51 protein-coding genes and 1 pseudogene (1 of these 52 only partly in view) are annotated in these 55029 nt (G+C 71.5%); 27 read left to right on the top strand and 25 right to left on the bottom strand.

Annotated elements, in window-relative coordinates; genetic code table 11:
- Positions 1–699 carry the 5' portion of an inositol-3-phosphate synthase gene (locus ACS5PV_RS18295; RefSeq protein WP_455396769.1) on the bottom strand. The gene continues 381 nt to the left of window position 1, outside the view, so the window shows 699 of its 1080 coding nt (coding positions 1–699); the start codon lies at positions 697–699; its stop codon lies off the left edge, out of view.
- Between the two features lie 129 nt (positions 700–828).
- On the opposite strand from ACS5PV_RS18295, the gene ACS5PV_RS18290 reads away from it, so the two are divergent.
- Positions 829–1287: a MaoC family dehydratase gene (locus ACS5PV_RS18290; protein ID WP_455396768.1), complete on the top strand. Its 459-nt coding sequence runs from the start codon at positions 829–831 to the stop codon at positions 1285–1287.
- 49 nt (positions 1288–1336) lie between these two features.
- Complete coding sequence (locus ACS5PV_RS18285) at positions 1337–1744, top strand: DUF4345 domain-containing protein (protein WP_455396767.1); 408 nt, start codon at positions 1337–1339, stop codon at positions 1742–1744.
- 24 nt (positions 1745–1768) lie between these two features.
- Here the strand turns inward: ACS5PV_RS18285 and ACS5PV_RS18280 are convergent, their stop codons facing one another.
- From ACS5PV_RS18280 to ACS5PV_RS18265, 4 genes are all read right to left on the bottom strand, one after another.
- Positions 1769–2155 carry a RidA family protein gene (locus ACS5PV_RS18280; protein WP_455396766.1) on the bottom strand — a complete coding sequence of 129 codons (387 nt, stop codon included), beginning with the start codon at positions 2153–2155 and terminating at the stop codon, positions 1769–1771.
- 41 nt (positions 2156–2196) lie between these two features.
- Entirely contained in the window at positions 2197–2664 is a 468-nt protein-coding gene (locus ACS5PV_RS18275) for a cupin domain-containing protein (RefSeq protein ID WP_455396765.1), read from the bottom strand.
- A 42-nt stretch (positions 2665–2706) separates the two neighbouring features.
- Positions 2707–3000 carry a hypothetical protein gene (locus tag ACS5PV_RS18270; RefSeq protein WP_455396764.1) on the bottom strand — a complete coding sequence of 98 codons (294 nt, stop codon included), beginning with the start codon at positions 2998–3000 and terminating at the stop codon, positions 2707–2709.
- Positions 3001–3133: 133 nt separating this feature from the next.
- Positions 3134–4723 (bottom strand): catalase, encoded by a 1590-nt coding sequence (locus ACS5PV_RS18265; protein WP_455396763.1) that lies wholly within the window; start codon positions 4721–4723, stop codon positions 3134–3136.
- Positions 4724–4901: 178 nt separating this feature from the next.
- Between ACS5PV_RS18265 and ACS5PV_RS18260 the strand changes: the two genes are divergently transcribed.
- From ACS5PV_RS18260 to ACS5PV_RS18230, 7 genes are all read left to right on the top strand, one after another.
- The gene (locus tag ACS5PV_RS18260) at positions 4902–5867 is read left to right on the top strand and encodes a LysR substrate-binding domain-containing protein (protein ID WP_455396762.1); all 966 of its coding nucleotides are present in this window, start codon (positions 4902–4904) and stop codon (positions 5865–5867) included.
- A 72-nt stretch (positions 5868–5939) separates the two neighbouring features.
- Positions 5940–7013, top strand: coding sequence for an AbrB family transcriptional regulator (locus tag ACS5PV_RS18255; protein ID WP_455396761.1), 1074 nt, complete (start codon positions 5940–5942; stop codon positions 7011–7013).
- Positions 7014–7099: 86 nt separating this feature from the next.
- Positions 7100–8668, top strand: coding sequence for a threonine ammonia-lyase, biosynthetic (ilvA, locus tag ACS5PV_RS18250; protein ID WP_455396760.1), 1569 nt, complete (start codon positions 7100–7102; stop codon positions 8666–8668).
- Between the two features lie 441 nt (positions 8669–9109).
- Positions 9110–10012 carry a prolipoprotein diacylglyceryl transferase gene (lgt, locus tag ACS5PV_RS18245; protein ID WP_455396759.1) on the top strand — a complete coding sequence of 301 codons (903 nt, stop codon included), beginning with the start codon at positions 9110–9112 and terminating at the stop codon, positions 10010–10012.
- Complete coding sequence (locus tag ACS5PV_RS18240) at positions 10009–11079, top strand: class I SAM-dependent methyltransferase (protein WP_455396758.1); 1071 nt, start codon at positions 10009–10011, stop codon at positions 11077–11079. The genes lgt and ACS5PV_RS18240 overlap by 4 nt, the downstream gene beginning before the upstream one ends.
- A 65-nt stretch (positions 11080–11144) precedes the next feature.
- Positions 11145–11909 carry a peptidoglycan editing factor PgeF gene (pgeF, locus tag ACS5PV_RS18235; RefSeq protein WP_455396757.1) on the top strand — a complete coding sequence of 255 codons (765 nt, stop codon included), beginning with the start codon at positions 11145–11147 and terminating at the stop codon, positions 11907–11909.
- Between the two features lie 343 nt (positions 11910–12252).
- Complete coding sequence (locus ACS5PV_RS18230; RefSeq protein WP_455396756.1) at positions 12253–13170, top strand: outer membrane protein; 918 nt, start codon at positions 12253–12255, stop codon at positions 13168–13170.
- Between the two features lie 272 nt (positions 13171–13442).
- Here the strand turns inward: ACS5PV_RS18230 and ACS5PV_RS18225 are convergent, their stop codons facing one another.
- Positions 13443–13934: an Lrp/AsnC family transcriptional regulator gene (locus ACS5PV_RS18225; protein ID WP_455396755.1), complete on the bottom strand. Its 492-nt coding sequence runs from the start codon at positions 13932–13934 to the stop codon at positions 13443–13445.
- 121 nt (positions 13935–14055) lie between these two features.
- Between ACS5PV_RS18225 and ACS5PV_RS18220 the strand changes: the two genes are divergently transcribed.
- The 3 genes from ACS5PV_RS18220 to ACS5PV_RS18210 all read left to right on the top strand — a co-directional run bounded on the left by ACS5PV_RS18220 (position 14056) and on the right by ACS5PV_RS18210 (position 18328).
- Positions 14056–17520, top strand: coding sequence for an indolepyruvate ferredoxin oxidoreductase family protein (locus tag ACS5PV_RS18220; protein WP_455396754.1), 3465 nt, complete (start codon positions 14056–14058; stop codon positions 17518–17520).
- 96 nt (positions 17521–17616) lie between these two features.
- On the top strand, positions 17617–17832 hold the full coding sequence (locus ACS5PV_RS18215) for a DUF2842 domain-containing protein (protein ID WP_455396753.1): 216 nt from the start codon (positions 17617–17619) through the stop codon (positions 17830–17832).
- A gap of 142 nt (positions 17833–17974) precedes the next feature.
- A complete protein-coding gene (locus tag ACS5PV_RS18210) occupies positions 17975–18328 on the top strand; it encodes a hypothetical protein (RefSeq protein ID WP_455396752.1) in 354 nt (117 codons plus the stop codon).
- 3 nt (positions 18329–18331) lie between these two features.
- Here ACS5PV_RS18210 and ACS5PV_RS18205 read toward each other — a convergent pair whose 3' ends face one another.
- Positions 18332–19387, bottom strand: coding sequence for a polysaccharide deacetylase family protein (locus tag ACS5PV_RS18205; RefSeq protein WP_455396751.1), 1056 nt, complete (start codon positions 19385–19387; stop codon positions 18332–18334).
- Between the two features lie 101 nt (positions 19388–19488).
- On the opposite strand from ACS5PV_RS18205, the gene ACS5PV_RS18200 reads away from it, so the two are divergent.
- Positions 19489–20670: a GNAT family N-acetyltransferase gene (locus ACS5PV_RS18200; protein WP_455396750.1), complete on the top strand. Its 1182-nt coding sequence runs from the start codon at positions 19489–19491 to the stop codon at positions 20668–20670.
- Positions 20671–20726: 56 nt separating this feature from the next.
- Here the strand turns inward: ACS5PV_RS18200 and ACS5PV_RS18195 are convergent, their stop codons facing one another.
- From ACS5PV_RS18195 to paaG, 4 genes are all read right to left on the bottom strand, one after another.
- A complete protein-coding gene (locus ACS5PV_RS18195) occupies positions 20727–21356 on the bottom strand; it encodes a TetR/AcrR family transcriptional regulator (protein ID WP_455396749.1) in 630 nt (209 codons plus the stop codon).
- Positions 21357–21383: 27 nt separating this feature from the next.
- The gene (gene paaK, locus ACS5PV_RS18190) at positions 21384–22718 is read right to left on the bottom strand and encodes a phenylacetate--CoA ligase PaaK (protein WP_455396748.1); all 1335 of its coding nucleotides are present in this window, start codon (positions 22716–22718) and stop codon (positions 21384–21386) included.
- 236 nt (positions 22719–22954) lie between these two features.
- Entirely contained in the window at positions 22955–23362 is a 408-nt protein-coding gene (gene paaI, locus ACS5PV_RS18185; RefSeq protein ID WP_455396920.1) for a hydroxyphenylacetyl-CoA thioesterase PaaI, read from the bottom strand.
- Between the two features lie 35 nt (positions 23363–23397).
- On the bottom strand, positions 23398–24204 hold the full coding sequence (gene paaG, locus ACS5PV_RS18180; protein ID WP_455396747.1) for a 2-(1,2-epoxy-1,2-dihydrophenyl)acetyl-CoA isomerase PaaG: 807 nt from the start codon (positions 24202–24204) through the stop codon (positions 23398–23400).
- A gap of 238 nt (positions 24205–24442) precedes the next feature.
- On the opposite strand from paaG, the gene ACS5PV_RS18175 reads away from it, so the two are divergent.
- The 4 genes from ACS5PV_RS18175 to ACS5PV_RS18160 all read left to right on the top strand — a co-directional run bounded on the left by ACS5PV_RS18175 (position 24443) and on the right by ACS5PV_RS18160 (position 29555).
- Positions 24443–25615 (top strand): ABC transporter substrate-binding protein, encoded by a 1173-nt coding sequence (locus ACS5PV_RS18175; protein WP_455396746.1) that lies wholly within the window; start codon positions 24443–24445, stop codon positions 25613–25615.
- A gap of 369 nt (positions 25616–25984) precedes the next feature.
- Entirely contained in the window at positions 25985–27022 is a 1038-nt protein-coding gene (locus ACS5PV_RS18170) for a branched-chain amino acid ABC transporter permease (protein WP_455396745.1), read from the top strand.
- Between the two features lie 2 nt (positions 27023–27024).
- Positions 27025–28803 carry a branched-chain amino acid ABC transporter ATP-binding protein/permease gene (locus ACS5PV_RS18165; RefSeq protein WP_455396919.1) on the top strand — a complete coding sequence of 593 codons (1779 nt, stop codon included), beginning with the start codon at positions 27025–27027 and terminating at the stop codon, positions 28801–28803.
- On the top strand, positions 28800–29555 hold the full coding sequence (locus tag ACS5PV_RS18160) for an ABC transporter ATP-binding protein (protein WP_455396744.1): 756 nt from the start codon (positions 28800–28802) through the stop codon (positions 29553–29555). The genes ACS5PV_RS18165 and ACS5PV_RS18160 overlap by 4 nt, the downstream gene beginning before the upstream one ends.
- Before the next feature lie 180 nt (positions 29556–29735).
- On the opposite strand, the gene ACS5PV_RS18155 is transcribed toward ACS5PV_RS18160, so the two are convergent.
- From ACS5PV_RS18155 to ACS5PV_RS18140, 4 genes are all read right to left on the bottom strand, one after another.
- Positions 29736–30185: an N-acetyltransferase family protein gene (locus ACS5PV_RS18155; RefSeq protein ID WP_455396743.1), complete on the bottom strand. Its 450-nt coding sequence runs from the start codon at positions 30183–30185 to the stop codon at positions 29736–29738.
- 103 nt (positions 30186–30288) lie between these two features.
- Complete coding sequence (glpX, locus tag ACS5PV_RS18150; RefSeq protein WP_455396742.1) at positions 30289–31287, bottom strand: class II fructose-bisphosphatase; 999 nt, start codon at positions 31285–31287, stop codon at positions 30289–30291.
- A 157-nt stretch (positions 31288–31444) separates the two neighbouring features.
- The gene (locus tag ACS5PV_RS18145) at positions 31445–32767 is read right to left on the bottom strand and encodes a homoserine dehydrogenase (protein ID WP_455396741.1); all 1323 of its coding nucleotides are present in this window, start codon (positions 32765–32767) and stop codon (positions 31445–31447) included.
- A gap of 301 nt (positions 32768–33068) precedes the next feature.
- A complete protein-coding gene (locus ACS5PV_RS18140; RefSeq protein ID WP_455396740.1) occupies positions 33069–33815 on the bottom strand; it encodes a ceramidase domain-containing protein in 747 nt (248 codons plus the stop codon).
- 104 nt (positions 33816–33919) lie between these two features.
- Between ACS5PV_RS18140 and xth the strand changes: the two genes are divergently transcribed.
- Positions 33920–34711: an exodeoxyribonuclease III gene (gene xth, locus ACS5PV_RS18135; protein ID WP_455396739.1), complete on the top strand. Its 792-nt coding sequence runs from the start codon at positions 33920–33922 to the stop codon at positions 34709–34711.
- Here the strand turns inward: xth and ACS5PV_RS18130 are convergent, their stop codons facing one another.
- Both ACS5PV_RS18130 and ACS5PV_RS18125 read right to left on the bottom strand, forming a co-directional pair.
- Positions 34712–35500 carry a Crp/Fnr family transcriptional regulator gene (locus ACS5PV_RS18130; protein WP_455396738.1) on the bottom strand — a complete coding sequence of 263 codons (789 nt, stop codon included), beginning with the start codon at positions 35498–35500 and terminating at the stop codon, positions 34712–34714.
- A complete protein-coding gene (locus tag ACS5PV_RS18125) occupies positions 35497–35874 on the bottom strand; it encodes a response regulator (protein WP_455396737.1) in 378 nt (125 codons plus the stop codon). The genes ACS5PV_RS18130 and ACS5PV_RS18125 overlap by 4 nt, the downstream gene beginning before the upstream one ends.
- A 313-nt stretch (positions 35875–36187) precedes the next feature.
- On the opposite strand from ACS5PV_RS18125, the gene ACS5PV_RS18120 reads away from it, so the two are divergent.
- Both ACS5PV_RS18120 and ACS5PV_RS18115 read left to right on the top strand, forming a co-directional pair.
- Positions 36188–36898, top strand: coding sequence for a Crp/Fnr family transcriptional regulator (locus ACS5PV_RS18120; RefSeq protein ID WP_455396736.1), 711 nt, complete (start codon positions 36188–36190; stop codon positions 36896–36898).
- On the top strand, positions 36898–37164 hold the full coding sequence (locus tag ACS5PV_RS18115) for a DUF6894 family protein (protein ID WP_455396735.1): 267 nt from the start codon (positions 36898–36900) through the stop codon (positions 37162–37164). Before ACS5PV_RS18120 ends, ACS5PV_RS18115 begins: the two co-directional genes overlap by 1 nt.
- Positions 37165–37290: 126 nt before the next feature.
- Here ACS5PV_RS18115 and ACS5PV_RS18110 read toward each other — a convergent pair whose 3' ends face one another.
- On the bottom strand, positions 37291–37809 hold the full coding sequence (locus ACS5PV_RS18110) for a MucR family transcriptional regulator (protein WP_455396734.1): 519 nt from the start codon (positions 37807–37809) through the stop codon (positions 37291–37293).
- 362 nt (positions 37810–38171) lie between these two features.
- Between ACS5PV_RS18110 and ACS5PV_RS18105 the strand changes: the two genes are divergently transcribed.
- From ACS5PV_RS18105 to ACS5PV_RS18085, 5 genes are all read left to right on the top strand, one after another.
- A complete protein-coding gene (locus tag ACS5PV_RS18105; protein ID WP_455396733.1) occupies positions 38172–39542 on the top strand; it encodes an MBOAT family O-acyltransferase in 1371 nt (456 codons plus the stop codon).
- Positions 39529–40527 carry a hypothetical protein gene (locus ACS5PV_RS18100; protein ID WP_455396732.1) on the top strand — a complete coding sequence of 333 codons (999 nt, stop codon included), beginning with the start codon at positions 39529–39531 and terminating at the stop codon, positions 40525–40527. The genes ACS5PV_RS18105 and ACS5PV_RS18100 overlap by 14 nt, the downstream gene beginning before the upstream one ends.
- A complete protein-coding gene (locus ACS5PV_RS18095) occupies positions 40524–41138 on the top strand; it encodes an SGNH/GDSL hydrolase family protein (RefSeq protein ID WP_455396731.1) in 615 nt (204 codons plus the stop codon). The genes ACS5PV_RS18100 and ACS5PV_RS18095 overlap by 4 nt, the downstream gene beginning before the upstream one ends.
- Before the next feature lie 162 nt (positions 41139–41300).
- On the top strand, positions 41301–43646 hold the full coding sequence (locus ACS5PV_RS18090) for an Orn/Lys/Arg family decarboxylase (RefSeq protein ID WP_455396730.1): 2346 nt from the start codon (positions 41301–41303) through the stop codon (positions 43644–43646).
- Positions 43646–44251, top strand: a complete 606-nt coding sequence (locus tag ACS5PV_RS18085) for an N-acetyltransferase family protein (protein ID WP_455396729.1) — start codon at positions 43646–43648, stop codon at positions 44249–44251. Before ACS5PV_RS18090 ends, ACS5PV_RS18085 begins: the two co-directional genes overlap by 1 nt.
- A 118-nt stretch (positions 44252–44369) precedes the next feature.
- On the opposite strand, the gene ACS5PV_RS18080 is transcribed toward ACS5PV_RS18085, so the two are convergent.
- The 6 genes from ACS5PV_RS18080 to ACS5PV_RS18055 all read right to left on the bottom strand — a co-directional run bounded on the left by ACS5PV_RS18080 (position 44370) and on the right by ACS5PV_RS18055 (position 51954).
- Positions 44370–45602, bottom strand: a complete 1233-nt coding sequence (locus ACS5PV_RS18080) for an oxalate decarboxylase family bicupin (protein ID WP_455396728.1) — start codon at positions 45600–45602, stop codon at positions 44370–44372.
- Positions 45603–45728: 126 nt separating this feature from the next.
- Positions 45729–48869 carry an efflux RND transporter permease subunit gene (locus ACS5PV_RS18075; RefSeq protein ID WP_455396727.1) on the bottom strand — a complete coding sequence of 1047 codons (3141 nt, stop codon included), beginning with the start codon at positions 48867–48869 and terminating at the stop codon, positions 45729–45731.
- A 4-nt stretch (positions 48870–48873) separates the two neighbouring features.
- Complete coding sequence (locus ACS5PV_RS18070; protein ID WP_455396726.1) at positions 48874–50142, bottom strand: efflux RND transporter periplasmic adaptor subunit; 1269 nt, start codon at positions 50140–50142, stop codon at positions 48874–48876.
- Entirely contained in the window at positions 50139–50780 is a 642-nt protein-coding gene (locus ACS5PV_RS18065; RefSeq protein ID WP_455396725.1) for a TetR/AcrR family transcriptional regulator, read from the bottom strand. Before ACS5PV_RS18065 ends, ACS5PV_RS18070 begins: the two co-directional genes overlap by 4 nt.
- A 171-nt stretch (positions 50781–50951) precedes the next feature.
- Positions 50952–51239, bottom strand: coding sequence for a hypothetical protein (locus ACS5PV_RS18060; protein WP_455396724.1), 288 nt, complete (start codon positions 51237–51239; stop codon positions 50952–50954).
- Positions 51240–51402: 163 nt separating this feature from the next.
- Positions 51403–51954 carry a DUF4337 domain-containing protein gene (locus tag ACS5PV_RS18055; RefSeq protein ID WP_455396723.1) on the bottom strand — a complete coding sequence of 184 codons (552 nt, stop codon included), beginning with the start codon at positions 51952–51954 and terminating at the stop codon, positions 51403–51405.
- Positions 51955–52186: 232 nt separating this feature from the next.
- Here ACS5PV_RS18055 and ACS5PV_RS18050 point away from each other — a divergent pair, with 232 nt between their 5' ends.
- Together ACS5PV_RS18050 and ACS5PV_RS18045 are read left to right on the top strand one after the other, a co-directional pair.
- On the top strand, positions 52187–52882 hold the full coding sequence (locus ACS5PV_RS18050) for a hypothetical protein (RefSeq protein ID WP_455396722.1): 696 nt from the start codon (positions 52187–52189) through the stop codon (positions 52880–52882).
- A gap of 115 nt (positions 52883–52997) precedes the next feature.
- Positions 52998–54659: a Na/Pi cotransporter family protein gene (locus tag ACS5PV_RS18045; protein ID WP_455396721.1), complete on the top strand. Its 1662-nt coding sequence runs from the start codon at positions 52998–53000 to the stop codon at positions 54657–54659.
- 254 nt (positions 54660–54913) lie between these two features.
- On the opposite strand, the pseudogene ACS5PV_RS18040 reads toward ACS5PV_RS18045, so the two are convergent.
- A pseudogene (locus tag ACS5PV_RS18040) lies at positions 54914–55029 on the bottom strand (IS5/IS1182 family transposase); the annotation flags it as partial.

Raw genomic sequence — 55029 nt, 5'->3', positions numbered from 1 at the left:
CTCGCGCTCCAGCATGTTGCGGAAGTCGGCGTTGCCGCCGAAATTGAGCTGGTAGGTCCGGTCCAGCGTGACGCCGCGCTCGCGGAACAGGTGGGCGAGGGCCCGATGCACGATGGTGGCGCCGACCTGGCTCTTGATGTCGTCGCCGATGAGCGGCAGCCCGGCGGCCTCGAAGCGCCGGCGCCACTCGGGATGCGAGGCGATGAAGACCGGGATGCAGTTGACGAAGGCGCAGCCCGCCGCGAGCGCCGCCTCGGCGTAGAATTCGGTCGCCGCTTGCGAGCCGACCGGCAGGTAGGAGACCAGCACCTCGGCGCCCGCGCGCTTCAAGGAGGCCGCCACGTCCACCGGCCGGGCGGCCGATTCCGGCACGATCGCCTCGAGGTAGCGCCCGAGCCCGTCGAGGGTCGGCCCGCGCTCCACCATGACGCCGGTCGGCGCCACGTCCGCGAAGCGGGCGGTGTTGTTGGGGGGAGCGAGGATCGCCTCGGCGAGGTCGCGGCCGACCTTGTCCTTCGCGACGTCGAAGGCCGCCACCACGCTCACGTCCGCCACCCGGTAGCCGCCGAGATCGGGGCTCATCAGACCGGGGACCGACGCGCCGGGGCCGGCCTCGCGGTAATAGGTCAGGCCCTGCACGAACGAGGAGGCGCAGTTGCCGATTCCTGCGATCGCGACGCGCACGCTTCTCTGGCCCACCGCCCGCACTCCTCGTCACCGGTCGTCTCACCCTGCAAGTAGAACACTCTGCGGGAGTATCGACCCCGATCGAGCGTGGCCGTGGCGGGCAACCGCCCTTATGGTGCGCGGAACACGGGAGGAGCGCGCATGGAGATCTTCGACGGGCCGGAGGCCCTGAAGGCGGCGGTCGGGCAGGAGATCGGGGTCGGCGAGTGGGTGACCGTCGACCAGGCGATGATCGACCGCTTCGCCGAGGCGACCGACGACCACCAGTGGATCCACGTCGACCCGGAGCGGGCGGCACGCGAATCGCCCTACGGCGCCACGGTGGCGCACGGCTACCTCACCCTGTCGCTGGTGCCGCGCTTCATCGCCGGGGTGCGCCGGCTGGAGGGTTTGCGCCTCAGCCTGAATTACGGCCTCGACCGGGTGCGTTTTCCCGCGCCGGTGATCGTCAACGCCCGCCTGCGCGGCCGGGTGCGGGTGGCGGCGGCCCTCGACGTGCCGCCCCGGGGCCTGCGCACCACCTATGGGGTCACGGTGGAGATCGAGGGCGCCGAGAAGCCGGCCTGCCTCGCCGAGGCGGTGGTGCTGCATCACTGGTGAACCGCGAGGCCCCTCACGGATTGTCGGGGTGAGCAGCGAGGCCGTGAGCATGACCTTCGAGACGGAGCGGCGGGCGCTTCAGCGCGTGGTGGCGGTGGCGGGCATCGTGCCGGTGGCAGGCGGTCTCTACGGCGTCCTGTTCGGCCAGGCCGGCCTCGGCGGCGGCGCCTTCGACATCTCGACCGACAGCCACTTCCGCTACCTGTCGGGGCTGCTGCTCGGGATCGGCCTCCTGTTCTGGTCGACGATCCCCGGCATCGAGACCAAGACCTCGCTGTTCCGGTTCCTGACGATGATCGTGGTGCTGGGCGGCCTTGCCCGGCTGCTCGGCCTGTGGCTCACCGGGTTGCCGTCGCTCACCATGCTGGCGGCGCTCGGCATGGAGCTGGTGGTCACGCCGCTCCTGTGCCTGTGGCAGATCCGTGTGGCGAACCGGGCGGGGACGCCGGCGCCGTAGCCCCCGGTGGATGCTGGGAGGTCGTCAGCCCTCCGGCGCCACGGCCGTCACCTCGATCTCGACCTTCATCTCCGGCCGCAGCAGCCCCGCGACCACCACCAGGGTCGCGGCCGGGCGGATCTCCCGCAGCACCCGGCCGCAGACCGTCAGCACCGCCTCGGCGTCAGTGCGGTCGGTGACGTAGTAGGTCGCCCGCACCACCTGCTCCAGCGACGAGCCGGCCTCACCGAGCACGCCCGCGATGGTGCGCCAGCACGCCTCGGCCTGGGCGCCGGCCTCCTCCGGCATCGTCATCGCGGCGTAGTCGTAGCCGGTGGTGCCGGCGACGAACACGAAGCCGTCCTGCACCACCGCGCGGGAATAGCCGTAGTCGCGCTCGAAGCTCGAGCCGCCGTCGATCCGCCGCCGCATCCCTGGAAAGCCCTCCGATTCGTACCCGAGAGCATGACGCGTCAGCCGACCTCGCTCCAGCCTGAGAATCCCGCGAGCGGCTCCTGGTCGTAGGCCGCCATCAGCGCCCGCATGGCGCCCTCGTCGCGCAGGCGGTCCTCCGCCGCGAGGGCGGCCAGCCCCTCGAAGAAGCCCTCGCGGCGGAGCGCCGGGGTGAAGGTCAGGGTGAAGCGCACGGGTGCGTCGCCGCGATTGGCGAAGGCGTGCGGCTCGCCCGGGCGCACCAGCACAAAGTCGCCCGGCCCAGCCGTCACGTCGCGCTCGGCCAGCCGCAGGGTGAGCGCGCCCTCGTGCACCTCGAACGCCTCGGTGAGCCGGGCGTGGCGGTGCAGCCCGGCACCGGGCGAGCGCGGCGCCAGGGTCATGGCGTAGATGCCGACCGCGTCGTTCGTGGCGTCGCTGCGGGCGAGGTAGCGCACCTGCATCCCGCCGATCGTGACTCCGGTGCCGGGCTCGGGGGTTTTGTCCATGGCGGGGCTCCTGATGAATGCGAGCGCCCGGACAACGCCGGTTCAGGGCTTGAGGATGCTCACCGCAAGCAGGATCCCACCCAGCACGATCGCCGTCTGGAGCACGAAGAGGCAGGCCAGTGTCTTGGTGAGGTCGGCGCGGACGGCGGCAAGCTGCGCCCTCATCTCGGATCGCAGGAGGGATGCCGTTCGCGCGATGTCCGCATCGGTGGCAAGGTCCGCGCGCTGTGCCTGGAAAACGATGTCGGCGATGGTCTCGGCCTGATCGGGCGACAGCTTCGCGTCTTGCTGGAGGCTGCGCGTGAGCTTCGGCCGGTCGAAGGAGAGTGCGGTCATGGGGACGATCCCGGGCGGGCGATCCTGTCCCTGACGACGATAGCACCTTCGCTATCCTTCCCCTACGTAAAAAGCCCCGCCCGGATCGCTCCGGGCGGGGCTCGTCATGCTCTAACCCTTGAGTGCCTCGACCTTACTCGGCCGCGACCTTGTGGGCCTGCGAGCCGTCGGTGTAGGTCTCGGGCTTCAGGCGCTGGCCCGGGGCGGCGCGGCCCGGCAGCGGCGGCAGGGCCTTGGCCTTCTCGAGGTCGATGCCGGCGCCCTCCGCGACGCGGCGGCCGTAATCCTCGTCGGCGTGCCAGAAGTGCCAGACCATCCGGAGCTGGATCGCCTCAGGGCACTCCTTCATGTCGGCGACGAGGTTGGCGATCAGGTCCTCGCGCTCCCAATCCTCGAAGGAGCGGTAGCGCACGCCGGCCTGTGTGTAGTCGTCCTCGGTGCGGCTGGCCTGGTAGCGGCCGAGCTTGCCCTCGACCGGCTGGTGATACTCCTTCGCGGGCTTGGGCGCCTCGCGCAGGCCTTGGGCCAGGGTGCTCGGCTCGTAGTTGATGTGCTTGTTCTCGCCGACGCCGTCGACGTAGAACGTCATCTGGCCGTCGCGCTGGTTGGTCGCGGTCTTCACGCCCGGCGCCGGCGCGTTGATCGGCAGCTGCAGGTAGTTCGGGCCGACGCGGTAGCGCTGGGTGTCCGAGTAGGACAGGGTGCGCCCCTGGAGCATCTTGTCGTCCGAGAAGTCGATCCCGTCGACCAGCACGCCGGTGCCGAAGGCCGACTGCTCGACATCGGCGAAGAAGTTGTCCGGCACCCGGTCGAGCACCATGCGGCCGCACGGCAGCAGCGGGAACTGGTCCACCGGCCAGAGCTTCGTGTCGTCGAGCGGATCGAACGACAGGTGGTCGTTCGGGCCGTCCGGCATGATCTGCACCGCGAACTCCCACTCGGGGAAGTTGCCGGCGGCGATGTTGTCGTACAGGTCCTTGGTCGCGTGGCCGACGTCACGGCCCTGGATCTCGGCCGCCTGGGCCGAGGTCAGGTTGCGCACGCCCTGCTTCGGGATCCAGTGGAACTTGCACAGATGCGCCACGCCCTGGTCGTTGACCAGCTTGTAGGTGTTGACGCCCGAGCCCTCCATCTCGCGATAGTTGGCCGGGATGCCCCAGGGCGACTTCAGGTGGGTCACCATGTGGATCGACTCGGGGTGCGCCGCCACGAAGTCGAAGAAGCGCCAGGCCTCCTGGCGGTTGGTCACCGGGTCGGGCTTGAAGGCGTGGATCATGTCCGGGAACTTGATCGCGTCCCGGATGAAGAAGACCTTCAGGTTGTTGCCGACGAGGTCCCAGTTGCCGTCGACGGTCTTGAACTTCACGGCGAAGCCGCGCGGGTCGCGGGCGGTCTCAGGGCTCTCCTTGGCGCCGGCCACGGTCGAGAAGCGCACGAACATCGGCGTCTTCACGCCGGTCTCGTTGAGGACGCGGGCGCGGGTGTACTTGGAGGCCGGCTCGTCGCCGATCTTGCCGTAGGCCTCGAAGTAGCCGTGGGCGCCGGCGCCGCGGGCGTGCACCACGCGCTCGGGGATCCGCTCGCGGTCGAAATGGGTGATCTTCTCGATGAACTGGTAGTTCTCGAGGGTTGCCGGGCCACGCTCGCCGACCGTGCGCATGCTCTGATTGTCGCGGACCGGGTGGCCCTGGCGGGTCGTCAGGATCGGACGTTGGTCGCTCATGGGAACTCCTCTGGCGTGCAGGCGAGGCGTGCCGGGACCGGGACACCGCGCGAGGAACCGCTCACATAGGGGCTCGGTCGACGGACCGACACCCTGGAACTGCTCTCGCTCGAACCTATGACCGCCGCGTGACCCGAAAACAAATGCATCGTTGCGAAGTTCGTGATAGGCGCGGCCTATGAACGTCTCCGGCCTGTCCCTGCGCGACCTCGAATACGTCGTGGCCCTGGCCGAGGAGGGCCATTTCGGCCGCGCCGCCGAGCGCTGCGCCGTGAGCCAGCCGACCCTGAGCGTGCAGGTGCGCAAGCTGGAGGAGGCCTTGGGCCTCGTCCTGTTCGAGCGCTCGAACCGCCGGGTGCTGCTGACCCCGAGCGGCCAGGCGGTGGTGCGCCAGGCCCGCGCGGTGCTGGCGGAGGCGCGCGCCCTGCTGCTGCTCGCCCGCGAGGGGACCGGGCAGGGCCTGCGCGGCCGCCTCGTCCTCGCGGCGATACAGACGCTCGGCCCCTACCTGTTTCCGCAGGTACTGCGCGGGCTGCGCCAGGCATTCCCGCACCTGTCCCTGAGCTTGAGCGAGGGGCGCACGGCGGAGATCCTCGACGCGCTGCGCGAGGGCCGGGCCGACGCGGCGCTGATCTCCCTGCCGATTCCCGAGGCGGGGCTGACGGTCGCGACGCTCTTCGACGAGCCGTTCCTGCTCGCCTGCCCGGCCGAGCACGCCTTCGCGGACGGGGAGCCGCCGCAGCCCGGCGACCTCGCCGGGCCGGATCTCCTCCTCCTCGACGAGGGCAACTGCCTGCGCGACCAGGCGGTGGCGGCCTGCGGCGCCGGGCCGGCGAGCGGGCGCCACGCCACCAGCCTCGAGACCCTGCGCTCGATGGTGGCGGCGGGCGCCGGCTACACCCTGCTGCCGGCGCTCGCCGCCCCGCCCGGGCCCGACCCGACCGGGCTCACGGTCTGCCGCCGGTTCGGGCCGGACGGCCCGCGCCGCACCATCGCGCTGGCTTGGCGCGCCAGCGACCCGCGGGCGGACGGGCTCTGCGAGCTCGCCGGGTTCTTCCGCGCACATGCGCCGCACGCAACGCTGCCCCTCGGGCAGCCGGCCGGATCCGGGGCCGGCCGCGACACTGGCGCGATTCTCGTATAGCGACGGGACCGACGCCCGAGCCTGTTTTCTCCCGAAGACCCGAGCCTGTTTTTCCCAAAGCCCATGGACGCCATGAACCCCGCCTCGACGGATCGCCGTCGCTCGCTGTCCCGCGCGGCGGCCCTGTGGGCGGGCCTCGTCCTCTCCTCGGCGGCGCTCTCGGGCCTGTTCCACCTCGCGGGCTTTCCCGCCGCCCTGCTGCTGGGCCCGATGCTGGCGGCCATCGTGTTCGGGGTCCGCGGCGCGCCGATCCGGGTGCCGAAGCTCGGCTTCCAGGGCGCGCAGGCGCTGATCGGCTGCCTCGTCGCCCACTCGGTCAACGCCTCGATCGCCGCCACGCTGATGGAGGACGGGCTGCTGATCATGGCCGTCGTCGGCGTCACGGTGGTGGCGGCCGCCCTCACCGGCTGGGTGCTGACCCGCATCCGCCTGCTCCCCGGCACCACCGCGGCCTGGGGCTCGTCGCCCGGCGGCGCCTCGGCCATGGTGGCGATGGCGGAGGAGTTCGGCGCCGATCCGCGCCTCGTCGCCTTCATGCAGTACGTCCGGGTCGCCTGCGTGGCGCTCACCGCCTCGCTCGTCGCGCGCTTTCTCGCCGGCGACAGCGGCGCGGTCCCCGGCGCCGGCATGGATCCGGCGCCGCTCGCCGTCCTCGGCACGCTGGCGGTGGCGGGGATCGGGGCGTGGCTGGGCCTGCGCCTGCGCATTCCCGCCGGCGCACTGATCGGTCCGCTCGCCCTCGGGGCGACGCTCCACGCCACCGGGCTCGCCGGGATGGCGCTGCCGTCCTGGCTTTTGGCGCTCGCCTATGCGGGCATCGGCTGGACGGTGGGCCTGCGCTTCACCCCCGCCACCGTGCGGGCGACGCTGTTCGCGCTGCCCGGCGTGCTGGTGGCGACCTTCGGGCTGATCGGCCTGTGCGGCCTCTGGGCCTGGGGCCTGACCTTCCTCCTGCCGATCGACCTGCTCACCGCCTACCTCGCCACGAGCCCGGGCGGGCTCGATTCGGTGGCGATCATCGCGGTCGGGACGCATTCCGACGTGTCCTTCGTCCTCGCGGTGCAGACCCTGCGGCTCCTCGTCGTCATCATCACCGGCCCGCTGGTGGCGAAGTGGATCTCCCGGAGTGCCGGCAAGCCGCGCTGAGGCCGAACCGCACCAGTCAAGCTCGCATCCCGCAACGAAACCCGCTATCTCGTCGCCTCCGGCGAGTTTCCCTCGCCCCTGACCCAATGACCGCAGCCGTGCACGACTACATCAAGAAGATCCTCGGCGCCCGCGTCTACGACGTCGCCGTCGAGAGCCCGCTGGATCGGATGCCGCGCCTGTCGCGCCGCATCGGCGCCGAGGTGCTGCTCAAGCGCGAGGACCTCCAGCCGGTCTTCTCGTTCAAGATCCGGGGCGCCTACAACAAGATGGCCGGCCTCTCCCCGGAGGCCCTGGCCCGCGGGGTGATCTGCGCCTCGGCCGGCAACCACGCGCAAGGGGTGGCGCTCGCCGCCAACCGCCTCGGGATCCCGGCCGTCATCGTGATGCCGCGCACCACCCCGGCGATCAAGGTCGAGGGCGTGAAGTCCCGCGGCGGCCAGGTCGTGCTGCACGGCGACGCCTTCGACGAGGCCTACACCCACGCCAAGGGGCTCGAGGCCGAGCAGGGCCTGACCTTCATCCACCCCTACGACGATCCCGACGTGATCGCCGGCCAGGGCACGATCGGGCTCGAGATCCTGCGCCAGCACGGCGCCCCGATCGAGGCGGTGTTCGTGCCGGTCGGCGGCGGCGGCCTGGCGGCGGGGGTCGCCACCTTCATCAAGTTCATGCGCCCCGAGACTCGGGTCATCGGCGTCGAGCCGGCGGACGCCGCCAGCATGAAGGCGGCGATCGAGGCCGACGAGCGGGTGGTGCTCGACACGGTCGGCCTGTTCGCCGACGGCGTCGCGGTGCGCCAGGCCGGCGAGGAGACCTTCCGGCTCTGCCGCGAATACCTCGACGAGGTCATCACGGTCGACACCGACGCGATCTGCGCCGCGGTCAAGGACGTGTTCGACGACACGAGGGCGATGTCCGAGCCCTCCGGCGCGCTGGCGCTCGCGGGCCTCAAGGAATACGCCTCCCGCGGCAGCGTCACGGGGGCGGGCGCGCTCGTGGCGATCAACAGCGGCGCCAACCTCAACTTCGATCGGCTGCGCCACATCGCCGAGCGGGCCGAGATCGGCGAGCGCCGCGAGGCGCTGTTCGCCGTCACCATCCCGGAGCGGGCCGGCAGCTACCGCGCCTTCATCCGGGCGCTGGGGCGGCGCGCCATCACCGAGTTCAACTACCGCTACGCGCCGGGCGCCGACGCGCAGATCTTCGTCGGCGTCCAGCTCGCCGGCGGCCGGGCCGAGAAGGAGGCCCTGATCGCGGAGCTGCGCGGCCTCGGCTACCCGCTCGTCGACCTCACCGACAACGAGGTGGCGAAGCTCCACGTCCGCTACATGGTCGGCGGCCGGGTGCCGGGCCTCGCCGACGAGCGGCTCTTGCGCTTCGAGTTCCCGGAGCGCCCGGGCGCGCTCCTGAAATTCCTCGACAGCCTCGGCGTCGCCTGGAACATCTCGCTGTTCCACTACCGCAACCACGGCGCCGATCACGGCCGGGTGCTCGCCGGGATCCAGGTGCCGCCCCCCGAGCGCGACCGCTTCGCCGCGGCCCTGGCCGAGCTCGGCTACGAGCACCGCGACGAGACCGACAACGCCGCCTACCGGCTGTTCCTCGACGGCCAGCCGCGCGAGGTGCCGCGGACGGTGGCGCCGGCGGCGTGAGGCGGGCGGGAGCGGCGCGCTCTCCCCACCCGCGGCAGGGCTGTCCGGGCAAGTCCATGGCTCGGCGCGCAACCCTCCCCCCTCTGCGGGGGAGGGTGGACCCCGGAGGGGGCCGGGAGAGGGGACGCCGCTTCCGGAGTTGTCGCGACCTGCATGAAGGGCGCGAGCTGGATCCGCGTCGGGCTGCCCCTTTCCCGGCCTGCTTCGCAGGCCACCCTCCCCCGCAGAGGGGGGAGGGAAACGCCTCTCCTTTCCCCGGACAGCCCTGCCTCCGTGGGGGCCTGCCTCGGTGGAGAGCGAGGGGGAAGCCGCACTCCACCGGTTTCGGAACAATCCGAAGCAGCCCGGCACCCGTAACGACCACGCCGCACGGTCGACACGCTTTCGCGGCATGAGAGCCGCCTTGACGCCGCCCCGCCACAGGTTCACCTCTCCCGCCCGATGCCTCCGCTCCTCGCCCTGCCCTTCCCCGCCATCGACCCCGTCGCGGTCGCGATCGGGCCGTTGCAGATCAAGTGGTACGCCCTGGCCTACATCGTGGGCCTCGTGGGCGGCTGGTTCTACGCCAAGCGCCTGGTCTCGGTCCCCGCGCTGTGGGGCGCGGTGCGCCGGCCCACTGCCCTCGACATCGACGACCTGATCGTCTGGGTCGCGCTCGGCGTCGTGCTCGGCGGGCGCATCGGCTACGTCCTGTTCTACAACCTCGCCGCCTACCTCTCGCACCCGGCCGAGATCCTGGCGATCTGGCGCGGCGGCATGTCGTTCCATGGCGGCTTCCTCGGCGCGGTGCTGGCGCTGGTGCTGTTCGCCCGCCGCCGCAGCCTCAACACCTACGCGCTGCTCGACCTCGCCGCCGTGGTGGTGCCGATCGGGCTGTTCTTCGGCCGCATCGCCAACTTCGTGAACGGCGAGCTGTGGGGCCGGCCGGCGCCGGACTTCGCCTACGCCATCGTGTTCCCGAACGGCGGGCCGCTGCCGCGCCATCCGAGCCAGCTCTACGAGGCGGTCGCCGAGGGGCTGGTCCTGTTCATCCTGATGGCGATCGCGGTCCGGCGCGTCGGCTTCCGCCGCCCCGGGCTGCTCGGCGGCCTGTTCGTCGTCGGCTACGCCATCGCCCGCACCGCCTGCGAGTTCTTCCGCGAGCCCGACCCGCAGCTCGGCTTTCTGTTCGGCACCCATGTCGGGGCCCTCGGCGGCGGCATCACCATGGGAATGCTGCTCTGCGTGCCGATGCTGCTCGTCGGCGCGGTGTTCATCGTGCGGGCCTGGCGCGGCGACACCCGGCCGCGGGCGCGGATCGAGGCCGAATCCGGGCCCGAAGCCCCGGAAGCGAAGTCCGCGTGAGCGGGACGCCGCTCCTCGGCGAGCTGCGCCGCCTGATCGCGCTCGAGGGGCCGATCACCATCGAGCGCTATATGGCGCTCTGCCTCGGCCACCCGGTCCACGGCTATTACCGGACCCGCGATCCCCTGGGCGCCGCCGGCGACTTCACCACCGCGCCGGAGATCAGCCAGATCTTCGGCGAGCTCCTCGGCCTCTGGACGGCCGAGGTCTGGCACGGGCTCGGCCGCCCGGCCGCCTTTCGGTTGGTCGAGCTCGGCCCCGGCCGCGGCACGCTGATGGCGGACGCGCTGCGGGCGCTGCGCGCGGCAGCACCCGACTGCCTGGCGGCGGCCGACCTCCACCTCGTCGAGACGAGCCCGACCTTGCGCGCCGCGCAGAGGCGGGCGCTGCCGAACGCGACGCCGACCTGGCACGACGCGATCGACACCCTGCCGGGCGGCCCGGCGATCGTCCTCGCCAACGAGTTCTTCGACGCCCTGCCGGTGCGCCAGTACCAGCGCACCGAGCGCGGCTGGTGCGAGCGCCGGGTCGGCCTCGACGGCGACGCCCTCGCCTTCGGGTTGAGTCCGGACCCGACCCCGGAGATCACCAGCGAGGCGGCGCCCGGGGCGATCCTGACCCTTCCGGCCGTCGCCCTCGATCTCACCCGCCGCCTCGGCGACCGCCTCGCCCGCGAGGGCGGCGCGCTGCTCGCCATCGATTACGGCGACCTCTACGGCGGCACCGCCGACACGCTCCAGGCGGTGGCGCGCCACCGCTTCGCCGATCCGCTGGCGGCGCCGGGCGAGACCGACCTGACCGCTCAGGTGGATTTCGCCGCGCTCGCCCGTGCCGCCGCGGGCGCGGGCGCCGTGGTGCACGGACCGGTGACGCAGGCCGACTTCCTCCTGGCGCTCGGCCTCGCCCAGCGGGCCGAGCGGCTGGTCGCCCGGGCGAATCCGGTCCAGGCCGCCTCGGTCAAGGCCGGGGCCGACCGCCTGACCGACCGCAGCACCCGCGGCATGGGCAGCCTGTTCAAGGTGATGGGGCTCACGGGACCCGGCCAGGCGCCCCTTCCGGGCTTCTAGATTCGCGCTTTCGACACGATTGTCCGGCGATCCTGCGGGACGCCTTGCCCCAGGATCCTCCCGCGATGTTCATCGAAGCGCCCGAGCTGAGCCATGCCGAGATCCGCCACGCCTTCTTCACCCGGCAGGGCGGCGTGTCGGAGGGGCTCTACGCCTCCCTCAACGGCGGCCTCGGCTCCGGCGACGATCCTGCCCGGGTGCGGGAAAACCGCCGCCGCATGACGGCAGAGCTCTCGCTGCCGCCGGAGAACCTGGTCAGCCTCTACCAGGTTCATTCGGCGGACGCCGTGGTGGTCGAGGCGCCCTTCGCCGAGCGCCCCCGCGCCGACGCGATGGCGACCCGGGTGCCGGGTCTGGCCCTCGGCATCCTCACCGCCGATTGCGGGCCGATCCTGTTCGCCGATCCGGTCAACCGGGTGGTCGGCGCCGCCCATGCCGGGTGGAAGGGCGCGCTCACCGGGGTGATCGAGGCGACGCTCGCCGCCATGGAGTCCCTCGGCGCCGAGCGCAGCGGCATCGTGGCGGTGCTCGGGCCGACGATCGGGCGCGAAGCCTACGAGGTCGGCCCGGAATTCCGCGAGCGCTTCGAGGCGGCGGAGGCGGGCAACGCCCGCTACTTCGCCGCCAGCCCCGGGCGCGCCTCGCACAGCCTGTTCGACCTGCCTTCCTACATCGTCGCGCGGCTGGAGCGGGCGGGCATCGGCGAGGTGGCGAATCTGGGACTGTGCACCTACGCCGACCCCGACCGCTTCTTCAGCTACCGCCGCACCACCCACCGGGCCGAGGCCGATTACGGCCGTCTCGTCTCGGCCATCGCGGTGATCCCGTAGAGGGATCACGCGACCCCGTGAGGCGGCCACGCCGGCCGGATTCCTGCACTCCTCCGGCCTCGATAGGGCGCCGTTCGGGATTCGTTAGGATTGATCCGGCAAGCGTAGCAAAAAAATGATGTGCGCACGTGAACCTTGGCCATTGGTGCGCGTTGAAGGGGGTAAGGAAGCCAAGGGAATGCTCGCGATGAACAGCCGTTAAGGCCGCGGTGAAACCCACCAGCGTTGTCGCGAGGACACAGCTTTCCCGGAGCTACCGGGGTATGTCGGGGACACTGCTTCGGTTGACCGCCGACCCGCAAACGGGCGCCGTCACCGCCGCATAGTAGGAAGGACCAGTTCCATGAAGTCGCTTCTCAAGAGCGCTACCGCCCTCGCCGGCATCGTCGTCGCCGGTTCGGCCCTCGCCGCCGACCTGCCGCGCCGCGCCGCCCCGCCGCCGGTCTTCACGCCGGTGCCGGTCTTCACCTGGACGGGCTTCTACGCCGGTTTCAACGCTGGTTACGGCTTCAACACCGCTGACACCCGCGCCCCGACCGTCGTCGGCGTGCCGGCCGGCGCCAACGCCGCCAGCAGCGTGTTCATCACCGGCGCCGGCGCGCCCACCACCGGCGTGCTCGCCTTCGGCAACCGCAACAGCAACGACGGCTTCGTCGGCGGCGGCCAGATCGGCTACAACTACCAGTTCACCCCGGGCTCGGGCGTGGTCGTCGGCATCGAGGCCGACGCCCAGTACGTCGACTTCGGCCGTGACCGCAACCGCTACGCCTTCGCCACCGTGGCCGGCGGCGGCGTCGCCCCGGGCACCCTGGTGTTCAACCCGAACGGCATCTCGGGCCTGGACTTCTTCGGCACCGTGCGCGGCCGCCTCGGCTACGCCTGGGACCGCACCCTCGTGTACGCCACCGGCGGTTTCGCCTACGGCTCGGGCGGTGGTCGCGACTTCGGTCTGACCAACAGCTCGCGCGACGACTTCCAGACCGGCTGGACCGTCGGCGGCGGCGTCGAGTACGCTCTGCCCACCGACTCGTTCTTCAACTTCTTCCGTTCGTCGGCCGTGACCCTGAAGGTCGAGGGTCTGTACGTGAAGCTGGACCAGGGCAACCGCAACAACGGCGTGTTCGCCCAGACCGCCAACGGCACGCAGTACTCGGTGTTCTCGCCGGGCGTGGTGTCGGTCGGCCCGGCCAACCTGTACCGTCGCGAGACCGAGTTCGCGGTCGTCCGCGCCGGCCTGAACTACAAGTTCAACGGCTTCTAGTCGTCGCACTCCGTCACCCCGACGGAAGCGGAGCCCGGCCGAAAGGCCGGGCTCTTTCTTTATGTGCCAGGGCCTTTTCGACTTGGGAGAACGGTCCTACGGGACCCTTTCTACCCCGCCCGCAACCCTCCTCCCGAGGTGCCGCGTAGCGGCCTCGCAGGAGGCACCCAGAAATCTCCGAGAGCACCCGAGGCCTCCTTCAAGGTTCGTCGATCTTCAATCGACCAACACCTCCGGACAAGGTCGCAGGTGGGCTATGGCCTGTCGATCGATCAGGTATTTCCTTGTACGCCCGTCGGCACCTTCACGCTGAACTTCACCTCGCGCAGGGCGAAGTTCGAATGGATCTGCTGCACCGCCGGGCAGGAGAACACCGCCTCCTGCAAAAAGCGCTCGTAGTGCCGGGCGTCCCGCACCACGACCCGCAGCAGGTAATCGGCCTGGCCGGTGGTGGAGAAGCATTCCAGCACCTCGTCCCGGCGCCCGATCACGCGCTCGAACTCGGCCACGCCCTCGCGGTCGTGCTTGGCCAGCGTCACGTGGGCGAAGACGCACTGGCCGTGGCCGAGCGCCGCCGCGTCGACGAGGGCGACGTAGCCGCGGATGATCCCCCGCTCCTCCAGCGCCTTCAGCCGCCGCCAGGTCGGCGAGGTCGACAGCCCGATCCGCTGCGCGAGGTCTTGCACCGAGAGCCGGGCATCGTCCTGCAACGCGTCCAGGATCGCCCGCTCGAAGCGATCCAACGCGTCTTCCCGCTCAGGCATGAGCATGTCCCGTTTCGGCGTTTCCAGCCATCTTCGTACCTCCAGAAGCGGTGATACGAAAGCGAAGAGGCAGGTTTTACCTCCGCGGGCGGCATAGCCTTGCGGCGAGGAGACCCCGCCGATGCCCGAGCTCGACAGCGCCTACCGCCTCGACGACCGTTTCGACCGCGCGGCCGGCCGGGTCTACATGACCGGCACCCAGGCCCTGGTCCGCCTGCTCCTGTCGCAGGCCGCGATCGACCGCCGCGACGGGCTGAACACCGCCGGCCTCGTCTCGGGCTATCGCGGCTCGCCGCTCGGCGCCGTCGACCAGGAATTGTGGCGGGCGAAGGAGCGCCTGGCCGCCGCCGGCATCCGCTTCCAGCCCGGCATCAACGAGGACCTGGCGGCGGCCGCCCTCCTCGGCAGCCAGCGCGTCGCCCTCGATCCGGCCGCCACGGTCGAGGGCGTGTTCGGCCTCTGGTACGGCAAGGGCCCGGGCGTCGACCGCTCCGGCGACGCGCTCAAGCACGGCAACGCCTACGGCTCGTCGCGGAAGGGCGGCGTGCTCGTCGTCGCCGGCGACGACCATGGCTGCGTCTCCTCCTCGATGTCGCACCAGAGCGACCTCGCGCTCGCCGCCTGGCACATGCCGGTGATCCATCCGGCCGGAATCGCCGAGTACGAGGCTTTCGGCCTGTGGGGCTTTGCCGCGTCGCGCTTTTCCGGCGCCTGGGTCGGGTTCAAGGCGATCTCCGAGGTGGTGGAGGGCGCGGCCTCGGTCGATCTCGCGCCGCTGCCCTGCTTCGCGGCGCCCGATTTCGCGCCCCCGCCCGGCGGCCTGCACATCCGCTGGCCCGACCTGCCGAGCCTCGCCATCGAGGCGCGCGCGCTCCGGAAGCTCGATGCGGTCCGCGCTTTCGCCCGGGCCAATCCCCTCGACCGGCTGGTGGTGGCGCCCGAGCGCCCCCGCCTCCTCGTCGTCACCGTCGGCAAGGCCCACGGCGACGCGATGGAGGCGTTTCGCCTCCTCGGCCACGACCCGGATTCGCTCAAAGCCGCCGGCGTCGCGGTGATGAAGGTCGGCCTCGTCCATCCCCTCGACGTCGCGGGCCTCTCAGGGCTGGCAACGGGCGTCGGGACCGTGCTGGTGATCGAGGAGAAGGCGCCGCTGGTCGAGCGCCAGCTGCGCGAGGCGCTCTACGACCTCGCCGCTTCGCACCGCCCGCGCATCCTCGGCAAGCGCGACGCGGACGGCCGCCCCCTCGTCCCGGAGGTCGAGGAGCTGCGGCCCTCGCGCCTCGTCGGGATCCTGGGCGACGCCCTGCGCGGCCTCGGCCTCGCGGTCGCGGCGCCGGAGGCGCCCGCCCTCCCCGCGGCCTCCGGGCCGCTGCCGGTACGCACCCCGTATTTCTGCTCCGGCTGCCCCCACAACACCTCGACCCGGGTGCCGGAAGGCTCGCAAGGACGGGCCGGCATCGGCTGCCACTTCATGGCGAACTGGATGGAGCGCGACACCACCGGCATCGTGCCGATGGGGGCCGAGGGCGTCGACTGGATCGGCCAGGCGCCGTTCACCCGCCAAGCCCACGTGTTCCAGAATCTCGGCGACGGGACCTACTGCCATTCCGGCCACGCGGCGATCCGGCAGGCGGTCGCGAGCGGGGCGAACATCACCTACAAGATCCTCTACAACGACGCGGTGGCGATGACCGGCGGCCAGCCGGTCGACGGCGTGCTCACCGTGCCGCAGATCACCCGCCTGGTCTCGGCGGAAGGCGCGCGTCGGGTCGTGGTGGTGTCCGACGATCCCGCCCGGGTGGCGAAGGTGGCCGCCCGCGACCCCCTCGGTCCCGGCGTGACGGTGCATCACCGCGACGACCTCGACGCCGTGCAGCGGGACTTGCGCGAGACGAAAGGCGTCACCGTGCTGGTCTACGACCAGACCTGCGCCACCGAGGCGCGCCGGCGGCGCAAGCGCGGAAAAAGCCCGCAGGCCGCCCGGCGCGCGGTCATCAACCCGCTGGTCTGCGAGGGCTGCGGCGACTGCCAGCAGAAGTCGAACTGCCTCTCGGTCGTGCCGGTCGAGACCGAGTTCGGCCGGAAGCGCGCCATCGACCAGACCGGCTGCAACAGCGACCTCTCCTGCCTCAAAGGCTTCTGCCCGTCCTTCGTGACGCTGGAAGGGGCGACGCCCCGGCGCCGGTCCGGCGTCGCGGTCGCCCCCGAGACCGTCCTGGCGCGTACCGCCGCTCTGCCCGAGCCCGACACCGCGCTCGGCGCGGTCCCCTACGAGATCCTGGTCGCCGGCGTCGGCGGCACCGGCGTCGTGACGGTCGGCGCCCTCGTCACCATGGCGGCGCATCTCGAAGGACGCGGCGCCACCGTCCTCGACTTCATGGGCTTTGCCCAGAAGGGCGGGCAGGTTCTGTCCTTCGTGCGGCTCGCCAAAGATCCGGGCGCGCTCCACCAGGTGCGGATCGACCGCGGCCGGGCCGACGCGGTGCTGGCCTGCGACCTCGTGGTGGCGGCAAGTTCCGACGCGGCCGCGGTCATCGACCCCGCTCGCACCCGGATCGTCGCCAACACCCACGAGATCCCGACCGGCGCGACCCTGCGCGACCCGAATGCCCGCATCGACACCCGGATGCTGGAGGCCCTGCTCGCCCGGCGGGTCCGGACGGGAGCGCTGCGCAGCCTCGACGCGCAGGCGATGGCCGCGCGGCTGATCGGCGACGCGCAAGCCGCCAACGTGCTGCTGCTCGGCTTTGCCTGGCAGTGCGGGCTGGTGCCGGTCTCGCGCGAGGCCCTCGACCGGGCGGTGGCGCTGAACGGCGTCGCGGTGGCGGGCAACCGCCTGGCGCTCGCCTGGGGCCGGCTGCTTGCCGCCGATCCGGCCTTCGTCGATTCCCATCTCTCCCCAGAGCCCGCGCCGGCGCAGGACCTCGACACCCTGGTGGCGCGCCGGGCCGGGTACCTCGCGGCCTACCAGGACGACGCTTACGCCGCGCGCTACCGCGACCGGGTCGCGGCGGTGCGGGCCCGGGGCGGCGACGCGCTCGCCGAGGCGGTCGCCCGCTCCCTGTTCAAGCTGATGGCGATCAAGGACGAGTACGAGGTCGCCCGCCTCCAGTCCGATCCCGCCTTCCACGCCCGCCTCGCCGAGGAGTTCGAGGGGACAGGGTCCGGGGGCAAGCTGCGGCCGACCTTCCACCTGGCTCCCCCGTTCCTCGCCCGGACGCGGCCCGGCGAGACCGAGCCGCGCAAGATCGCCTTCGGACCGTGGCTGCTGCCGGTCTTGCGCGGGCTCGCGGCCCTGAAAGGCCTGCGCGGCCGACGCCTCGACCCCCTACGGCTGATCGCCGAGCGGCGGGAGGAGCGGGCGGTGCTGGCGGAGTACGAGGCCCAGATCGACGCCGCCCTCGCGCTGGTCGGCCGGGCCGATCCGGCGACCCTGCGCGACCTCCTCGCCGCACCTCAGGAGATCCGCGGCTTCGGCCCGGTCAAGGCGCGGGCGATCGCGGCCTGGCGCGCGCGGAGCGACGCGCTCATGGCAGCCGCCCGCGCCGGCAACGATTCCGGGGCGCCGCTGTCGCGGGCGGGGTAGGTCGGGCCTGCGTCGGCGGGCCGGATTGCGGCCGGGCGGGGCCTCGCGTAGGCGGGGGCTCAACCCGAGACCGCCACCGCCACAGGTTGCTCCACCATGCGCCGCCGCACCCGCTCCTTCGTCGGGGCGATCGTGATGATCGCCTTCGTGCTGATCTACGCGCCCCTCGCCATGGCGCTCGCCGACAGCCGCATCGCCCAGACGCCGCCGGTCGTGCAGTCGGTGCTCTACGCGATCCTCGGGCTCGCCTGGATCATCCCGCTGATGCCGCTGATCCGCTGGATGGAACGGCCCGACCGCGACCCGGCCTGACGCCGCGTCCCGGAATCGACCGGGACGCAGGCCGGCTTTTCGCCAAAAAGGGCTGCCAGACCGCCACGTCGCAGCCTTCTTGCCAGGCCCGCGCCCTTCCGCTTCGGCATCCCTCGACACCCCGCAAGGCAGCCCCAGGCCCATGCGCCACGCGCTCGCGCTCCTCTTCCTCATCGGTCCCCTCGCCGGTGCCGCCCTGGCGCAGGGCGCGCCGCGCTCCGTCGGCGATTGCGAGCGCATCAAGGGCGACCTCGCCTACAACCAGTGCCTGTCGCTGTTCGGCCCTGCCGCGAAGGGCGTCGCCGCCGCGGCCGCGGCGGTGTCGGCGGCGATCCCGCGCCTGCCGCTTCCTCCCGCCCTGGCCGAGGCGGTGGAGCCCGCCCCCCGCGGCCGCCGCGGCTGGACCCGGCGCCTGCGCGGCGGCCGGCAGAGCGCGAGCTTCGCGGTGGTCAGCGGCGGCGGCAGCCGCCACTACCGCCGCCGGCGCCACCGCTGACCATCACCCGACATTGAGGCGTCGGCCCCGGTTCCAGGCCAGGAACGGCACGCCCGAGAGGAGCGCGCGCAGGGCCGCGTCGGTCTGGAAGCAGCCATTGACCGAGACCCGCGGCAGGGCGTGCAGGTGCGCGGCGTGCGCCGGAAACAGGTGGCCGGGCCGGGTCGTCACGGCGGTGCGGTAGCCCGCCTCGCGGGCGAGCGCGAATTCCCGCGCGCCCGCCGAGCCCGGATCGCCGACCGGATAGGACAGATGCTCCGGCACCCGGCCGAGCAGGGCGCCGAGGCGCGCCCGCCCCTCGACGATCTCGCGCCTTGCGGCGTCGTCGTCGTGCTTGGCGAGCATCGGGTGGGACAGGGTGTGGGCGGCGAGCGTCACCGCCTCGTCCCGGGCGAGCTCCCGCAACTCGCCCGGCGACAGGCACAGCTCGCCGGCGATCGTTTCCGCATCGATCCCGGCCTCGCCGCACAGGCGCAAGGTGGCCGCGCGCAGAGCCTCCTCCGGCCCGGCCCGCAGGACGCGGTAGACGTGCGCGAAGGCGGCGGATTTCTGCGCCTCGTCCCGGGCGGGCCAATCGAGCCCGACCTCCGGCAGCCGCACCCGGTCAAGGACCTGGATCGCCCGCTCCAGCTCGATCCACCACAGCCGGCCGGTCCCGGTGGCGTAGTCGTGGGTGACGTAGAGCGTCCAGGGCGCGCCGTGGCGCCGCAGAATCGGGGCGGCGTGCTCCAGGTTGTCGCGGTAGCCGTCGTCGAAGGTCAGCACCGCGAAGGGCTTCCCCTCTTCCGTCAAGCGCCGGGGCAGGTCGGATAGCGGGACGATCGAGAAACCCCGCGCCCGCAGGGCGTCGAGCGTCCGGTCGAGGAAGGCCGGGGTGATGGCGAGCAGGCGGTTGGGCGCGTAGGCGCCGGGCGGCGGCTCGTCGGGCCGGACGTGATGGAAGGTCAGGATCACGCCGCGGCCGCGTGCGGCGGGGGCGAGCCAGCGGTCGGCTCCCGTCGCCGCGATGGTGGCGAAGCCGGCATGGAACAGGCGGTGGCGCGTGACGGCAGAGAGCATGACCGAAGCATGGCGGCGATCGGCCAAAGCTTCGTTACGGCGTTTGCGGATTCTGCACGCTTGCCGGGTTACCCCTCGTCCCGACGGTCGAGGGTCGGGCGATGAGCGGCACGATGCAACTCGCGGCGGAAGGAGCGGCGGCCGGACCGGCGCCGTCGCTCGCCCTGACGCCCGAGACCTTTTCCGGCCTCGCAGCGGCCGAGGCGCCCTGGCGGACGCTCGAGACGACGCCGGGCGCCGTGATGACGCCCTACCAGCGCTTCGACTGGGTGGCGGCCTGCGCCCGCCTGCTGCCGGTGGGCGCACGACCCTGCCCGGTGCTGCTGCGCGATCCCGCCGGGCGCGCTATCGCGCTGCTGCCGCTGTTCGTGCATCGCGAGGCCGGCATCCGCGTCGCCCGGGTGATCGGCGGCCGGCATGCGAACTACCACATGCCGCTCTTTTCCGGCCCGGAGGCGATGGCCCTGCCGGCCGAGGCCTATGTCGAGGCCCTGCGCCGCGCCGGCGCCGAGGCGGGGATCGACGTGGTCCACCTGCCCGACCAGCCGCGCCTGTGGAACGGCGCGCCGAACCCGCTGGCGCGCGGCACCCCCTCGCCGAGCGACGCCTACGGCCTGGCGCTGGAGGCCGATCCCGACGCGGTGCTCAAGCGCGTGATGAGCGGCGACGCGCGGCGCAAGCTGCGCCAGAAGGAGAAGTGGCTGGTTGCCGCGCACGGCCCCGTCGCGCACCGGGTCGCGGCCGACGAGGCCGAGGGCGACGAGATCCTCTCGGCCTACCTCGCCCAGAAGGCGGTGCGCTTCGCGCAGGGCGGGATCCGCGATCCCTTCGCCGATCCGGCGGCGCGCGACTTCCTCAAGGCCGCGCACCGGGCCGGCGCCCTGGAGCTGCATGCCCTGCGCACGGACAACGGGCGCATCCTCGCCACCTTCGTGGGCGCGGTCGACGCCACGCGCTTCAGCGGCATGCTGACCTCGTTCGATCCCGACCCGGCGCTCGCCCGCTTCAGCCCCGGCGACCTGCTGCTCCAGGCGCTGATCCGCGACCAGGCCCTGCGCGGCCGCACCGCCCTCGATCTCGGCGTCGGCGAGGCGCGCTACAAGGCGAGCGTCTGCGACGAGACGATCGGCCTCGTCGACGCGGTGATCCCGGTGAGCCTGCGCGGCCGGGCCTACGGCGCCGCGGCCGGGGCAGGCGCGCGCCTGAAGCGGCGGATCAAGCGCGACCCGCGGCTCTGGGCCCTGGTCGGGCGGCTGCGCAAGGCGGTGGCGCGGCCGGCCTGACGAGATCGGGAGTTCTCCGGCGCTCGACGTCGTGCGACCGGCGGACGGGGCGTGCGTCACCCCCCCATCATCCGCACTTCCGGCGCCGCCTCCTCCGCGAGGCCTCGCGCGCCCTCGGCGATGAGCCGCGTGACGAGGTCGGCGTAATCCGCCCGCGTCAGCCCGGCGCCGGGCCGGAACCAGAGGTAGTGCCAGTTGACCATGCCGAAGAACGACATGGTCACGGGCTTCAGCAGCGCCGTGCCGGCGAGGTGCGGCGCCACCCCGGCGATCGCCTCGGAGAACAGGCGCACCAGTTCGAGCTCGCTCGCCTTCAGCTCCGCCTGCCGCTCAGGTGAGAGCAGGCCGAGATGGTTGATCTGCACCTTGTGCTGGGCGTCGGCGTCCCGGTAGGCCTCGAGCAGCGCGCCGGCGAGGCTGCGCAGGCGCGGCTCGGGGGGCAGCCCCGGGCGGTCGGCGGCTTCGACGGCCTCCAGCAGCTCTTCGAGGTGCAGCCGGATCACGTCGAACAGGATCTCGTCCTTGTCGCGATAGTAGTGGTAGAGGTTCGCCTTCGAGACGCCGCAGGCCTCGGCGATCCGGCTCATCGAGGCGCGGTCGTAGCCGTGGGCGGCGAACAGCTCGGCCGAGCGATCGAGGATCGCCCGGCGCTTGTCGTCGTAGTCGCTGGCGCGGGTGCGGGCCATGGGGTTTCGTCGCTACCAATCTTGTCGCTATTCTCGGGGACGCCGGTCGATGACACGGCGGGCCTTGCCGAGGGAGCGCTCGATGCCCTCCGGCGCCACCACCTCCACCGTCGCGGTGATGCCGATCGTGTCTTTGACCGCCTGGCACAGCCGCTCGGCCGCCGCCTCGCGCAAGTCGGCGATGTCGGCCTCCGGCCGCGCCTCGACGCGGATCGTCATGGTGTCGAGCCGGCCCTCGCGGGCCAGCACCACCTGGTAATGGGCCGAGAGCGCCGGGATCGTCAGGATCTTCTCCTCGATCTGGCTCGGGAAGACGTTGACCCCGCGCACGATCATCATGTCGTCGGAGCGCCCGGTGATCTTCTCCATCCGCCGCATCGCCCGGGCGGTGCCGGGAAGCAGCCGGGTCAGGTCGCGGGTGCGGTAGCGGATCACCGGCATCGCCTGCTTGGTGAGCGAGGTGAAGACCAGTTCCCCCTCCTCCCCGTCCGGCAGCACCGCGCCGGTGCGCGGGTCGACGATCTCCGGGTAGAAGTGGTCCTCCCAGACGTGCAGGCCGTCCTTGGTCTCGACGCACTCGCTCGCCACCCCGGGCCCCATCACCTCGGACAGGCCGTAGATGTCGACGGCGTGGAGGTCGAACGCCTCCTCGATTTCCTGGCGCATCGCGTTGGTCCAGGGCTCGGCGCCGAAGATGCCGACCTTGAGCGAGGAGGCGCGCGGGTCGAGCCCCTGGCGGCGGAACTCGTCGAGGATCGCCAGCATGTAGGACGGCGTCACCATGATGATGTCGGGACGGAAATCCTGGATCAGCTGGACCTGGCGCTCGGTCATCCCGCCCGACATCGGGATCACGGTGCAGCCGAGCCGCTCGGCGCCGTAATGCGCGCCCAAGCCCCCGGTGAACAGCCCGTAGCCGTAGGCGACGTGGATCAGCATTCCGGGCCGCCCGCCCGCGGCGCGGATCGAGCGCGCCACCACGTCGGCCCAGACATCGAGGTCGGCCTTGGTGTAGCCGACCACCGTCGGCTTGCCGGTGGTGCCCGACGAGGCGTGGATGCGCGCCACCTCCTCGCGCGGCACCGCGAACATCCCGAAGGGATAGTTCGCCCTGAGATCCGCCTTGGCGGTGAAGGGGAAGCGGGCGAGGTCGGGGAGATCCGAGAAGTCGCTCGGGTGTACGCCCGCGGCGTCGAAGGCGGCGCGGTAATGGGGTACGTTGGCGTAGGCGTGGTGCAGGGTCTCGCGCAGCTTCTCGCGCTGCCAGGCGGCGAGTTCGTCCCGCGAGGCGGTCTCGAACCGGTCGAGCTCGGCGGCCTCCGGCACCATGCGGGCGAGCTTGCGGGGGGCGATCTGGAGCATGGCGTCTTCTCCCTGAGTATTTTTATGAAGTTCAGCCTGAGATCATCGACGGACCTGACATTCTCCACGTCATCCCGGGGCTCGCCACAGGCGAGAACCGGGGATCCATAACCACTGACGTTGAAGAAAGAAGCGAATTGCGTCCCGCCTCATCCTGCCACCTCGGCGGCTATGGATCCCGGGTTCCGCTGCGCGGCCCCGGGATGACGCGGAGGGTGGAAAGGTCGTTGATTGGATCAATCGGAAGCCGATCCCCCCTCCCCCGCCAGCACACTCCCCGGCACCGTCCGCGAATGCCCGCGGAACTCCGCGACCACCTGCCCTTCCGCATCCGTCACCGTCACGTCATAGATCCCGGAGCGTCCCTCGCGCACCCGCTCGACGGCACGCGCCGTCAGCACCTCGCCGCGCTTGCCCGGCCGCAGGAACGTCACCGCGCAGTGTTGCGCCACCGCCCGCTGATCGTAGGCGTTGCACGCGAAGGCGAAGGCCGAATCGGCGAGCGCGAAGATGAAGCCGCCGTGGCAGGAGCCGTGGCCGTTCACCATGTCGTCGCGCACCCGCATCGACAGCACCGCCTCGCCCGGCCCAGCATGGTCGAGGGACATGCCGAGCCCCTGGCTCGCCCGGTCCTCCGCCCACATCGCCGCGGCGCAGGCGCGCGCCGTCTCCTCCGGGCTCACCGGGAGCGCCCGGTGAAGCGGGCCGGGCGCTTCTCCAGGAAGGCCGCCACGCCCTCGCGGTAATCCGGCGAGCGCCCGGCCTCCCCTTGCAGGTCGCGCTCGACGGCGAGCTGCGCGTCGAGGTCGTTCGTCTCCGAGGCGTCGAGCGCCCGGCGGATGAGAGCGAGGCCATAGGTCGGCGCCTGCGCCAGCTGCGCGGCGAGCCGATGCGCCTCCGCCATCAGCTCGGCGTCGTCGATCACCCGCCAGATCATGCCCCAGGATTCCGCCTGCTCGGCGGTGATCGGCTCGGCGAGGAGCGCCATGCCGCGGGCGCGGGCCCGGCCGGCGAGGCGCGGCAGGAGCCAGGTGCCGCCGGCATCCGGGATCAGCCCGAGCTTGGCGAAGGCCTGGAGGAACTTCGCCGAGCGCGCCGCCAGCACGAGGTCGCCGTGGAAGGCGAGGCTGGCGCCGGCGCCTGCCGCCACGCCGTTGACGGCGCAGATCAGCGGCATCGGCAGGTCGCGGATCTGTTGCACCAGCGGGTTGTAGAACGCCTCCAGCGTGCGCGAGAGGTCGGGCTCGACGTCGGGTGCGAAGTTGCGGGCGGCGAGATCCTGGCCGGCGCAGAAGCCGCGGCCGGCCCCGGTGAGGATCAGCGCCCGGCAGTCCGGATCGGCGGATGCCGCGCTCAACGCCTCGCGCAGGGCCAGGTGCAGCGGCTCGTTGAAGGCGTTGAGCCGGTCGGGCCGGTTGAGCACCAGCACGCGGTAGCCCGCATGATGCTCCGTCAGCACGAGAGTCTCGCCGTTCGCCTCGTCCATGGTGCGTCCTCCCCGTCGCGCCTGTATCGGGGATCCCCGCCGGCGCGATCTATTGACCAACCGGACGGTAAATTATAAAGCTGTGCGGGCGAAGTCAAACGCGCGTGCCGTTAGCCGAACGCCAGGGTGGACGGACAGCGCGCGGGGCTGCAAAGCACGAACGGGCGGGCTCGCAGAGGCCCGTGACGCCGGCGACCGGATTCCAACCGGCGCGGCCCGATAGCGGGAGGACACCACCATGAGGCGCATCGTCTGGGCGCTCGCCCTCGCCGGTACCGCTTTGGCCGGCACCGTGCTGGCCGGGCCCGTGCTGGCGCAGCCGATCAAGATCGGCGTCACCATCGCCAAGACCGGCCCGGCGGCCTCGCTCGGCATCCCGCAGGCCAACACCGTGACGCTACTGCCGACCGAGATCGGCGGCCAGAAGGTCGAGTGGATCGTCCTCGACGACGCGACCGACACCACCAAGGGCGTCGCCAACGCGCGCAAGCTCGCGAGCGACGATCACGTCGATGCCATCGTCGGCTCCTCGGTGACCCCGGTCTCGCTGGCGCTGATCGAGGTCGCGGCCGAGGCCAAGGTGCCGCTGATCAGCCTCGCCGCCTCCTCCAAGATCGTCGCCCCGATGGACGACAAGCGCCGCTGGGTGTTCAAGGCGCCGCAGAACGACGGCCTGATGGCCCAGGCGATCGCCGACCACATGGCGAAGGCCGGCGTGAAGTCGGTCGGCTTCATCGGCTTCAACGACGCCTACGGCGACGGCTGGCTTGCGGAGATCACCCCCCGGCTCGAGGCCAAGGGCATCAAGCTCGCCGCCACAGAGCGCTACGCCCGCACCGACACCAGCGTCACCGGTCAGGTGCTGAAGGTGATGGCGGCGCGGCCCGACGCGGTGCTGATCGCCGGCTCCGGCACCCCCGCGGCGCTGCCGCAGAAGACGCTCAAGGAGCGCGGCTACGCCGGCAAGTACTACCAGACCCACGGGGTCGCCAACGCCGACTTCCTGCGCGTCGGCGGCAAGGACCTCGAGGGCACAGTGCTGCCGGCCGGCCCGCTGCTGGTCGCCGAGCAGCTGCCGGAGTCGAACCCGGTGCGCAAGGTCGCCCTCGACTACACCAAGGCCTACGAGACGAAGTTCGGGGCGGGCTCGCTCGCGACCTTCGGCGGCCACGCCTACGACGCCGAGGTGCTGCTGGCGAACGCGATCCCCGTCGCGCTCAAGACCGCCAAGCCCGGCACGCCGGAGTTCCGGTCGGCATTGCGCGACGCGATCGAGGGATTGAAGGAGGTCGTCTATACCAACGGCGTCGTCACCATGACCCCGACCGACCATGTCGGCCAGGACGACCGCGCCCGCGTGATGGTGACGATCGAGAACGGCAAGTGGAAGCTGTTGTCGGCGACGAATTGATGGTGGAGCCGCTACCATGATCCGTTCGAGAACTCAGTAAAGCGCGGGATCCCCTCTCCAGGCGATGCCGGGCTTGCCCGGTATCGCTGCAAGATGTGGGAGAGGGGTAGGGGCGATCGAAGATCGCGCAGGGTGGCGCGCTTCCGCGTCAGGCTCCGAGCGTCGAGCTGCGCAGCTCAACGGTTCAGGATTCTGCGGAAACCGAGCCACCCTCACCCCTAACCCCTCTCCCACACGGGAGAGGGGGACGCGCCCTAGATGTTTTCGGGCGGATCAAGCGGAAGCCACGCGAGGTCGCTGCGCGCCTTCTGTCGCGCGCAGGACCAATTCAAAGAAAAACATCCCCGAAAACGCCCCGAGCCATCCCCCGTGGACGCCACGATCCTCCTTCTCCTCGTCCAGGACGGCATCGTGAACGGCGCGATCTACGCGCTGATCGCCCTGTCGCTGGTCCTGGTCTTCACCGTCACGCGGGTGATCCTGATCCCGCAGGGCGAGTTCGTCGCCTACGGCGCGCTGACGCTCGCGAGCCTGGAGGCCGGGACCCTGCCGGGCACCGTGCCGCTGCTCCTGGGGCTCGGCGTCCTCGCCTTCCTGGCCGATTGCGCCGAGGCGCGCCCGACGATGAGCGGGCGCGTGCTCGCACGCCTGGCGCTGCGCGACCTCGCCCTGCCGGCGCTCGTCGCGCTCGCCGCGTGGTTTCTGGCGCCGACGAAGCCTGGCCTCGTCGTCGAGATCCTGCTGACGCTCGCCATCGTGACGCCGATGGGCGGCTTCCTGCACGCGGTGGCGTTCCGGCCGCTCGCCCATGCCTCGGTGCTGGTGCTCCTGATCGCCTCGGTCGGCGTGCACCTGGCGCTGACCGGCCTCGGCCTCGTCTTCTTCGGCGCGGAGGGCTCGCGCACCCCGCCCCTGTCGGAGGCCTCGTTCCCGGCCGGTCCCCTGCTGGTGAGCGGGCAGTCTTTGTGGATGATCGGGCTGACGCTGGCGATCATCATCGCCCTGTGGCTGTTCTTCTCGCGCACGCTCCTCGGCAAGGCGCTGGTCGCGACGGCCGTCAACCGCCTCGGCGCCCGGCTGATGGGCATCGCGCCCTCCCTCGCCGGGCGGCTCAGCTTCTCGGTCGCGGCCTTCATCGGGGCCTTGTCGGGGGTGCTGATCGCGCCGCTCACCACCGTCTACTACGACACCGGCTTCCTCATCGGCCTGAAAGGCTTCGTCGCGGCGATCATCGGCGGGCTCGCGAGCTATCCGGCGGCGGCGGCCGCGGCGATCCTCGTCGGCATCATCGAATCCGTCGCCTCGTTCGAGGCCAGCGCCTTCAAGGAGGTGATCGTGTTCATGGCGATCATCCCGGTCCTGCTCTGGCGCTCCCTGCGCTCGGCCCCGGTGGAGGACGAGGAATGACCATGCCCGCCCGCATCACGCCGACCGGCCTGCTCGCCGGCCTTGCCGCGCTCGTCGTCGTCGCCCTGCCCTTCCTGCCCGGCGTGCCGCCGTTCTGGCTCACGCTCCTCACCTATGCGGGCCTCTCGGCCATCGTGGTCACCGGGCTCGTGGTGCTCACCGGGGTCGCCGGCATCACTTCCTTCGGGCAGGCGATGTTCGTCGGCATCAGCGCCTACGCCACGGCGCTCCTGACCACGCAAGGGGGCCTCTCGCCCTGGCTGTCCCTGCCGGTGGCGCTGCTCCTGTCGGCGGCGGCCGCCTGGGTCATCGGCGCGATCACGCTCCGGCTGTCGGGCCACTACCTGCCGCTCGGCACGATCGCCTGGAACATCTCGTTCTTCTACGTGCTCGGCAACACCGACGTGCTCGGCCGCTACGACGGCCTCACCGGCCTGCCGCCGATCGCGATCCTCGGTCATCCGATTCTCGGCGGGGGTGAGGCCCTGCTCCTCACCTGGGCCTTCCTGGGTTTGAGCCTGTGGCTCACCCACCGGCTGCTGCGCTCGCGCACCGGCCGGGCGATCCGGGCGCTCAAAGGGGGGGTCGTCGCGGCGGAATCCTTCGGGGTCGACACCGCGCGGGTGAAGATCGTCGCCTTCGTCTATGCGGCGATGCTGGCGGCCCTGTCGGGCTGGCTCTACGCCCACATCCAGCGCGCCATCAACCCGACGCCGTTCGGCATCAACGCCGGCATCGAGTACCTGCTGATGGCGGTGATCGGCGGCGCCGGCTCGATCGGCGGCGGCGTGTTCGGCGCCGTGCTGGTGACGGTGCTGAAGGACCAGCTCCAGAACGTGCTGCCGCTGGTCTTCGGCGCTGAAGGAAACTTCGAGGCGATCGTGTTCGGGGTCCTCTTGGTGCTGATGCTCCAGCGCGCGCCCGACGGCCTCTGGCCGCTGATCGTGCGCCGCACCACCGCCGCGCCGCCCGACCGCGGACGGGCGAGCGAGCCCCTGGCGCCCCGCCCGGCCGCCACCGCCGGCACGGTGCTGCTCGAGGCCGCGAATCTCAGGAAAACCTTCGGCGGCCTCGTCGCCGTCAACGACATCGGCTTCCAGGTCGCGGCCGGCGAGGTGGTGGCGCTGATCGGGCCCAATGGCGCGGGCAAGAGCACCACCTTCAACCTGGTGACGGGCGTCGCACGCCTCACCGCCGGCGCGGTGCGCCTCGCCGGCCGCGACGTCGCCGGCCTGCCGGCGCGGCGCATCGCCCGGCTCGGCTGCGCCCGCACCTTCCAGCACGTCAAGCTCGTCGCCGGCATGTCGGTGATCGAGAACGTGGCGCTCGGTGCCCACCTGCGCGGCGCGGCCGGGCCGGTCCGTGGGGCGCTCGGCCTCGACGCGGCGGAGGAAGCCGCGCTCTTCGCCGAGGCCGACCGACAGCTCGCCCGGGTGGGATTGTCGGCCTGCCGCGACCTGCCGGCGGGCAGCCTGGCGCTCGGTCAGCAGCGCGTCGTCGAGATCGCCCGGGCGCTCTGCCTCGGGCCGCAACTCCTCCTCCTCGACGAGCCGGCCGCGGGCCTGCGCCACCAGGAGAAGCAGGGCTTGAGCGACCTCCTGCGGCGCCTGCGCCAGGAGGGCTTGGGGATCCTGCTCGTCGAGCACGACATGGATTTCGTGATGGGGCTCGCCGACCGGCTGGTGGTGATGAATTTCGGCGCCAAGCTGTGCGAGGGCGCCCCCGCCACGGTGCGCCGCGACCCCGCGGTGGTCGAGGCCTATCTGGGGAGCGCCGCATGACGCACGCCATGCTCGAGGCCGACAACCTCTCCGTCGCCTACGGCAAGGTCGAGGCGGTGCGCGGCGTGTCGCTCAGCGTCCCGCCCGGGCGGCTCGTCACGGTCCTGGGCGCCAACGGCGCCGGCAAGACGACGCTGCTCAATGCCCTGATGGGCGTGCTGCCGGCCCGCGGCCGCCTCCTGTTCGAGGGGCGCGACCTGACGCGGCTGCCGGTCGAGGCGCGGGTCGCGCAGGGCCTGAGCCTGATCCCCGAGCGGCGCGAGCTGTTCTCGACCATGAGCGTCGAGGACAACCTGAAGCTCGGCGCCTTTCGGTTCCGCAACACCGGCGGCGGCGGCGACCTCGCGGAGATGTACCGGCTGTTTCCCCGCCTCGCCGAGCGCCGGCGCCAGCATGCCGGCACGCTGTCGGGGGGCGAGCGCCAGATGCTCGCGATGGCCCGCGCGCTCATGGGCCGCCCGCGCCTCCTGATGCTCGACGAGCCGAGCCTCGGGCTTGCCCCGCTCATCGTCGCCGAGGTGATGCGCACGGTGGCGCGCCTGCGCGACGAGGGGGTGGCGATCCTGCTCGTCGAGCAGAACGCCCGCGCGGCGCTCCAGATCGCCGATCACGGCTACGTTCTCGACGGCGGCAGCGTGGTGCTCCAGGGCGACAGCCGCACCCTCCAGGGCGACGCGCGGGTGGTCGAGACCTATCTCGGCAGCCTCTCGGTCGACGAGGCGCCCGTGAGCCGCGCCGCATCCGGGCACTAAGCGTCTCTCACGAAACTCCCGCTGCGCTGGCGCCGCCCCATCGAGCGACGCCGGTGACCGGGAGTTTCGTGAGGTGCACTGAGCTCGATCCTGGCCGATCAGGCTGCGGTGCAGAGGGCATGAGCCCGAGGCGGAGCGAAGTGAGGTTTCGTTCCGTGCCGCCGGCGGCGGGACCTCGCGTCAGAGCACCTTCCGGTACTGGATGAAGCCCGGCCGGTCGGCCAGCGTGTCGTACAGGGCCCGCGCGGTGACGTTGGCTTCCTGGGTCAGCCAGTACACCCGGCTCGCCCCGGCCTCGCGCGCCGCGGCGTAGACCGCCTCGATCAGCGCCCGCCCCGCCCCCTGCCCGCGGGCGGCCTTCGCGGTGAACAGGTCCTGGAGGTAGCAGTACGGCCCGGCGGTCCAGGTCGAGCGGTGGAAGATGTAGTGGACGAGACCGATCACCGCGCCGTCCTCCTGCTCGGCCACGAGGGCGTGCATCGGCTCCGACGCGTCGTGCAGGCGGGCCCAGGTGAGGTCTGTGACCTCGGGCGGAACCGTGGCGCCGTAGAAGGCGAGGTAGCCCTGCCAGAGCGGGTCCCAGGCGGCGCGCTCGTCGGGGCGCAGCGGGCGAATCGTGTGGGTCGGCATCCGGCGTCCTGTCGACGAGAATCGCCGGCAGGGTCGCGGGGAACGATCCCGGGATCAAGAGGGGCCGCGCAGGCGAACCGCGCGGCCCGTCTCCGAAAGAAGCCTACTTCAGGTGGAACTTGTCGAAGTCGCGGTGCTCGGCCTCGATCCGGCGCACGGTGCCGGTATGCGAGCGGTAGACCACCGTCTCGGTGCGGATCGTGCTGCGGCCGAACTTCACGCCCTTGACGAGCGCCCCGTCGGTCACGCCGGTCATCGCCACGACGACGTCGCCGCGGGCGAGGTCTTCGAGGGAGTAGAGGCGGTTCGGGTCGGAGACGCCCATCTTGGCGGCGCGGTCGCGCTTCTCCTCGGTGTCGAGGATCAGGCGGCCCTGCATCTGGCCGCCGATGCAGCGCAGCGCACCGGCCGCGAGCACGCCCTCGGGGGCGGCGCCGATGCCGAGATAGATGTCGATGCCGGTTTCCTCCGGCATGGTGGTGAAGATCACGCCGGCGACGTCGCCGTCGGAGATCAGGCGCACGCCCGCGCCCGTCCGGCGGATCGCCGCGATCAGGTCGGTGTGGCGCGGCCGGTCGAGGACGAGCGCGGTGATCTCAGAGGGCGGTACGCCCTTGGCCTTGGCGAGCGCGTGGATGTTCTCCTCCGGGCTCGCGTCGAGGTGCACGGTGCCGGCCGGGTAGCCCGGGCCGATGGCGATCTTGTGCATGTAGACGTCAGGGGCGGCGAGCAGCGTGCCGCCCTCGGCCATCGCCATCACGGCGACGGAGCCCGGCATGTCCTTGGCGCACAGCGTCGTGCCCTCGAGGGGATCGACCGCGATGTCGACCTTCGGGCCGGAGCCGTTGCCGAGGGTCTCGCCGATGAACAGCATCGGGGCCTCGTCGCGCTCGCCCTCGCCGATCACGACCGTGCCGTCGATCGGCAGGCGGTTCAGCTCGCGGCGCATCGCGTCGACGGCGGCCTGGTCGGCGGCCTTCTCGTTGCCCTGGCCGCGCAGGCGCGCGGCGGCGACGGCGGCGCGCTCGGTGACGCGCACCAGCTCGAGGGTCAGGATGCGCTCGATGACCTGGCTCGGCCCCGGCTTCTTGGCGTCCGACATGCGTTGGTGATCCTCGTGCTGATCTGTCGGGCCGGGTCTTAGAGGAGAAACCGGCGCCGCTGAACTGAAATTCGTCAATCGGCCGCGGAGGCAGCGGTGGATTGCACGGGAATGTTTGTCCCCTCAACCCGCCGCTGTGGCCGGCGACCGGCCGGCCCTACTCGCGCTCGATGCGGATCAGCTGCGGCGGCTCGGAGAGGAGGCCGTCCGCCGCCATCGCGTCGAGGCTCTCGCGGATCGCGGCCTCGGTCGCCGCGTAGGTGATGAGTACCAGCGGCACCGGCAGGCCGGAGCGGCCGTGGCGGTCGCGCGCCGCGGCGCTCTCGGAGCGGTGCTGGAGGATGCTCTCGAGCGAGATCTCGCGCTCGGCCATCTTGGTGGCGACGCCGGCGGCGACGCCGGGGCGGTCGTGGACGGTGAGCCGGATGTAGTAGCCGCCCTCGTGGCGCTGCATCTCGGCCCGCACCGGGGCGGTCAGCGCCGCAACCGGCCGGCCGAAGGCCGGGGGCGTGCGGCCGGCCGCCACGTCGGCGATGTCGGCGACCACCGCCGAGGCGGTGGCCTCGCCGCCGGCGCCGGGGCCGATCAGGGTGAGCTCGCGCAAGGCGTCGGTGTCGATGGTGACGGCGTTCGTCACGCCCATCACCTGGGCGATGGCCGAGGATTTCGGCACCATCGTCGGGTGGACCCGCTGCTCGATGCCGGCCGCCGTCGCCTCGGCGACGCCGAGGAGCTTGATCCGGTAGCCGAGCTCGTCGGCCATGCGCAGGTCGAGCGGGGTGATCGCCGAGATGCCCTCGACCGAGACGCCCTCGGCGTCGAGCTCGGTGCCGAAGGCGAGGCTCGTCAGGATCGCGAGCTTGTGGGCGGTGTCGAAGCCCTCGACGTCGAAGGTCGGGTCGGCCTCGGCGTAGCCCAGCGCCTGCGCGTCCTTGAGGCAGGCCTCGAAGGTCAGGCCCTCCAGCTCCATCCGGCTCAGGATGTAGTTGCAGGTGCCGTTGAGGATTCCGTAGACCCGCGAGATCCGGTTGCCGGCGAGCGCCTCGCGCAGGGCCTTGACCACCGGGATGCCGCCGGCAGCCGAGGCCTCGAAGGCGAGCGCGACGCCGGCAGATTCCGCCGCGCGGGCCAGCGCCGGTCCGTGCTTGGCGAGCAGCGCCTTGTTGGCGGTCACCACGTGCTTGCCCGAAGCGAGCGCCGCCTCGACGGTCTCGCGGGCCTTGCCCTCGGACCCCCCGATCAGCTCGACCACGCAATCGACATCGCCCGAGCGGGCGAGCGCGACGGGATCGTCGAACCAGGTCACGCCCTGAAGGTCGAGGCCGCGGTCGCGGGTGCGGTCGCGGGCGGCGACGGCGGTGACCCGGACCGGCCGCCCGGCGGTGGCGCTGATCGCATCGGTGCGGCGCGCGACCATGCGGACGACGGAGGCTCCGACGGTGCCGAGACCGGCGATGCCGAGGCGGAGGGCTTGAGTCATGGCGAACAATCCGGGCAGTCAGGCGCCGGGCCCGAATGTCGCGGCCCCGCAGCGGGGCCCTTCTGCAACGGTTTCCGGACCCGTGCAAGGAAGGCGGCATCTGGGTCAAGCAGCCGGACCATGCGCGACGCAGGTCTGTCCGGGGAAAGGGGAAACGCGGGAGCCCTCCTCTCCCCGCGGGCGGGGAGAGGCCTGAGCTCCGAAGGGGCTCAGGAAGCCCGCAGGGCGAGGGTGAGGGGGTGTTCCCGGACGAGCCTCACGCGTCGAGACCCCCTCACCCACGCTCCGGCTTCGCCTCCGCTCACTTCATCGACGACAAGGTCGATGAAGTCCTCTCCCCGCCCGCGGGGAGAGGGGATTTCCTGCGCCTATTCCTTGTCCCCGGGTGGCCCTGCGCCCGGCGGGCCGCCCGCACCAGGCCGTAGAGCACGCAGGCGTTCAAGAGGTGCCAGAGCCAGTGAGTGCCGAAGGGTACGATCGGGCAGAGCGCGGCATCGAGCGTACGCGCCGCGAGCGAGGTCAGGAACAGCGCCCCGATCCCAATCAAGGCGGCGCCCTCGCGCCGGCCGAAGCGGAGCGAGGCGAACCCGACGCCGAACAGCGCGAGAGCCGCGGGGGCGTAGGCGACCGAGCCGTTGGTGAGGTCCCCGAGCGGCCGCCCGGCGAGGTCCGACAGGACGGGCTCGAAGAATGCCGCCGCCACCGCGAAGGCGAGGGTGCCGGCGAGCGCAGAGAGGGCGGAGAGCCCGAGGAAGCGCCGCAGCGCGAGGAAGAAGTAGGCGTGGATGAACAGCGCGATCGGGATCACGTCGGCGAGCGCCGACCACTGCACCGCCAGGGTGTGGAACAGCGCGCTGCCGACCCCGATGACGCCGATCAGCCAGGCGAAGCCGTCGGCGACCGGGTCCGGCGACCGGCCGCGCCGCAGGAGCAGGCTTGCCGCGACCACGAAGGCGGCGTTCGAGGCCGCGTTCAGGGGCTCGGCCCACAGCTCCGGCCCGGTGCGCTCGCAATAGTCGCGCACCGGATCCCACCAATCGAAGGCCACTCCGTCCGTCCCCAACCCGCCGCCGTACCGCGACTTGCCAGCGCGGCGCGAAACCCCGATGACGAGGGCCGCACGAGTGCGGTTCACGAGCGGCGCGGGACGCGATGCGGATCACCACCTGGAACGTCAACTCGATCAAGCAGCGTTTAGCCCACCTCCTGGCCTTCCTGGCCGAGGCGCAGCCCGACGTGGTCTGCCTCCAGGAGCTGAAATGCGTCGACGACGCGTTTCCCCGCACGGAGATCGAGGAGGCCGGCTACGTGGTGGCGACCCACGGGCAGAAGGCGTTCAACGGCGTCGCGCTGCTCGCCCGCCGGCCGCTGCCGCTTCAGGAGATCCGCCGCGGCCTGCCGGGCGACGCCGCCGACGAGCAGGCGCGCTACATCGAGGCGCTGATCCCGACCGCGACCGTGCCTGTGCGGGTGGCCTCGATCTACCTGCCGAACGGCAATCCCGTCGGCACGCCGAAATACGACTACAAGCTCGCCTTCATGCGCCGGCTCCAGGCCCACGCCGTCGGCTTGCGGGCACGCGAAGAGGTGCTGGTGCTCGCCGGCGACTACAACGTGATTCCCGAGCCCGAGGACGTCGCTGATCCGGCGGCCTGGGTGAACGACGCGCTGTTCCTGCCCCAGACCCGGGCGGCGTTCCGCTCCCTCATCAACGAGGGCTTCACCGACGGCCTTCGCGCCTGCGACGGCAGGCCCGGCGTCTACAGCTTCTGGGACTACCAGGCCGGCTCATGGCCCAGGAACCAGGGCATCCGGATCGACCACCTGCTTCTGTCGCCGCAAGCCCTCGACCGCCTGGTCTCGGCCTCGGTGCAGAAGCATCTGCGCGGCCTCGAAAAACCCTCCGACCACGTGCCGGTGACGGTGGAGCTGGATCTCGGCTGATCAGGCCGCATTCGGCCGCAGGTAGTCGGCCTGGAACTCGGCCACGGCCTGGAGGCCGGGCAGGTCGAGGATGTCGACCCGCCGGCCGCCGACCTCGACCAGCCGCATCAGGCGCAGCTGGCGCAGCACCCGGTTGACGTGGACGTTCGACAGGCCGGTCGTGTCGGCGAGGTCCTGCTGCGTCAGGGCGAGATCGTAGCCGCCCTTCGTCGCCCAGCCGACGACGCGCAGCCGCTCGTGCAGCTCGCACAGGAGATGCGCCACCCGCTCGATCGCCGAGCGGCAGCCGATGTTCATCACCCATTCGCGGGTCGTCTCCTCCTCGGCGAGCTTGGCGTGGCGCAGGGCACGGGCGATGCCGGGATGACGCTCGACAAGGCCGGCCAACGCCTCCCGGGGAATCCGGGCGACCCGGCAGGCCCCGAGGGTGCCGACGCTGTGGTTGATCCGGCTCAGATGCGCGAAATCGGGGTCGCACAGGTCCCCGGGCACGAGGAAGCCGGTGATCTGGCGCGCGCCGCTCGGGCGGTGGCGGTAGCGGCAGGCGATGCCCTCCAGGACCAGGACGGCGCCGTCGGGCGCGGCCCCCTCGACCAGGAGGTCGTGGCGCCCCTCGACCCGCTGCCCGCAGGAGCCGAGGCCGGCGAGCGCCGCCTGCTCCTCCGCATCGAGGGGGAGATAGGCCGAGAGCTTGCGCACCACCGGGTGGAGCAGGTGCCCGCCCGCGGACGGCGCGGCGGAATGGTGCATCGCGGGCGTCGTGCCGAGTGTCGTCGCAGTCGAGATCATGGTCGCGCCTCTCGGGCGAGCTGGCCGAGCACCAGGACGAGGTCCCGGTGCCAGGCCGGCTTGGTCAGTCGGGGCGCGGCGCGCAGCTCGGCGCAGGAAGCGGCGTCGCACTCGTCGTCGGCATGAACCAGGAACGGGACGCCGCTCTCCCGCAGCGCCCGGGCGAGGCGGCTGCCGTCGCCGTCCCGGAGCGGGAGGTCGAGGATGGCGAGGTCGGGCGCATCCCGGGCCATCCAGGCCAGGGCCTCGTCCTGGCTCTTGAGCGGTCCGGCGACACGGTAACCGGCCTCCGCCAGCGCGTCGCCGACCGCGAGGCCGACCATCGGATCCTCCGCGATCAGCAGAACCGTCGGATGGTGTTCGCCCCGCCGCAAACCCGGTCCCTCCAATTCCGACCCGCGGATGCGCGTCGTTGCGAAGAGTTATAGGGGCAGGTTGCCGCAGCCGTAAGAGATCCGCGTGGTTCGGTGTTGTATCGTACAATCACGCGGTCCGACACAGGTTCCGAAATCAGCGCAAACATCGATGTTGCGAGCGATGAATATCAAATGACAATCCGCATATCATTTGTTATAATCATATGACATGTCCATGTACCGATTTGAATTATTTTGGCCCGCCGAACAACCGACGACGTGGTTTCCCGTTGGGGCTCATGGACCCGCCATCGATCGCAAGGAGGGAGCTGTGCCGCAGCATGAGACGACATTGCGCAACCGCCTCCTGCGGGCCATGGCGCCCGAGGATCTCGCCCTGGTGCGGCCGTCTCTCCGACCCGTCGCGCTCCAGCTGCGCGACGTGGTGATCGCCCCGGACGCTCCGGTGGACACCCTGCTGTTCCTCGAGACCGGCATGGTCTCGATCTCGACCGCCCACGACGAGCGCCGGATCGAGGTCGGGCTCGTCGGCAGCGAGGGCCTGGTCGGCGCGGTGCCGGTCGCGCTCGACGGCGTGACCACGCCGCACATCTACTTCGTTCAGCTCTCCGGCGAGGCCTTGAGCATCGACCGCGAGGCCTTCTGCGCCGCGCTCGCCGAGAGCGCGGGCTTGCGCCGGCTCGTCCTGCGCTACGTCCACACCCTGATCGTCCAGATCACCCAGACCACCTACGCCCACGCGTCCTTGAGCCTCGAGAGCCGCCTCGCCCGCTGGCTCCTGATGTGCCACGACCGCACGGAGGGCGACGAACTGGTGCTCACGCACGACTTCCTGTCGATGATGCTCGGGGTGCAGCGGGCGGGGGTGACGCTGGCGATCCAGAACCTGGAGGGCGCCGGCCGTATCCGGGCCCGGCGCCGGCGCATCGAGGTGCTCGACCGCGGCAAGCTCCTGGCGCTGACGAACGGCAGCTACGGCACGCCGGAAGCCGAGTACGCCCGCCTGATCGAGGGCGCCTGATGCCACGCTACTTCTTCCATCTCCGGCACGGCCCCGGCCCCGAGGGCCTCGCGGTGGACCAAGAGGGCGACGCGCTGGCCGGCCCGGACGCGGCGCGCGCCCACGCGCTCGCGGTCGCCCGCGACCTGATCGCCCGGGCGCGGCTCGACGCGGTGCGGGACTGGTTCACCTGCACCTTCGAGGTGACGGACGAGGACGGTCGCCCGGTGATGCGCGTGGCGTTCTCCGACACGGTCACGGAGAAGGACGGCGACCAGGGCGATTGATCCTGGGGTCGAGCCGCCCCCGCGCGGGATCGTCGATCCCAAGGCCCTTCCCCAAAAGACCCCTCTCCCAGACGGGAGAGGGGCGACGCGCCCTACCCTGATTCGATCGTTCTGATCGAAGGCGGACTACGCGCTGCGCGCGCGGCCGCGCTTGGCGGTCTTCGCCTCGGCCGACTTCACCTCGGCGGCCGGCGCCTTCACGACCGCGTCGGAGGCGGCGCGCTTGGCGGCCGCCGCGACGTTGCGGCCGCGGCCGAGACCGATGCTCTTCGCCAGCTCGGAGCGCTGGGCGGCGTAGTTGGCGGCGACCATCGGATAGTCGTGCGGCAGGCCCCACTTGCGGCGGTACTCCTCGGGGGTGAGCCCGCGGGTCGACAGGTGGCGCTTGAGCGACTTGTACTGGCGGCCGTCCTCGAGGCTGATCAGGTAGTCCGGGGTCACCGTCTTCTTGATCGGCATCAGCGGAACCGGCTTCTCCACTTCCTTTGCGGCCGGCTGGCCGAGGCCGAGGAAGGCGGTGTGCACGGTGCCGATCAGGCCGGCCAGGTCGGCGGCCGGGACGGAGTTGTTGGCGACGTAGGCCGATACGACGTCGGCGGTGAGGGCGACGAAATCGACCTCCTGGACCAGATCTTCTTGTGACACGGACAATCATCCTAACTTACGCGCCCGCAACGCGGGCATAGCCGCGATATCGGGCAGCGCGGCGCGGTTTCAACCCATCCTCGTGCGTTGACCCCCGAATTTCCCACAGATGCTTTTGATAATCGGGCAGGCTTGCCGTCGCGCCACAGAGTCAGGACGGCCAGCGTGATTCACCCAAGCCTTGCGCATCCGGCAGGCTACTCGGACGCCTACTCTGCGACGAAGGTCGGAGAGGCGCTCGGCATGCGGCATGATGAGCAAAAAAGGCTCAAGCGACGGCGCCTCACCGACGCGAAACTTGACACCGCCCTTTTCCTGGCGCCGATTTTGCACTAACGCCGGGGCCCGACCGGCGAGCCCGCATGCCCTTCAACTCCCTGCCGTTCCTGCTGCTGTTCCTGCCGGTGGCGCTCGGGCTGCACGCACTCTGCGTCGCCCGCCGGCCGGGCTGGCGCGTCGCCTGGCTTGCCGGCCTCTCCTTCGCCTTCTACGGCTGGTGGGATTGGCGCTTCGTGCCGCTGCTCGCGGGCTCGATCGCCCTCAACTGGCTCGCCGGGGAGGCGTGGCGCCGCGGCCGGCGCGCCGACGTCCTCACCCTGGCGATCGTCCTCGATCTCGGGCTGCTCGGCGTCTTCAAGTATCTCGGCTTCTTCGCCGGGCTGGCGGATGCCGTCACCGGTGCGAGCGTACCGCTGGTCTCGCTGGCGCTGCCGCTCGGCATCTCGTTCTTCACCTTCCAGCACATCGCCTACCTGGTCGACCTGCGGCGCGGCAAGGCGGAGCCGATGGGGCTCGCGGAATACGCTGTCTACGTCGCGTTCTTCCCCCGGGTGATCGCCGGCCCCCTGGTGCGGCCGTCCGAGATCGTCGGCCAGCTGCGCGCGCCCGAGCCCGATTCCGCCGACCGGGCCGCCCGCGGCCTGATGCTGCTGACGGCAGGTCTCACGAAGAAGGTCTTTCTCGGCGACGGGCTCGGAACTTACGTCGATCCGATCTGGAGCGCGGCCGCCGCCGGCGGCCAGCTGGACTTCGCCGCTGCGATGCAGGCGACGATCGGCTACGCGCTCCAGCTCTACTTCGACTTCTCGGGCTACACCGACATGGCGCTCGGTCTCGCGCTGCTGTTCGGGATCGTGCTGCCGGAGAATTTTCGCGCGCCCTACCGGGCGGCCTCGATCCAGGATTTCTGGCGGCGCTGGCACATCACCCTGTCGCTGTTCCTGCGCGACTACCTCTACATCCCGTTCGGCGGCAGCCGGCACGGGCTGCCGCGCCAGCTCCTGGCGCTCTTCGCCACCATGGCGCTCGGCGGGCTGTGGCACGGGGCGGGGCTCACCTTCGTCGCCTGGGGTGCGGCGCACGGGATCGCGCTCGGCCTGCACGTGCTGTGGCGCCGCGCCGGCCTGCGGCTCCCGGAGGCGGCGGGATGGCTTGCCACCTTCGCCTTCGTCTGCCTCGCCTGGGTGCTGTTTCGCGCCCCCGACTTCGCCACCGCGCTCGCGGTCTATCGCGGGCTCCTCGGCCTCGGCACGGATGCGGGCGGCAGCACCGCATTCTGGCCGCTGGCCGCCGGCGCCGCGGCTCTGGCGGCTCTCGGCCCCACTGCCCGCGAGGCGGTGGAGCGGCTGATCCCGAAGCCTCTCGCGGCGGCCGCGACCGCCCTGCTCCTGGCGGCGATCCTGCTCCAGGTCGGCAACGACGCCAACCAGGCCTTCATCTATGCCCGCTTCTGAGGCCCCGTATCGCGAGACCGAGGCCCGCCGCTTCCTGGTTCTCACGGCGGCGTTCCTGGCCCTCCTCGTCGCCGGGGTCGCCGGGCGGGTGATCTGGTTCGACGCCTACTGGATCTTTCGCCAGGACCCGCCCTGGCGGGCCGCGACCGACGGCAACAGCCGCCTCCTCGACCGGCAGACCCGCCGGGCCAAGGTGCTCCAGGCGCTCACGCGCCCCTACGACCTCGCGCTGATCGGCTCCTCGACGGTCTATCACGGCCTCGATCCCGCCGACGTCACGAGCGTGCCGGCGGGGCGGGTATTCAATGCCGGGATCTCGGCGATCATCGCCACCGAGCTGCCGGTGATCGCCGCGGTGGTGGCCTCCCGCGCGCCGGCGCGGGCGACGCTCGGCCTCGACTACTACATGTTCTCGCGGCCCAGCGTGCCGGTCCATCTCGACGACGCGCTGGCGACCCCGAGCGGCCGGCTCTCCGCCCTGATGGGCAGCGTGCTCGGCCGCTACGCGCTCGCCGACAGCCGGCTCGCGGCGGTCGAGGGTGGCGACGATCCGGGCGCCTGGACCGAGGGAGGCTACCGCATCACCCCACCCCTGCCGGCGGCGCTGACGCTGGAGAACGACGCCACGCGCCGGCGCACCACCGCACCGTTCCGGCCTGAGACCCTGGCGGGCCTCGACCTCGCGCTGGAGCGGTTGTCGGGCACCGACCTGATGGTCTACCTCTCGCCGGTGAGCGACGCGCAGCGCCGGGTGCTCGCCGATCTCGGGCTCGCCGACGATTTCTCGCGCTGGCGCGAGGCGGTGATGGGTCTTTGCGCCGCCCGCGGGCGGCCGGTCCTCGACCTCACCGGCCTCGGTGATCCCTATCCGTTCGATCCCGCCGCCGGCTCGACCCCCGCCTGGCTCGACAACCTGCACTACACGCCGCTGATCGGCCGGCAGGTGCTGGAGCGGCTGGGCCTGCGGGGGACGGCGGGGCGGTGAGCGGCGCCCGCCCCCCTGCCCCACCTTTGAAACCCTCCGGCCTGCGCCGCCACCGCGCCCTCGTCGCCCGCCTCGCCGCCGGCCCGGCGCCCGACGCGGTGATCCTCGGCGATTCCCTCGCCGCCGGCTGGCCCGGGCCGGATCTCGACCGCGCGACCGGCCGGCCCACCCTCAATCTCGGCGTCCCCGGCGACCGGGTGCAGACGACCCGCTGGCGCCTCGCCGCGATGGCGGCTTTCGCCATCAGGCCACACCTCGCGATCGTGATGGTCGGCACCAACAGCTTCGCGGACGGCGACAACCCCGAGACCATCACCGCCGGCCTTGCCGCCCTGCTGGCGTCCCTGCGCGCCGCCTGGGCCCCACCGACGCTCGTGCTCGCGACCCTGCCGTGGCGCGCGAGCCCGCCCGGTCGCAGCGAGGCCGACCGTCTCGCGTTCAACACCGCCATCGCGGACCTCGCCCGAGCCGAGGCCCTGCTCCTCCTCGATTGCGACGCGGCGCTTGGTCCCGATCCCGCCACTGGCCTCGAGGCCGACCGGCTCCATCTCAACGCCCACGGCTACGCCGCGCTCGGTGCCGCCCTCGGATCCCTGCTGCGCACCGGCTGAGTGTCTCTCACGAAACTCCCGGTCACCGGCGTCGCGCGATGGGGCGGCGCCAGCGCAGCGGGAGTTTCGTGAGGTGCACGGAATCGCTCGCCGCCGTCATCGGATCGTCACGAGAGCGGCCGACACGCAGGCCATTCCCCGACAGGACAGGAGCCCCGCCCGATGGACTTCCACCGCCGCTTCACGGTGCTGATGTGCACGCCGGCCTTCGATCCGGACGACCTGGAGGGCGTGCGCGTCAACCAGATCGTTGCGGCGGTCGAGCATCGCGGCTTCGAGGTAGTGCGGGCCCGGCGGGTCGAGGACGCGGCGATCGCGGTGCAGACGGATGCGGCCGTCGGCTGCCTGGTGGTGGACTGGGGCAAGCGCGGCCTCGACGGCAAGGCGGCGGCGCTCATCGACATGATGCGCAAGCGCGGCCTCGAGATGCCGATCGTCATCATGGTCCGGCGCAAGCGCCTGGAAGACATCCCGGTCGAACTCCTCGACTTCATCGACGGCTACATCTTCCTCGCGGAGGAAACGCCCGAATTCATCGCCCGCGGCCTCGTCAGCCGGGTGACGCAGTACGCCGAGACCCTGAAGACCCCGTTCTTCGGCGCGCTGGTCGACTACGCCGAGAAGGGCAACCAGCTCTGGACCTGCCCGGGCCACAACGGCGGCATCTTCTACAACCGCTCGCCGATCGGCCGCATCTTCGTCGAGCACTTAGGCGAGGCGATCTTTCGCGACGACCTCGACAACTCGGTCCTCGACCTCGGCGACCTCCTGACCCACGAGGGTCCCGCGCTCAAGGCGCAGAAGGAGGCCGCCCAGATCTTCGGGGCGGAGAAGACCTACTTCGTGCTCAACGGCACCTCGGCCTCGAACAAGATCGTGCTGTCCTCGCTCGTCGCCGAGGACGACCTGGTGCTGTTCGACCGCAACAACCACAAGGCGGCGCATCACGGCGCGCTGTTCCTCGGCGGCGGCATCCCGATCTTCCTAGAGACCGACCGCAACGCCTACGGGCTGATCGGCCCGATCTTCCACGAGGCGCTGGACGAGGACAAGATCCGCCAGAAGATCCGCACCAACCCGCTGGTCAAGGACCGCGAGGCGTGGCGCCGCGAGCGCCCGTTCCGCGTCGCCGTCATCGAGCAGTGCACCTATGACGGCACGATCTACGACGCCCGCGAGATCGTCGCGAGAATCGGCCACCTCTGCGACTACATCCTGTTCGACGAGGCCTGGGCCGGCTTCATGAAGTTCCACCCGCTGTTCCAGGGCCGCTACGCCATGGGACTGACGGGACTGGACGAGACCTCGCCCGGCATCATCGCGACGCAATCGACCCACAAGCAGCTCGCGAGCTTCTCCCAAGCCTCGCAGATCCACACCAAGGACGGCCACATCCGCGGCCAGACCCGGCGTGTCGAGCACAGGCGCCTCAACGAGAGCTTCCTCGTCCACGCCTCGACCTCGCCGTTCTACCCCCTCTTCGCCTCCCTCGACGTCGGCGCCCAGATGATGAAGGGGCGCTCGGGCATGATCTTGTGGGACGACACGATCCGCCTCGGCATCGAGTGGCGCAAGAAGGTGCGGGCGATCCGCAAGGAGTTCGAGGAGAACGAGCGCGACCCCAAGCGCCGCTGGTTCTTCGACCCCTTCGTGCCCGACATGGCGACGGGCGCGGGCGGCGCCGAGGTGCCGTGGGAGAGCCTGCCGACCGACGAGCTCGCCTCCGACCCGCGCCACTGGGAGCTGAAGCCGGGGGCCGGCTGGCACGGCTTCACCCACGTCGCGTCGGGCTACGCCATTACCGACCCGAACAAGCTCACGGTGCTCACCCCCGGCTTCGACCGGCGTACGGGCGAATATGCCGAGCACGGCGTGCCGGCCCCGATCGTCGCCCAGTACCTGCGCGAGAACCGCATCGTCGCGGAGAAGAACGACCTCAACTCGCTGCTCTTCCTGCTGACGCCCGGCGTCGAATCGTCGAAGGCCGGCACGCTGATCTCGGGCCTCGTCGCCTTCAAGCGCCTGCACGACGACAACGTGCTGCTCGAGGAGGCGATGCCGGAATTCGTCCGGCGCCGGCCGCAGCGCTACGGCGGCGTGCGCCTGCGCGACCTCTGCGCCGATTACCACGACTTCCACCGGCGATCGGGCACGTCGGCCCTCCAGCGCAAGCAGTTCATGCCCGAGCACCTGCCCGAGATGGTGATGCCGCCGAAGGCCGCGGCGCAGATGCTGACGCGCAACAACGTCGACTTCGTGCCGATCGCCGAGGCCGAGGGGCGAATCGCCACGACGCTGATGCTGGTCTATCCGCCCGGCATCGGCACGGTGCTGCCGGGCGAGCGGTTGGATGAGCGGGCCAAGCCCATGCTCGACTACTTCAAGATGTTCGAGGCCGCCGCCAACCTGTTTCCGGGCTTCGAGGCCGAGATCCAGGGCGTCTACCGCCAGGTCGAGCCGGACGGGCGCATCCGCTTCTACACCTACGTGCTGCGGGAGGGCCGCTGATGGACACGGTCGCGGGCCAGCCCGGGATCGTGATCCGGCCGTCGACCGACGCGGACGTGGCGGCGATGATCGAGATCTACGAGCACCACATCCGCCACGGCGTCGGCGATACCGGCGACTTCGAGGAGGACCGGCTGGTGCCGGACGACCTCAAGCGCCGGCGCAAGAACATGCGCTCGAAGCGCCTGCCCCACCTCGTGGCCGAGCGTCACGGGGTGGTGGCGGGCTACGCCTACGCGGTGCCGTTCCGCAAGCGGCCGGCCTACCGCTACACCCTCAAGCACTCGATCTACGTCCATGCCGGCCACCTGCATGCCGGCATCGGCCGGCGCCTGCTGCCGGCGCTGATCGAGGCCTGCGCGGCGGGCGGCTACCGCCAGATGATCGGCTACATCGACGCCGAGAACGAGGCCAGCTTGCGCCTGCACGAGGCCTGCGGCTTCACGCGCGTCGGCCACCTGCCGGCCGTGGCCTACCGCCACGGCCGCTGGGCCGACAGCGTGATGGTGCAGTGCCCGCTCGGCACGGGGTCGTCGGACCAGCCCTCGACCTGGCGGCAGGAGGCGGTGGCGCAAGGTGCGAGGGCGCCGTTGCCGCTGGGGTGAAGGCGGAGTTGGTCTTGTGAGTTTCGCAAGCAGTCCGATGTAGAGCGCTTCCCCTCTCCCAGACGGGAGAGGGGATCCCGCGCTTTACTCCCACGGCGTCAGATGGGCCAAATTCACGCTACCCCGGCACCACCGGCGTCTTCCCTGCCGGCAGCCCGGCCAGCACCGACTCGTCGATGTTCAGGTGCGCCCGCACCAGCGCGTGCGGCGTCAGCTTCATCCACTGGTTCAGCGACACGTCGGCGTAGAGCGGGCTGCGGAATAGCTCCAGGAAGCGCAGCGGCGTCGACCCGGTATTCTCGATGTAATGCCCCATGGCGAAGGGCACGTAGCCGACGTCGCCGGCCTGGTAGTCGAAGGTGCGGGCCTTCGATTCCGAGCCGAACACCGTCATCCGGCCCTGGCCCGAGAGGTAGTACTGCCACTCGTCGCCGTTCGGGTGCCAGTGCAGCTCGCGCAGGCCGCCGGGCTCCAGCTCGACGAGGGCCGCCGCGATGGTCTTCGAGGCCGGAAAGACCTTCGAATCGGTGATGCGGACGCTGCCGCTCTTCGTCCGGATCGGGTCCTGCGCCAGCATCCGGTGGCTGAACGTGTCCGGCACCGGGCCGGCGCCGCCCATCCGGTCGCCGGCGAGCGGCCCGGGCATCGGCGCCGGGAAGATGTAGAGCTCCTTCTCGGGGATCCGGGCCAGGGCCTCCTCGGGCACCCCGAAGTTCTTCGCCAGGATGTCGCGCGGGGTGTGGGCGAGCCAGTCGGTGATGAGGAAGGTCGAATCCTCGGAGAAGTGCCCATCGTCGAAGACGAGCAGGAACTCGCAGCCGTCGACATCGCTCTCCAGCCCCTGGATCGAGTGCGGGATGCCCGACGGGAAGTACCAGAGATCACCCTCGCCGACGTCGTCGACGAAGGTGCGGCCCATCTGGTCGACGGCGGTGATGCGGGCGCGGCCCTTCAGCATGTAGGACCACTCGGCCTCCTTGTGCCAGTGCATCTCGCGGGCGACGCCGGCCTTGAGGCGCATGTTGACGCCCGCCATCGCGGTCGAGATCGGCAGCTCGCGCACCGTGGTCTGGCGCGCCCAGCCGCCCTCCTCCAGGCGCATGTGGCTGTCGGTGAACGACCATTTGAGGTTCGGCATCGTGCCGTGGTCGGTCTTCGGCGGGCGCGTGGTGAACGGCTCCTCGGCCTGGCGCGCCGGGTTCGTCGGGCCGATGATGTCCGCCCCGTCCTTGCCGCGGATCGGCGTCGGGCCCGACGGAGCCGGTCCTGACGGAGTCTGCGCGCTGGCGGCGGTGCCGACGAGGCCGGCGGCCGCGGCGGCCAGGGTATCGCGACGGGAGATGAGCGGCATGGGCGGTCTCCACCTTTAGGCGGGGACAAGCCCTCACGGCCCCGCATGGCGCCCGACAATGCTCCGCCCGGCGACGGGTTCCGCTCGGTCACCGACGCCGGATGACGCGGGACCGGCGGCCTCCCATCACTCCGCCGGCTGGTGGCGGCCTGCCTCCCCGTCCGGCCGGCTCGCCGGCAGGCGGCCGCGGCGCAGCGACAGCACGAGCCGCGTCGCCCCGGTCCCGAGGCGGTCCATGTAGAGGTAGAGCACCGGCGTGATGAACAGGGTGAGGAGCTGGGACACCAGAAGCCCGCCCACCACCGCGACGCCGAGGGGCTGGCGCAGTTCTGCGCTCGCCCCGTGGCCGATGGCGATCGGCAGGGTGCCCATCACGGCCGCCGCCGTCGTCATCATGATCGGGCGGAAGCGAAGCGCACAGGCCTCGCGGATCGCCGCCGCGGGCGTCCAGCCCTGCTCGCGCTGGAGCACCAGGGCGACGTCGATCATCATGATGGCGTTCTTCTTCACGATGCCGATCAGCATCAGCACGCCGATGATCGCGATCACCGAGAGGTCCATCCCGTAGAGCTGGAGTGCGCCCAGCGCCCCGATCGCCGCCGCCGGCAGGCCGGTGAGGATGGTGAGCGGGTGGATGAAGCTCTCGTAGAGGATGCCGAGCACGAGGTAGATGGTGATGACGGCCGCCGCCAGGAGCAGACCCTGGTTGGCCAGCGCGTCCTGGAACACCTGGGCGGTGCCGGCGAACGTCGTGGTGATGGTGCCCGGTACCCCGAGCGTGTCCTTGATCTCGGCGATGCGGTTGACCGCCTGGCCGAGCGCCACGCCGGGGGCGAGGTCGAACGAGATCGTCACCGCCGGCAGGAGGCCGAGCTGGTTGATCGAGAGCGGGCCCGGCACCCGCGTCACGCTCGCCACCGCCGAGAGCGGCACCAGCTTGCCACTGGCGGAGCGCAGGCGGATGTCGTCGAGCCGGTCGGCGGTCCAGTTCAGGCGCGGGTCGAACTCGGTGATGACCTGGTAGCTGTCGGCGGTGCCGTAGATGGTCGAGACCTGGCGGGTGCCGAAGCCGGTGTAGAGCGTCTGGCGGATCTGGTCGGAGGTGATGCCCAGCGCCTGCGCCTTGTCGGTATCGACCGTGACCTTGGCCTGGAGCGCAGCGTTCTGGAGGTCGCTGGTGACGCCCGCGAAGGTGGCGCGGTCGCGGGCCAAGGCCTCGGTCAGCCGCTCGGACCAGCGCTCGAGATCGGGCCGGTTCAGGCCCTGCACCACGTACTGGTACTGGCTCTTCGACTGGCGCCCGCCGAGGCGCAGGTTCTGCACCGGCGTGATGAACGAGGTCAGGCCCGGCACCGCGGCGAGATCACGGCGCAACTCCGCGATGGTTTTGGCAAGCGGCGGGCGCTGGTCGCGGTCCTTCAGTTCGACGAAGAACGAGCCCTGGTTGAGGGTGCCGGAGAAGCCGTTCGAGCCCGCCCGGCTCACCACGTGCGCCACCGCCGGGTGGCGGGCGAGGATCACCTCGGCCTCGTGCTGGAGGGTGCTCATCGCGTCGAAGGACACGTCCTGGCCGGCTTCCGACGCGATCTGGAGCTGGCCGATATCCTCTGAGGGGAAGAAGCCCTTGGGGATCACCACGAACATCCAGGCGGTGAGCGCCACACTGGCGAAGAACACCATCAGAACCGCGAAGGGCCAGCGCAGGCAGAGATCGACCCCGCGCTCGTAGGCGCCCTGCATTCGGGCGAAGCCGCGCTCGAACAGGTTCTTCTTCTGGCCATGGCCGGCGGCATCGGCCGGCAGGCGGGCGGCGAGCATCGGGGTCAGCGTGATGGAGATCACCGCCGAGGCGACGATCGCGATCGTCACCACGATGGCGAACTCGTTGAAGATGCGCCCGACGACGCCGCCCATCAGCAGGACGGGGATGAACACCGCGATCAGCGAGATGGTGATCGACAGGATGGTGAAGCCGATCTCGCCCGCGCCCTTCAGCGCCGCCTCGAACGGCTTCATCCCCTCCTCGACGTGCCGGACGATGTTTTCCAGCATCACGATCGCGTCGTCGACGACGAGGCCGACCGCGAGGGTGAGGCCGAGCAGCGAGATGTTGTCGATCGAGTAGCCGAGCAGGTACATCGCCCCGAAGGTGGCGATGATCGAGATCGGCACCGCGATCGACGGGATCAGCGTCGCGGCGAGCCGCCCGAGGAACAGGTAGATCACCGCGACGACGAGCACGATGGTGAGCGCCAGCGTGAACTGCACGTCGTGCACCGCCTCGCGGATCGAGACCGAGCGGTCGTTGACGACGTCGATGGTGCCGCTCGCGCCCAGCTGCTCCTGGAACTTCGGCAGCATCGCGCGCACCCGGTCGACCACGTCGACGGTGTTGGCGTCGGGCTGGCGCTGGACGGCGAGCACCAGGCCGCGGGTGCCGTCCTTCCACGAGGCGATGCGGTTGTTCTCGACCGAGTCGATGACGCGGGCGACCTCGCCGAGGCGCACCGGCCGGCCGTTGCGCACCGCCACGATCACGTCGCGGAACGCGTCGGCGTTCATCAGCTGGGTGTTGGTCTGGATGGTGAGGTTCTGGCCCCTGCCCTCGACCACGCCGACCGGGGTCGAGGTGTTGGCGTTCTGGATCGCCGCCTGGACCTCGTCGACGCCGATGCCGCGGGCGGCGAGCACGTTGGGATCGAGCTGGACCCGGACGGCGAACTTCTGGCTGCCGAAGACCAGCACCTGGCCCACGCCCGTGATGGTGGAGAGCGAGGGCGAGATCACCGTCTGGGCGAAGGCGTCGAGCGTCGGCAGCGGCGTCGTCTCGCTCGACAGAGCGAGCAGGATCACCGGCGCGTCGGCGGGGTTGAGCTTGCGGAAGCTCGGCGGGATGGTCAGTTCGATCGGCAGCCGGCGCAGGGTCCGGGTGATCGCCGCCTGCACGTCGGCGGCGGCCTGGTCGATGTTTCGCGTCAGCTCGAACTCGACCGTGATCGAGGTGAAGCCCTGGTAGTTCGTCGCCGAGATCGTGGCGATCGACGGGATCGTGGAGAACTCCTTGATCAACGGCGTCGCGACGGACGCCGCCATCGATTCCGGCGAGGCGCCGGGCAGCTGCGCGGTGACCGAGATGGTCGGAAAATCCACGGTCGGCAGCGCCGCCACCGGCAGGAAGCGGTAGGCGAACAGTCCCGACAGCGTCAGGGCGATCGAGAGCAGGATCGTGGCGACGGGCCTGCGGATGAACGGGGCCGAGAGGTTCATGGGGTCACTCGATCCGGCTTGCGGTGCCGGGCGCGGCGGCTTGTGCCTCGGTCGTGTCCTGCGGGCGCTCGCTGACGGGAAGGCCGGGGCGGACCCGGAACTGGCCCTCGACCACCACCCGCTCGCCGCTCTTCAGCCCCTGGGCCAGGGCGGCGCGGCCGTCGCGGGAGGCCAGCACCTCGACGGCGCGGCGCTCGACCGTGCGGTCGGGGCGCACGACCCAGACGAAGCTGCCCTCCTGCCCCGGCTGCACCGCGGCCTGTGGCACCGTGACGGTCCCGGGCCGCGAGCCGAGATCGACCTCGATCCGGACGTACTGGCCGGGCCACAGCCGGTCGTCCTCGTTCGGGAACAGGGCCCAGGCGGTGACGGTGCCCGACGCCTGGTCGACGGCCGAATCGACGAAGGAGAGCCGCCCGGTCGCCAGCACCGCCTCGCCGCCGCTGGGATAGACCCGGACCGGCGCGGTCCCGGTCCGCGCCAGCGCCGAGCGCAACCCGTCGAGGTCGCGCTCGGGGAGAGAGAAGGTGGCGCGAAGCGGCCGCATCTGCGTGATGGTGACGAGGCCGGTGCCGGCCGATTCGTTGCCCTTCACGAGGTTGCCGGTAGTGACGAGCACCTTGCCGAGGCGACCCGAGATCGGCGCCCGCACGGTGGTGTAGTCGAGGCGGACCCTGTCAGCCTCGATCGCGGCCTGCGACGCCGCGACGTTCGCCGCCGCGACCTTGGCCTCGGCGGTGGCGACGTCGAACTGCGCCTGCGAGGCCGACGAGCGCGAGAGCAGTTCGCCGACGCGGCGGACGTCGTTCTGGGTGCGGACCTGGGTCGCCTGGTCGCGGGCGAGCGCCGCCTCGTCGCGGGCGAGCTGGGCACGGATCTCGCGGTCGTCGAGGCGGTAGAGCACGTCGCCGGCCTTGACCACCTGGCCGTCGCGGGCGAGCTGCTCGGTGACGACCCCGTCGATGCGCGGACGCAGGGTCACGCTCGCCATCGGCTCGACCCAGCCCACCGCCGAGCGGGTGAGCGCGAGGTCGGTGACGCCGGCCGCCACCGTGGTCACGACCGGGCGGGAGGCGGCGGGATTGACCGGGCTTGGGGGCGCGGGCGGCACGTAGGCGACCGGCAGGTGCTCCGGCAGGTGCCGGGCGAGGTCCGCCGGCAGCGCCCCCCGGGCCGTGCTCCAGGCCGCTCGCGTGTCGCCGCCGTGGCGCTGCACGAGCCATCCCGCCCCGGCCGCCGCGGCGACCAGGAGGACGAGGAGGAGGCGGATCATCGTTGGGCTCCGAGGGGTGACGCCGGCGGCACGCCGAGTCCGTCGAGGAAGAAATCGGCGACCGCCGCCGAGGCGGGTGGGCGCCGGCCGGTGCCGTGCACCGCCATGCGGATGCCGCCGAGGATCATCAGCACGGCGAGGTCGATGTCGGGCACGCGCAGCTCGCCCGCCGCGACGCCGGCGCGCAGGAGGTCGGCCAGCGCGCCGCGCAACCCGTCGAAGCCCTCGCGCAGGACCCGCCGGCTGCGCTCGCCGAACGCGGCGCCGCGTCCCTCGATCGCGGTCAGCGCCGGCGAGAGGGCGCCGACCCGCTCCAGCACCAGCCCGACGGCGGCGCGCAGGCGCGCGGGCGCGTCGATGCCCCGGATCGCCCCGATCGCGTCGCGCAACTCGGCGAGCGTCCAGGCGAGGCCGGCGATGAACAGGGCTTCCTTGGTGGGGAAGTAGCGGTACAGCGTCGGCTTCGCGACGCCGGCCTCGGCCGCGACCGCGTCCATGTGCACGGCGGCGTAGGGCAACCCCGAGAACAGCCCCATCCCCGCCTCGAGGATGCGACGGCGGCGCTTCGGGTCGAGCGCGCGCTCGGCGGGACGGCGATCGAGATGGCGACGATCGACGGGCTGGACGGCGTCGCTCATGAAGGCCTAACTGAACTGACCGGTTCAGTTAGCGGTGCAGCGTGTCCGGCTGGCAAGCGTTGGTTTCTGCGACATAGAACCGCAACATGACGGGAGTGGTTAGGTCGAGCACGCGACGGCCGGACGTCGCGGTACCACGCCGGTGTCGAGGCGAGAGCGGGACGATCCGGCTCATTCCCCTCCCCTCTCGTTCAGCGGGCAGCCTTCGCGGCCCCGTGCGAGGTCGGACCCGCTCGTCACCACGATCAATGCAGCAGATGGTCGGGTCGGTAATCTTTGCGCAACCGGACGATCTGCGTCCGTGAGCGCGCAGGCGGTCGTGGCGGCGGCGAGAGACCCGAAGAAGACCCGGAGATTGTTTCGCGCGACCTTGAGGATGCTCTCGCCGCCATGGGCGCCGCACGGCACGGGAACGATGACGTGCCTGCGCGTGCCGCGGCCGAACACCACGAAATCCACATCCCGGTCTTCCGGCGCCGCCGACGGCCGGGAATGCCTGTTGGCGGCACCGAATCCGGCACCTAGAGCACTTCACGATCGCGTTGCAATCGCGAAGCTCTCTAAGTCTTTGTTTTATCGCATTTTCTCCGACGAACCGGTAGCCACTTCGTCGGAAAATGCTCTAGAACAGATGGAACGCGTGCGGGGCGAACAGCCCGACCGCCAGCATGGCGATGCCGGCCACGCCGAGCGCCCCGCCCGCGAAGGCGAGCGCCGCGATGCCGGTGATGACCTGGGCCGAGGCGAGCACGATGCCGATCTGGAAGGCGGCCGAGCCCAGTTCGTAATGGTGGTAGCGGGCGAGCGAGAGGTCGCGCTTCTCCTCGGCCTTCTTGGCCTTGGCGGCGAGCTCCTTGCGGCCGTCGCCGGAGGCCGGGTCGGATTCCCAGCGCGCCATGGTCTTGGCCCACTCCTCGACCTGCTTCTTCACCGCGTCGGGCGACGCGCCGGGATCGAGGGCGACCTCTTCGCTCGCGGTCTTCAGCACCGTGGCGCGGATCGTGCGGGCCTGGAAATAGGCCCACTGGTTGGCGGATTCGACGTTGGCGCCGAGCGCGTCGGTCTGGGCGCTCTTCGCCAGGGTCTCGCCCAGGGCGAGGAAGAGCGCCAGCACCGAGATCAGAAGCGCGACCTTCTTGTTGGAGGCGTCGACCGCCCCGTGACCACCCGACATCGTCGTCTCCCCTCAACCGGCCATGACCGACGCAACCAGGCGCCCGGTCTGGCGAAACCCTGCGACAGGACGAAGAACAGCCGTGCCGCGCGGATCAGCGGCGAATCGGCGGCACCCGCGCCTTCATAGCCGGGCCGCGGGGCCGCGCCAGCCCCCGCTTGCAGCGAGGAAGCAGACCGGGCAGGCCTCTCGCCACGGCCCCGCTCAAGGGCCGATCCGGAGAGACGCCCCCATGTCGCCTGCCCGCCTCCTCGTCCCGCTGCTGGCCTGCCTGCCGCTCGCCCTCCCCGCCCGGGCCGCGGGCCCGGACTGGCCCGACACCTATCTCTCCCGCGTCGAGGCGACGGCGGTGATGCAGAGCCTCAACGCCGCCCTGCTCGCGAGCCGCAGCGCCACCGCGACGCTGGAGGGCTGGTGCGCGACCCACCGCATGGCCGAGGTGCCGCGCCTCGCCGCCCTGGTGGACCGCACCCTCGACCGGCCGGCGAGCCCGGAGACGCGCAAGCGCCTCGCCGTCGGGCCCGAGGAGCCCCTGCGCTACCGCCGGCTGCGCCTCGCCTGCGGCGACCACGTGCTGTCGGAGGCCGACAACTGGTACGTGCCCTCGCGCCTGACCCCGGAGATGAACCGGCTCCTGGAGACGACCGAGACGCCGTTCGGCCGGGCCGTGTCGCCCCTCGGCATCACCCGCCAGACGGTCGGCGCCGAGCCGCACTGGCAGCCCCTGCCCGAGGGCTGGGACCAGGCCGCGCCGCCGGCTTCCGCCTGCGGCACGCTCGGCGTGCCCGAGCACCTGTTCAGCCACCGCGCGGTGGTGTTCACCGCCGAGCGGCAGCCGATCTCGGAAGTTGTCGAGACCTATACCCGGGAGGTCCTGAACTTCACCCGCGCGCCCCGCCCGGCCGATCCCGCCTGCGCCAAGCCCTGACAGGAAGGGAGACGGGCGCCAGACCTGCGGGCAGCGGACTTGCATGGGCGGCAGGAACCGGGATGCTCCTGGTCTGTATCCTCAGACCGGACCGGACGGAGGCCGCCCCGCACGGATGGACACCACCCTCACCCTGCTCGACCTCTGCGGCGCAGTCGCGCTGCTGCTCTGGGGCATCCACATGGTGCAGACCGGGGTGCAGCGCGCCCTCGGGCCGCACCTGCGCCGCCTGCTCGGGGTGGCGCTCGGCAACCGGGTGAAGGCGCTGGCGGCGGGCCTCGGCGTCACGGCGCTCCTCCAGAGCAGCACCGCCACCGGCCTGATGGTCGCCTCCTTCGCCGGCGCCGGGCTGGTGGCCCTGGTGCCGGCGCTCGCCGTGATGCTCGGCGCCAACATCGGCACCACGCTCATCGTCCAGGTCCTGTCCTTCGACGTCGCCCGGGTGGCACCGGTCCTGGTGCTCATCGGCGTGATCCTGTTTCGCCGCGGCGCCGACCCGCGCACCCGCGACATCGGCCGGGCGGCGATCGGCCTCGGGCTGATGCTGATGGCGCTCTCGCGCCTCGTCGAGGTGATCACCCCCTACGAGGACGTGCCGGCCCTGCGGGTGCTGCTCGGCGCCGTCGCGACCGACCGGCTGATCGCCCTGATGCTCGGCGCGGTGCTCACCTGGGCCGCGCATTCGAGCGTCGCGACCGTGCTGCTGGTGATGTCGTTCACGCAAGCCGGCGTGCTGCCGCTCGAGGCCGGGATGGCCCTGGTGCTCGGGGCCAATCTCGGCTCGGCCCTCAACCCGGTGCTGGAGGGCGCACGCGAGGGCGAGGCGGCGGGGCGCCAGGTGGCGCTCGGCAACCTCCTGACCCGGGCGCTCGGCTGCGCCGCCGCCCTGCCCTGCCTCGGGCTGATCGGGCCGCTCCTCGTGACCTGGCAGCCCGACCTGTCGCGGGCGGTGGCCGACTTCCACACCGCCTTCAACCTCGCGCTGGCGCTCGTCGTCCTGCCGCTCCTCGATCCCTTCGCGGCCCTGCTGCGCCGGCTGCTGCCGGAGCGGATCGACGCCCACGATCCCGGCCGGCCGATCCACCTCGACGAGGCCGCCCTGGAGACGCCGCCGGTGGCGCTCGGAGCCGCCGGCCGCGAGGCCCTGCGCATGGCCGACGTGCTCGCCGAGATGACGGGCGGCGCCGGCGAGGCGCTGACCGGCGGCGACCGCGCCAAGCTGGCGCAGATCCGCCGGATGGACGACACCCTCGACCGGCTCAACGCGGCCATCAAGGCCTACCTCGTCCGCCTCGACCCCGAGGCCCTGAGCGAGGACGACGAGCGCCGGGTCGCGGGGCTGCTGGCCTTCACCACCCACCTGGAGCATGCCGGCGACATCCTCTCGCGCAACGTGATGACCCACGCGGCCAAGCGCCTGAAGCGGGGCTTGACCTTCTCGTCCGAGGGCAAGGCGGAGGTGGAGGCGCTGCTGGCGCGGCTCCAGGCGAACTTGAGCGCGGCGGGCGCCGCCTTCCTGACCGAGGACCCCCGCGCCGCCCGGCGGCTCGCCGACGAGAAGGCGATCTTCCGCGACCTCGAAGCGAGGGCGACCGAGGCCCATTTCCGCCGCCTGCGCGCCGCCGGCCCCGGCCCCGGACCGGCCGAGGCCACGGCGCTCTATCCCGACCTCGTGCGCGACCTGAAGCGGGTCAACGACCATCTGGTGGCGGGGGCGGCCTATCCGATCCTGGAGACGCGCGGCGCCCTGCGGGCGAGTCGGCTTGAGGAGCCTTGAAGGCTCGATGGGGAGGGCGGCGTCCAGCTCGGCGAAGGACTGTATTTTCCCCCTTTCGACGGTCGCCAGCTCCGGCGGCGCATGTCCGTCAGCCAACGCCGCGCACGGGGTACGTCGGGATTCAGCTCCGACACGTCGATGCCGGGCATACTGAGATAGAGATCTCCAGCCACGAGTTTTGGGCAGACATCACGCTGCGTCCGCCAGACGTGTCTCAAAGGTAGCTCCAAGCCATAACGAGCGCCTTAGAGCGCCTAACAGAACCGGTCGATCTGGTGGATGGTGATGAGGCTGGCCTGGAGGAACGTGAAGGCTTCGTAGATGTCGGCGCGGCGTTCGTAGCGGACGGGCAATCGGCGGGCTCGGTTGA

The sequence above is a fragment of the Methylobacterium sp. Gmos1 genome (genome assembly GCF_053764715.1).
Note: the sequence above shows the minus strand (reverse complement) of the source record. Positions and strands in the feature narration are given on the sequence as shown.

What these genes read in the sequence shown, in the direction of transcription:
- ACS5PV_RS18145 (WP_455396741.1), bottom strand. Translation starts at nt 32,767, where the DNA reads ATGACTCAAGCCCTCCGCCTCGGCATCGCCGGTCTCGGCACCGTCGGA.
- ACS5PV_RS18130 (WP_455396738.1), bottom strand. Translation starts at nt 35,500, where the DNA reads ATGATCTCGACTGCGACGACACTCGGCACGACGCCCGCGATGCACCAT.
- pgeF (WP_455396757.1), top strand. Translation starts at nt 11,145, where the DNA reads ATGTTCATCGAAGCGCCCGAGCTGAGCCATGCCGAGATCCGCCACGCC.
- ACS5PV_RS18195 (WP_455396749.1), bottom strand. Translation starts at nt 21,356, where the DNA reads ATGGCCCGCACCCGCGCCAGCGACTACGACGACAAGCGCCGGGCGATC.
- ACS5PV_RS18090 (WP_455396730.1), top strand. Translation starts at nt 41,301, where the DNA reads ATGGACTTCCACCGCCGCTTCACGGTGCTGATGTGCACGCCGGCCTTC.
- ACS5PV_RS18165 (WP_455396919.1), top strand. Translation starts at nt 27,025, where the DNA reads ATGCCCGCCCGCATCACGCCGACCGGCCTGCTCGCCGGCCTTGCCGCG.
- ACS5PV_RS18260 (WP_455396762.1), top strand. Translation starts at nt 4,902, where the DNA reads ATGAACGTCTCCGGCCTGTCCCTGCGCGACCTCGAATACGTCGTGGCC.
- ACS5PV_RS18205 (WP_455396751.1), bottom strand. Translation starts at nt 19,387, where the DNA reads ATGCTCTCTGCCGTCACGCGCCACCGCCTGTTCCATGCCGGCTTCGCC.
- ACS5PV_RS18100 (WP_455396732.1), top strand. Translation starts at nt 39,529, where the DNA reads ATGCCCGCTTCTGAGGCCCCGTATCGCGAGACCGAGGCCCGCCGCTTC.
- ACS5PV_RS18210 (WP_455396752.1), top strand. Translation starts at nt 17,975, where the DNA reads ATGCGCCACGCGCTCGCGCTCCTCTTCCTCATCGGTCCCCTCGCCGGT.
- ACS5PV_RS18065 (WP_455396725.1), bottom strand. Translation starts at nt 50,780, where the DNA reads ATGAGCGACGCCGTCCAGCCCGTCGATCGTCGCCATCTCGATCGCCGT.
- ACS5PV_RS18265 (WP_455396763.1), bottom strand. Translation starts at nt 4,723, where the DNA reads ATGAGCGACCAACGTCCGATCCTGACGACCCGCCAGGGCCACCCGGTC.
- ACS5PV_RS18115 (WP_455396735.1), top strand. Translation starts at nt 36,898, where the DNA reads ATGCCACGCTACTTCTTCCATCTCCGGCACGGCCCCGGCCCCGAGGGC.
- ACS5PV_RS18155 (WP_455396743.1), bottom strand. Translation starts at nt 30,185, where the DNA reads ATGCCGACCCACACGATTCGCCCGCTGCGCCCCGACGAGCGCGCCGCC.
- ACS5PV_RS18225 (WP_455396755.1), bottom strand. Translation starts at nt 13,934, where the DNA reads ATGCCTGAGCGGGAAGACGCGTTGGATCGCTTCGAGCGGGCGATCCTG.
- ACS5PV_RS18275 (WP_455396765.1), bottom strand. Translation starts at nt 2,664, where the DNA reads ATGGACAAAACCCCCGAGCCCGGCACCGGAGTCACGATCGGCGGGATG.
- xth (WP_455396739.1), top strand. Translation starts at nt 33,920, where the DNA reads ATGCGGATCACCACCTGGAACGTCAACTCGATCAAGCAGCGTTTAGCC.
- glpX (WP_455396742.1), bottom strand. Translation starts at nt 31,287, where the DNA reads ATGTCGGACGCCAAGAAGCCGGGGCCGAGCCAGGTCATCGAGCGCATC.
- ACS5PV_RS18050 (WP_455396722.1), top strand. Translation starts at nt 52,187, where the DNA reads ATGTCGCCTGCCCGCCTCCTCGTCCCGCTGCTGGCCTGCCTGCCGCTC.
- lgt (WP_455396759.1), top strand. Translation starts at nt 9,110, where the DNA reads ATGCCTCCGCTCCTCGCCCTGCCCTTCCCCGCCATCGACCCCGTCGCG.
- ACS5PV_RS18105 (WP_455396733.1), top strand. Translation starts at nt 38,172, where the DNA reads ATGCCCTTCAACTCCCTGCCGTTCCTGCTGCTGTTCCTGCCGGTGGCG.
- ACS5PV_RS18285 (WP_455396767.1), top strand. Translation starts at nt 1,337, where the DNA reads ATGACCTTCGAGACGGAGCGGCGGGCGCTTCAGCGCGTGGTGGCGGTG.
- ACS5PV_RS18085 (WP_455396729.1), top strand. Translation starts at nt 43,646, where the DNA reads ATGGACACGGTCGCGGGCCAGCCCGGGATCGTGATCCGGCCGTCGACC.
- ACS5PV_RS18075 (WP_455396727.1), bottom strand. Translation starts at nt 48,869, where the DNA reads ATGAACCTCTCGGCCCCGTTCATCCGCAGGCCCGTCGCCACGATCCTG.
- ACS5PV_RS18045 (WP_455396721.1), top strand. Translation starts at nt 52,998, where the DNA reads ATGGACACCACCCTCACCCTGCTCGACCTCTGCGGCGCAGTCGCGCTG.
- ACS5PV_RS18280 (WP_455396766.1), bottom strand. Translation starts at nt 2,155, where the DNA reads ATGCGGCGGCGGATCGACGGCGGCTCGAGCTTCGAGCGCGACTACGGC.
- ACS5PV_RS18220 (WP_455396754.1), top strand. Translation starts at nt 14,056, where the DNA reads ATGCCCGAGCTCGACAGCGCCTACCGCCTCGACGACCGTTTCGACCGC.
- ACS5PV_RS18055 (WP_455396723.1), bottom strand. Translation starts at nt 51,954, where the DNA reads ATGTCGGGTGGTCACGGGGCGGTCGACGCCTCCAACAAGAAGGTCGCG.
- ACS5PV_RS18255 (WP_455396761.1), top strand. Translation starts at nt 5,940, where the DNA reads ATGAACCCCGCCTCGACGGATCGCCGTCGCTCGCTGTCCCGCGCGGCG.
- ACS5PV_RS18230 (WP_455396756.1), top strand. Translation starts at nt 12,253, where the DNA reads ATGAAGTCGCTTCTCAAGAGCGCTACCGCCCTCGCCGGCATCGTCGTC.
- ACS5PV_RS18160 (WP_455396744.1), top strand. Translation starts at nt 28,800, where the DNA reads ATGACGCACGCCATGCTCGAGGCCGACAACCTCTCCGTCGCCTACGGC.
- ACS5PV_RS18290 (WP_455396768.1), top strand. Translation starts at nt 829, where the DNA reads ATGGAGATCTTCGACGGGCCGGAGGCCCTGAAGGCGGCGGTCGGGCAG.
- ACS5PV_RS18070 (WP_455396726.1), bottom strand. Translation starts at nt 50,142, where the DNA reads ATGATCCGCCTCCTCCTCGTCCTCCTGGTCGCCGCGGCGGCCGGGGCG.
- ACS5PV_RS18200 (WP_455396750.1), top strand. Translation starts at nt 19,489, where the DNA reads ATGAGCGGCACGATGCAACTCGCGGCGGAAGGAGCGGCGGCCGGACCG.
- paaG (WP_455396747.1), bottom strand. Translation starts at nt 24,204, where the DNA reads ATGGACGAGGCGAACGGCGAGACTCTCGTGCTGACGGAGCATCATGCG.
- ACS5PV_RS18270 (WP_455396764.1), bottom strand. Translation starts at nt 3,000, where the DNA reads ATGACCGCACTCTCCTTCGACCGGCCGAAGCTCACGCGCAGCCTCCAG.
- ACS5PV_RS18175 (WP_455396746.1), top strand. Translation starts at nt 24,443, where the DNA reads ATGAGGCGCATCGTCTGGGCGCTCGCCCTCGCCGGTACCGCTTTGGCC.
- ilvA (WP_455396760.1), top strand. Translation starts at nt 7,100, where the DNA reads ATGACCGCAGCCGTGCACGACTACATCAAGAAGATCCTCGGCGCCCGC.
- paaK (WP_455396748.1), bottom strand. Translation starts at nt 22,718, where the DNA reads ATGCTCCAGATCGCCCCCCGCAAGCTCGCCCGCATGGTGCCGGAGGCC.
- paaI (WP_455396920.1), bottom strand. Translation starts at nt 23,362, where the DNA reads ATGTGGGCGGAGGACCGGGCGAGCCAGGGGCTCGGCATGTCCCTCGAC.
- ACS5PV_RS18080 (WP_455396728.1), bottom strand. Translation starts at nt 45,602, where the DNA reads ATGCCGCTCATCTCCCGTCGCGATACCCTGGCCGCCGCGGCCGCCGGC.
- ACS5PV_RS18215 (WP_455396753.1), top strand. Translation starts at nt 17,617, where the DNA reads ATGCGCCGCCGCACCCGCTCCTTCGTCGGGGCGATCGTGATGATCGCC.